Annotated in this window: 53 protein-coding genes (2 of these 53 running past the window's edge); 21 read left to right on the top strand and 32 right to left on the bottom strand. The window is 70.8% G+C overall.

Annotated elements, in window-relative coordinates; translation table 11 throughout:
• On the bottom strand, positions 1–316 hold the 5' portion of the coding sequence (locus SOM08_RS05100; protein WP_116958260.1) for a class II aldolase/adducin family protein. The gene continues 506 nt to the left of window position 1, outside the view; 316 of the gene's 822 nt are visible here — the first part of the coding sequence; it begins with the start codon at positions 314–316; its stop codon lies off the left edge, out of view.
• 88 nt (positions 317–404) lie between these two features.
• Between SOM08_RS05100 and SOM08_RS05095 the strand changes: the two genes are divergently transcribed.
• A complete protein-coding gene (locus SOM08_RS05095) occupies positions 405–1,088 on the top strand; it encodes a TetR/AcrR family transcriptional regulator (protein WP_181936440.1) in 684 nt (227 codons plus the stop codon).
• Here SOM08_RS05095 and SOM08_RS05090 read toward each other — a convergent pair.
• The 6 genes from SOM08_RS05090 to SOM08_RS05065 form a co-directional block, all read right to left on the bottom strand.
• Complete coding sequence (locus tag SOM08_RS05090) at positions 1,085–1,687, bottom strand: TetR/AcrR family transcriptional regulator (RefSeq protein WP_116958262.1); 603 nt, start codon at positions 1,685–1,687, stop codon at positions 1,085–1,087. The genes SOM08_RS05095 and SOM08_RS05090 overlap by 4 nt on opposite strands.
• A gap of 66 nt (positions 1,688–1,753) precedes the next feature.
• Positions 1,754–2,887 (bottom strand): ABC transporter permease, encoded by a 1,134-nt coding sequence (locus SOM08_RS05085; protein ID WP_116958263.1) that lies wholly within the window; start codon positions 2,885–2,887, stop codon positions 1,754–1,756.
• The gene (locus tag SOM08_RS05080) at positions 2,884–3,789 is read right to left on the bottom strand and encodes an ABC transporter ATP-binding protein (protein ID WP_116958264.1); all 906 of its coding nucleotides are present in this window, start codon (positions 3,787–3,789) and stop codon (positions 2,884–2,886) included. The genes SOM08_RS05085 and SOM08_RS05080 overlap by 4 nt, the downstream gene beginning before the upstream one ends.
• Positions 3,786–4,772: an HlyD family secretion protein gene (locus SOM08_RS05075; protein WP_116958265.1), complete on the bottom strand. Its 987-nt coding sequence runs from the start codon at positions 4,770–4,772 to the stop codon at positions 3,786–3,788. The genes SOM08_RS05080 and SOM08_RS05075 overlap by 4 nt, the downstream gene beginning before the upstream one ends.
• Before the next feature lie 82 nt (positions 4,773–4,854).
• Complete coding sequence (locus SOM08_RS05070) at positions 4,855–5,841, bottom strand: tripartite tricarboxylate transporter substrate binding protein (RefSeq protein WP_116958266.1); 987 nt, start codon at positions 5,839–5,841, stop codon at positions 4,855–4,857.
• A 28-nt stretch (positions 5,842–5,869) separates the two neighbouring features.
• Positions 5,870–6,814 (bottom strand): amidohydrolase family protein, encoded by a 945-nt coding sequence (locus SOM08_RS05065; RefSeq protein ID WP_116958267.1) that lies wholly within the window; start codon positions 6,812–6,814, stop codon positions 5,870–5,872.
• Positions 6,815–6,932: 118 nt separating this feature from the next.
• Between SOM08_RS05065 and SOM08_RS05060 the strand changes: the two genes are divergently transcribed.
• A complete protein-coding gene (locus SOM08_RS05060) occupies positions 6,933–7,379 on the top strand; it encodes a MarR family winged helix-turn-helix transcriptional regulator (RefSeq protein WP_116958268.1) in 447 nt (148 codons plus the stop codon).
• 34 nt (positions 7,380–7,413) lie between these two features.
• On the opposite strand, the gene SOM08_RS05055 is transcribed toward SOM08_RS05060, so the two are convergent.
• The 4 genes from SOM08_RS05055 to SOM08_RS05040 all read right to left on the bottom strand — a co-directional run bounded on the left by SOM08_RS05055 (position 7,414) and on the right by SOM08_RS05040 (position 12,263).
• Positions 7,414–9,399: a methyl-accepting chemotaxis protein gene (locus SOM08_RS05055; RefSeq protein WP_322470157.1), complete on the bottom strand. Its 1,986-nt coding sequence runs from the start codon at positions 9,397–9,399 to the stop codon at positions 7,414–7,416.
• A 94-nt stretch (positions 9,400–9,493) separates the two neighbouring features.
• On the bottom strand, positions 9,494–10,840 hold the full coding sequence (serS, locus tag SOM08_RS05050) for a serine--tRNA ligase (RefSeq protein WP_322470156.1): 1,347 nt from the start codon (positions 10,838–10,840) through the stop codon (positions 9,494–9,496).
• Between the two features lie 23 nt (positions 10,841–10,863).
• A complete protein-coding gene (gene ispH, locus SOM08_RS05045) occupies positions 10,864–11,817 on the bottom strand; it encodes a 4-hydroxy-3-methylbut-2-enyl diphosphate reductase (protein ID WP_181936441.1) in 954 nt (317 codons plus the stop codon).
• Positions 11,817–12,263: an FKBP-type peptidyl-prolyl cis-trans isomerase gene (locus SOM08_RS05040; protein ID WP_116958272.1), complete on the bottom strand. Its 447-nt coding sequence runs from the start codon at positions 12,261–12,263 to the stop codon at positions 11,817–11,819. Before SOM08_RS05040 ends, ispH begins: the two co-directional genes overlap by 1 nt.
• A 79-nt stretch (positions 12,264–12,342) precedes the next feature.
• Here SOM08_RS05040 and radC point away from each other — a divergent pair, with 79 nt between their 5' ends.
• The 3 genes from radC to SOM08_RS05025 all read left to right on the top strand — a co-directional run bounded on the left by radC (position 12,343) and on the right by SOM08_RS05025 (position 14,594).
• Positions 12,343–13,035 carry a RadC family protein gene (gene radC / locus SOM08_RS05035; protein WP_116958273.1) on the top strand — a complete coding sequence of 231 codons (693 nt, stop codon included), beginning with the start codon at positions 12,343–12,345 and terminating at the stop codon, positions 13,033–13,035.
• A gap of 34 nt (positions 13,036–13,069) precedes the next feature.
• Positions 13,070–13,714: a Smr/MutS family protein gene (locus tag SOM08_RS05030; protein WP_116958274.1), complete on the top strand. Its 645-nt coding sequence runs from the start codon at positions 13,070–13,072 to the stop codon at positions 13,712–13,714.
• An 85-nt stretch (positions 13,715–13,799) separates the two neighbouring features.
• Positions 13,800–14,594: a DUF3047 domain-containing protein gene (locus SOM08_RS05025; RefSeq protein ID WP_322470155.1), complete on the top strand. Its 795-nt coding sequence runs from the start codon at positions 13,800–13,802 to the stop codon at positions 14,592–14,594.
• A gap of 8 nt (positions 14,595–14,602) precedes the next feature.
• On the opposite strand, the gene SOM08_RS05020 is transcribed toward SOM08_RS05025, so the two are convergent.
• The 5 genes from SOM08_RS05020 to ffh all read right to left on the bottom strand — a co-directional run bounded on the left by SOM08_RS05020 (position 14,603) and on the right by ffh (position 20,481).
• Positions 14,603–15,022 carry a group II truncated hemoglobin gene (locus SOM08_RS05020; RefSeq protein WP_322470154.1) on the bottom strand — a complete coding sequence of 140 codons (420 nt, stop codon included), beginning with the start codon at positions 15,020–15,022 and terminating at the stop codon, positions 14,603–14,605.
• Between the two features lie 4 nt (positions 15,023–15,026).
• On the bottom strand, positions 15,027–17,555 hold the full coding sequence (locus SOM08_RS05015) for an ABC transporter permease (protein WP_116958277.1): 2,529 nt from the start codon (positions 17,553–17,555) through the stop codon (positions 15,027–15,029).
• A 147-nt stretch (positions 17,556–17,702) separates the two neighbouring features.
• Complete coding sequence (upp, locus tag SOM08_RS05010; protein ID WP_116958278.1) at positions 17,703–18,335, bottom strand: uracil phosphoribosyltransferase; 633 nt, start codon at positions 18,333–18,335, stop codon at positions 17,703–17,705.
• A gap of 108 nt (positions 18,336–18,443) precedes the next feature.
• Positions 18,444–19,067 carry a hypothetical protein gene (locus SOM08_RS05005; RefSeq protein ID WP_116958279.1) on the bottom strand — a complete coding sequence of 208 codons (624 nt, stop codon included), beginning with the start codon at positions 19,065–19,067 and terminating at the stop codon, positions 18,444–18,446.
• Between the two features lie 43 nt (positions 19,068–19,110).
• Positions 19,111–20,481 (bottom strand): signal recognition particle protein, encoded by a 1,371-nt coding sequence (gene ffh, locus SOM08_RS05000; protein WP_116958280.1) that lies wholly within the window; start codon positions 20,479–20,481, stop codon positions 19,111–19,113.
• Positions 20,482–20,629: 148 nt separating this feature from the next.
• Here ffh and SOM08_RS04995 point away from each other — a divergent pair, with 148 nt between their 5' ends.
• The 8 genes from SOM08_RS04995 to SOM08_RS04960 all read left to right on the top strand — a co-directional run bounded on the left by SOM08_RS04995 (position 20,630) and on the right by SOM08_RS04960 (position 30,980).
• Positions 20,630–21,430: a cytochrome C assembly family protein gene (locus tag SOM08_RS04995; protein WP_116958281.1), complete on the top strand. Its 801-nt coding sequence runs from the start codon at positions 20,630–20,632 to the stop codon at positions 21,428–21,430.
• 10 nt (positions 21,431–21,440) lie between these two features.
• Complete coding sequence (locus SOM08_RS04990; RefSeq protein ID WP_116958282.1) at positions 21,441–21,692, top strand: PP0621 family protein; 252 nt, start codon at positions 21,441–21,443, stop codon at positions 21,690–21,692.
• A 9-nt stretch (positions 21,693–21,701) separates the two neighbouring features.
• Entirely contained in the window at positions 21,702–23,516 is a 1,815-nt protein-coding gene (locus tag SOM08_RS04985; RefSeq protein ID WP_116958283.1) for a sensor histidine kinase, read from the top strand.
• Between the two features lie 14 nt (positions 23,517–23,530).
• The gene (locus SOM08_RS04980) at positions 23,531–25,057 is read left to right on the top strand and encodes a sigma-54-dependent transcriptional regulator (RefSeq protein ID WP_116958284.1); all 1,527 of its coding nucleotides are present in this window, start codon (positions 23,531–23,533) and stop codon (positions 25,055–25,057) included.
• Positions 25,032–25,625, top strand: a complete 594-nt coding sequence (gene ampD / locus SOM08_RS04975; RefSeq protein ID WP_322470153.1) for a 1,6-anhydro-N-acetylmuramyl-L-alanine amidase AmpD — start codon at positions 25,032–25,034, stop codon at positions 25,623–25,625. Before SOM08_RS04980 ends, ampD begins: the two co-directional genes overlap by 26 nt.
• Before the next feature lie 443 nt (positions 25,626–26,068).
• Positions 26,069–28,882, top strand: a complete 2,814-nt coding sequence (locus SOM08_RS04970; protein ID WP_416186996.1) for a ribonucleoside-diphosphate reductase subunit alpha — start codon at positions 26,069–26,071, stop codon at positions 28,880–28,882.
• 147 nt (positions 28,883–29,029) lie between these two features.
• The gene (locus SOM08_RS04965; protein ID WP_116958287.1) at positions 29,030–30,241 is read left to right on the top strand and encodes a ribonucleotide-diphosphate reductase subunit beta; all 1,212 of its coding nucleotides are present in this window, start codon (positions 29,030–29,032) and stop codon (positions 30,239–30,241) included.
• A 220-nt stretch (positions 30,242–30,461) separates the two neighbouring features.
• Positions 30,462–30,980, top strand: coding sequence for a histone H1-like DNA-binding protein (locus tag SOM08_RS04960; protein ID WP_083293152.1), 519 nt, complete (start codon positions 30,462–30,464; stop codon positions 30,978–30,980).
• Between the two features lie 67 nt (positions 30,981–31,047).
• Here SOM08_RS04960 and SOM08_RS04955 read toward each other — a convergent pair whose 3' ends face one another.
• The 7 genes from SOM08_RS04955 to SOM08_RS04925 all read right to left on the bottom strand — a co-directional run bounded on the left by SOM08_RS04955 (position 31,048) and on the right by SOM08_RS04925 (position 37,314).
• Positions 31,048–31,947, bottom strand: a complete 900-nt coding sequence (locus tag SOM08_RS04955) for a carbohydrate kinase family protein (RefSeq protein WP_116958288.1) — start codon at positions 31,945–31,947, stop codon at positions 31,048–31,050.
• A gap of 18 nt (positions 31,948–31,965) precedes the next feature.
• Positions 31,966–33,228, bottom strand: a complete 1,263-nt coding sequence (locus tag SOM08_RS04950; RefSeq protein WP_322470152.1) for a DUF3426 domain-containing protein — start codon at positions 33,226–33,228, stop codon at positions 31,966–31,968.
• 35 nt (positions 33,229–33,263) lie between these two features.
• Positions 33,264–34,178, bottom strand: a complete 915-nt coding sequence (prmA, locus tag SOM08_RS04945) for a 50S ribosomal protein L11 methyltransferase (protein ID WP_116958290.1) — start codon at positions 34,176–34,178, stop codon at positions 33,264–33,266.
• Positions 34,168–35,517: an acetyl-CoA carboxylase biotin carboxylase subunit gene (gene accC / locus SOM08_RS04940; protein ID WP_070399063.1), complete on the bottom strand. Its 1,350-nt coding sequence runs from the start codon at positions 35,515–35,517 to the stop codon at positions 34,168–34,170. The genes prmA and accC overlap by 11 nt, the downstream gene beginning before the upstream one ends.
• A 13-nt stretch (positions 35,518–35,530) precedes the next feature.
• Positions 35,531–35,995, bottom strand: coding sequence for an acetyl-CoA carboxylase biotin carboxyl carrier protein (gene accB, locus SOM08_RS04935; protein WP_070399064.1), 465 nt, complete (start codon positions 35,993–35,995; stop codon positions 35,531–35,533).
• Between the two features lie 174 nt (positions 35,996–36,169).
• A complete protein-coding gene (locus SOM08_RS04930; RefSeq protein ID WP_322470151.1) occupies positions 36,170–36,703 on the bottom strand; it encodes a TlpA disulfide reductase family protein in 534 nt (177 codons plus the stop codon).
• Positions 36,703–37,314: a hypothetical protein gene (locus tag SOM08_RS04925; protein WP_116958291.1), complete on the bottom strand. Its 612-nt coding sequence runs from the start codon at positions 37,312–37,314 to the stop codon at positions 36,703–36,705. Before SOM08_RS04925 ends, SOM08_RS04930 begins: the two co-directional genes overlap by 1 nt.
• Positions 37,315–37,354: 40 nt before the next feature.
• Here SOM08_RS04925 and mpl point away from each other — a divergent pair, with 40 nt between their 5' ends.
• On the top strand, positions 37,355–38,779 hold the full coding sequence (mpl, locus tag SOM08_RS04920; protein ID WP_322470150.1) for a UDP-N-acetylmuramate:L-alanyl-gamma-D-glutamyl-meso-diaminopimelate ligase: 1,425 nt from the start codon (positions 37,355–37,357) through the stop codon (positions 38,777–38,779).
• A gap of 16 nt (positions 38,780–38,795) precedes the next feature.
• On the opposite strand, the gene SOM08_RS04915 is transcribed toward mpl, so the two are convergent.
• The 6 genes from SOM08_RS04915 to rodA all read right to left on the bottom strand — a co-directional run bounded on the left by SOM08_RS04915 (position 38,796) and on the right by rodA (position 45,499).
• The gene (locus SOM08_RS04915; RefSeq protein WP_070399067.1) at positions 38,796–39,116 is read right to left on the bottom strand and encodes a hypothetical protein; all 321 of its coding nucleotides are present in this window, start codon (positions 39,114–39,116) and stop codon (positions 38,796–38,798) included.
• A gap of 78 nt (positions 39,117–39,194) precedes the next feature.
• Positions 39,195–40,328, bottom strand: a complete 1,134-nt coding sequence (locus SOM08_RS04910; protein ID WP_322470149.1) for a 3-deoxy-7-phosphoheptulonate synthase — start codon at positions 40,326–40,328, stop codon at positions 39,195–39,197.
• Positions 40,329–40,538: 210 nt separating this feature from the next.
• Positions 40,539–41,900: a chromate efflux transporter gene (chrA, locus tag SOM08_RS04905; protein WP_322470148.1), complete on the bottom strand. Its 1,362-nt coding sequence runs from the start codon at positions 41,898–41,900 to the stop codon at positions 40,539–40,541.
• Entirely contained in the window at positions 41,897–43,357 is a 1,461-nt protein-coding gene (gene tldD / locus SOM08_RS04900; RefSeq protein ID WP_322470147.1) for a metalloprotease TldD, read from the bottom strand. Before tldD ends, chrA begins: the two co-directional genes overlap by 4 nt.
• Positions 43,358–43,394: 37 nt before the next feature.
• Complete coding sequence (locus SOM08_RS04895; protein WP_322470146.1) at positions 43,395–44,345, bottom strand: NAD(P)-dependent oxidoreductase; 951 nt, start codon at positions 44,343–44,345, stop codon at positions 43,395–43,397.
• Entirely contained in the window at positions 44,342–45,499 is a 1,158-nt protein-coding gene (gene rodA / locus SOM08_RS04890; RefSeq protein ID WP_116958297.1) for a rod shape-determining protein RodA, read from the bottom strand. The genes SOM08_RS04895 and rodA overlap by 4 nt, the downstream gene beginning before the upstream one ends.
• Before the next feature lie 22 nt (positions 45,500–45,521).
• On the opposite strand from rodA, the gene SOM08_RS04885 reads away from it, so the two are divergent.
• The 7 genes from SOM08_RS04885 to ruvC all read left to right on the top strand — a co-directional run bounded on the left by SOM08_RS04885 (position 45,522) and on the right by ruvC (position 52,251).
• A complete protein-coding gene (locus tag SOM08_RS04885) occupies positions 45,522–46,136 on the top strand; it encodes a YqiA/YcfP family alpha/beta fold hydrolase (RefSeq protein ID WP_116958298.1) in 615 nt (204 codons plus the stop codon).
• Positions 46,137–46,172: 36 nt separating this feature from the next.
• Entirely contained in the window at positions 46,173–48,236 is a 2,064-nt protein-coding gene (locus SOM08_RS04880) for a ribonuclease catalytic domain-containing protein (protein ID WP_116958299.1), read from the top strand.
• 8 nt (positions 48,237–48,244) lie between these two features.
• Positions 48,245–49,126: an energy transducer TonB gene (locus SOM08_RS04875; protein ID WP_239478261.1), complete on the top strand. Its 882-nt coding sequence runs from the start codon at positions 48,245–48,247 to the stop codon at positions 49,124–49,126.
• Positions 49,126–49,875 carry a monofunctional biosynthetic peptidoglycan transglycosylase gene (gene mtgA, locus SOM08_RS04870; protein ID WP_116958300.1) on the top strand — a complete coding sequence of 250 codons (750 nt, stop codon included), beginning with the start codon at positions 49,126–49,128 and terminating at the stop codon, positions 49,873–49,875. Before SOM08_RS04875 ends, mtgA begins: the two co-directional genes overlap by 1 nt.
• A gap of 118 nt (positions 49,876–49,993) precedes the next feature.
• Positions 49,994–50,611 (top strand): lysophospholipid acyltransferase family protein, encoded by a 618-nt coding sequence (locus SOM08_RS04865; protein WP_116958301.1) that lies wholly within the window; start codon positions 49,994–49,996, stop codon positions 50,609–50,611.
• A gap of 85 nt (positions 50,612–50,696) precedes the next feature.
• On the top strand, positions 50,697–51,683 hold the full coding sequence (locus SOM08_RS04860; RefSeq protein WP_116958302.1) for a phosphatidate cytidylyltransferase: 987 nt from the start codon (positions 50,697–50,699) through the stop codon (positions 51,681–51,683).
• Between the two features lie 19 nt (positions 51,684–51,702).
• The gene (ruvC, locus tag SOM08_RS04855; protein ID WP_322470145.1) at positions 51,703–52,251 is read left to right on the top strand and encodes a crossover junction endodeoxyribonuclease RuvC; all 549 of its coding nucleotides are present in this window, start codon (positions 51,703–51,705) and stop codon (positions 52,249–52,251) included.
• A gap of 43 nt (positions 52,252–52,294) precedes the next feature.
• Here ruvC and SOM08_RS04850 read toward each other — a convergent pair whose 3' ends face one another.
• The 3 genes in view from SOM08_RS04850 to clsB are tightly spaced (at most 30 nt apart) and all read right to left on the bottom strand, a layout consistent with a single transcriptional unit that may run on beyond the window.
• Positions 52,295–54,040, bottom strand: a complete 1,746-nt coding sequence (locus tag SOM08_RS04850) for an ATP-dependent DNA ligase (RefSeq protein WP_322470144.1) — start codon at positions 54,038–54,040, stop codon at positions 52,295–52,297.
• Positions 54,037–55,077 carry a ligase-associated DNA damage response exonuclease gene (locus tag SOM08_RS04845; RefSeq protein ID WP_116958304.1) on the bottom strand — a complete coding sequence of 347 codons (1,041 nt, stop codon included), beginning with the start codon at positions 55,075–55,077 and terminating at the stop codon, positions 54,037–54,039. The genes SOM08_RS04850 and SOM08_RS04845 overlap by 4 nt, the downstream gene beginning before the upstream one ends.
• 30 nt (positions 55,078–55,107) lie before the next feature.
• A protein-coding gene (gene clsB, locus SOM08_RS04840; RefSeq protein WP_116958305.1) for a cardiolipin synthase ClsB crosses the window boundary here: on the bottom strand, positions 55,108–55,137 show its 3' portion. The gene runs 1,224 nt beyond the window's last position; the window shows 30 of its 1,254 coding nt (coding positions 1,225–1,254); the start codon falls outside the window, past its right edge; the stop codon is at positions 55,108–55,110.

Here is a 55,137-nt window from a genome sequence, read left to right as displayed (position 1 = left end):
AGGGCGTGTCGCCGATGACGTTGCCGTCGTAGTCGATCTTCACCAGCGAGGAGGCCGTGATCTCGTCGAAGGCCAGCCCCAGCGGGTTGACGAGGAAGTGCCCCGACGTGCCCGGCACACGCGCCGAGATGTGGGTGTAGATGAGGTCGTCCCAGCCGTGCATCGCGCACAGGCGGTAGGCTGCGGCGAGGTCCACGCGCACCGCCCACTCTTCGGCGGTGATGCCCACGGGGTCGGGCCGCCGGTTCGCGTCGAGTTCGAAGCTGCGGAAGCTGGTCTGACCGGCCTGCGCGACCTGTTCGGCGGATTGCTGCATGATGGGGAACGTCTCCTTTTTATAAACTGAACGTTCAGTATATTAACATCGCGACACCATGTCTACTCGAACGCCTGCCGACAATTCAGTGGCCGAAAGCAAGAGACCGCGCGGGCGCACGCGCAGCAAGGAGGCCGAAGAGGCGGTGCTGGATGCCGCCTATGCCCTGCTGTCGGAGCACGGCCTGCAGGCCACGACGGTCGACGCGATCGCGGCCCGATCGAAGGTGAGCAAGGCCACCATCTACAAGTGGTGGCCCAACCGCGCCGCGATCATCATGTCGGCCTTCCGGCGCGAGTCGCTGGTGTCGATCCCCTACCCCGATCGGCTGTCGCTGGACGTGGTGATCGACCGTCTGCTCAACATGAGCGAGCAGTTCCGAGGCCCCCTGGGGCGCATGATGGCGGCGCTGATCGCGGAGGGGCAGTCCGACCCGGCGCTGGCCGAGGCGTTTCGCGAAGGCTACATCCGGGCCCGGCGCGAGGAAGGCGTTCGCATCGTCAAGTCCAGCATCGCCGATGGCACCGTGCGCAACGCCGACCCGGAGGTCATTCTGGACGTGCTCTATGCGCCGCTGTACTACCGCCTGCTCGTGGGCCACCAGACGCTGACGCCGAAGTTCGTGCGCGAGTACCTCGACCTCGCCATGCACGGCGTGTTGAGCGAGAACGTCAAGCTCGACGCGGTCCGGGCCAAGAAACCGGCGAAACCACCGAAGAAGGGCCAGGACACGAAGGCGCCCGCCGCACGCGCGGGCACCCGCTCCTCCTAGGCGGCAGCCCGGCTGCCTTGCGCCTCCCTCACCAGGCCCACGAACTTGCGCGCCAGCACGCGCGGTGAATCGCGGCCGTCCGGGTCGAACCACAGGGCCGCCCAGTTGAGCGCGCCCATGAGCATCAGGCGCAGGGCGCGCCTGTCGGTCCCGGCCGGCAAGGGCAGCTGCGCCACGACCTGGCGAAAGAACTGCTCGTAGCTGTCCCGCAGCTCCCGCAAGCGGTCCGCGGCCTGCGGGATGTCATCGGGCAACACACGGATCAGGACCTGGGCGTAGTCGCTGTCGCGCAAGACGGTCTCCAGGTGCGCCTTGCACATCGCCTCCAGGCGGTCCCAGGGATCGGTCTCCTTGGCCACGGCTTCGGTGGCCGCCTTTTCCAGTTCGATCACGCCGGCCTGGTACACCGCAAGCAGCAAATCTTCCTTCGAAGGGAAGTGGTAGTAGAGCGAGCCCGGCAGCATCTTGATTTCGACGGCGATGTCCCGCATGGACGTCGCGGCGTACCCGTGGCGGGCAAAGAGGCGCGCCGCGGCATCCAGCAGCTCCGGCAGTCGGTTGTCGGATCGGGGCGATCGGGCCGGTTTGGTGCTGGACATAGAGGCAATCGTCGGTGGGATGGGTTGGGGAGAGGCACGCCTTGAGACCGGTCCGCCGGTGGGCCCTCAGTCGAGGGTCTGCCGGTAGCGCGCGAGCGCGACCACGGCCGCCACCAGCAGGAAAGCCAGCATGGGCCACAGCTCGGGCAACACGTCCGCCAGCGTGCTGCCCTTGAGCAGGATACCGCGCACGATGCGCAGGAAGTGCGTCAGCGGAAGGACTTCGCCGATGGCCTGCGCCCAGGCCGGCATGCCCCGGAACGGGAACATGAAGCCCGACAGCAGCATCGAGGGCAGGAAGAAGAAGAAGGTCATCTGCACCGCCTGCAGCTGGTTGCGGGCGATGGTCGAGAAGGTGAAGCCCACGCCGAGGTTGGCCACGATGAACACCCCGATCATGGCCAGCAGCAGCCAGACGCTGCCCACCATGGGCACCTCGAACAGCACGAAGGCCGCGCCCAGGATCACGCCGAGCTGCAGGTAGCCGATCACCACGTAGGGCAGGATCTTGCCCAGCATCACCTCCGCCGGCCGCACCGGCGTGGCCAGCAGGCTCTCCATGGTGCCGCGCTCGCGCTCGCGGGTCATGGCCAGGGAGGTGAGCATCACCATGGTCATGGTCAGGATGGTGCCGATCAGCCCCGGCACGATGTTGTAGCGCGACAGCCCCTCCGGGTTGTAGCGGCGGTGCACGCGCAGATCGAACGGCGGCGCGGCCGCCTGCAGGCCGCGCAAGGGGCCCACGAGGTCGTGCTCCAGCGCCCGCGGCACCAGCTGCGACAGCGCGGCGATGGCGTTGGCCGCCGCCGACGGGTCGGTGGCGTCCACCGAGACCAGCAGCGCGGGCGTCTCGCCGCGCAGGAGCCGGCGCGAGAAGTCGGCCGGGATCGCCACCACGAATTGCACCTCGCCCAGGGCGATCAGGCGCTCGGCCTCGGCCTCGCCGGCCGGCTGGTGGGTGATACGGAAATAGCCCGTGTTCTCGATCGCGCTCACGATGGGTTGGGCCAGCGCGCCCCGGTCGGCGTTCACCAGGGCGGTGGGCAAGCCCTTGGGGTCGGTGTTGATGGCGTAGCCGAACAGCACCAGCTGCAGCACCGGAACGCCGACCGCCATGGCGAAGGTCAGGCGGTCGCGCAGCATCTGCTGGAACTCCTTGACGAACACGGCCAGCGTGCGCGCCCAGGAAAGGCCGTTCATGCACGCCCCATCAGGTTGATGAACACGTCCTCCAGGCTGGCCTCGATGCGCTGCACCCCGAAGCCCTGCTGCTCGAGCGCCCGCAGGCGGGGCTCCACCGGTGCCGCGTCGCGCGCGCTCAGGTGCAAGGCATTGCCGAACGCGGCCACGCCGAGCACGCCGGGCCAGGCGCGCAGCGACGGTGCGAGCGTGCTCACCCCTTCCCCCTTCAGCGACCACACCACCAGCCCGGCCGCCTCCAGAATCTGGCGCTCGCTGCCGCGCGCCAGTACGCGGCCGTCGACGATGTAGACCAGTTCGTGGCAGCGCTCGGCCTCGTCCATGTAGTGCGTGGACACGAGCACCGTGATGCCCTGGTCCGCCAGGTCGTGGATCTGGTCCCAGAACTCGCGCCGCGCCTTGGGGTCGACGCCAGCCGTCGGCTCGTCGAGCAGCAGCAGGCGCGGCTCGTGGATCAGGCAGGCGGCGAGCGACAGGCGCTGCTTCCAGCCGCCGGACAAGGCGCCGGCCAGCTGCCCCTGGCGCGCGGCCAGTCCCAGCCGCTCCAGCGTGCGCGCCACCACCTCGCGCCGCCGCGGCAGTTCGTACAGGCGCGCGACGAAGTCCAGGTTCTCGCGGATCGACAGGTCCTCGTACAGCCCGAAGCGCTGCGGCATGTACCCCACCTGGCGCTTGATGCGCACCGCCTGCTCGCGCAGGTCCAGGCCCAGGCAGGTGCCGCTGCCCGCGTCCGGACGCAGCAGGCCGCACAGCAGGCGGATCGTCGTGGTCTTGCCACTGCCATTGGGGCCGAGGAAGCCGCAGATGCGCCCGGCGGCCAGCTGCAGCTGCACGCCATCGACCACCTTGCGCCCGCCGTAGGCCTTGGTCAGGCCGCTGACGTCGATGGCCAGCGCGCTCATGGCGTGCCCGCGACAGGGCGCTCGACGTCGACCGGCTGCCCCGGGTGCAGGCGCGCCGCGTCCGCGGGCTCGGGCCGGGCCTCGACCATGAACACCAGCCGAGCGCGCTGCGCGTTCGAATAGATCACCGGTGGCGTGTACTCGGCCTGCCCGGCGATGTGCGAGACACGGACCTGCAGCGGCGCGCCACAGCCGTCGCAGCGCGCCGCCAGGGACTGGCCGAGGCGGATGCCGGACAGCTCGGCCTCGGGCACGAAGAAGCGCAGCTTGATGTTCCCCGGCGGCAGCAGCGCCAGCACCGGCTGGCCGGCCGGCACGAACTCGCCCGGGCGAAAGAAGACATCGTTCACGACACCGGCCACCGGCGCGAACCGCCGCGTCTTCTCCAGCTGGCGCTCGAGCAGGCGCAGGGCGCCGCCCGCCGCCGCCACGTTGGCGCGGCTGGCTTGCTGCTCGTCGCCGCGCGCCGGCAGCTGGGCGACCCGCAGCGCGGCCGACAACTCGTCGACCCGCGCGGCCGCCGCGCGCTGCCGCGTGCTGGCGTCGTCGACCTGGGCGAGCGACACGAAGCCCTGCGCCAGCAGGCGCTGCTGGCGCTCGACCTCGCGCTGGGCCAGCGCGAGCGCCACCTGGGCCTGCGCCAGCTGCGCCCGGATCACCGCCTGCTCGTCGGCGCGGCGCCCCTTCTCCAGATTGGCCTGTTGCGCCTGGGCGGCCTGCAGCCGCGCGGCGGCCTCGTCCCGGGCCGCGGCTTCGCTGGCCGATTCCAGCTCGAACAGCGGCGCCCCGCGCGCCACGGTGTCGCTGGCGCGCACCTGGAGGGATTCGAGGGTGCCCGCCAGCGGCGCGGCCACGTAGACGAAATCCCCCACCGCATAGCCGGACCAGGTGGCGGGTGGTTCGGGCGAACAGGCCGCGAGCGCCAGCGCGGCGGCGGCGCAGAGTCCGCGGGCGACGGGGGACGCGCTGACACGGCAGAACATGGCGCCAGCTTAGAGGAAATGGCCGCCGGCGTCGCCGGCTGGCCATGATCTGGATCAAGCCGGCGCGCCGCCGGCGACCGCCTCAGTCCACCTTGAGCTTGACCGCCTGGAAGATGCGCGTGAGGCGCTGCGCCTCGGCGCTGTAGAACTTCTGCGCCTGGGCCAGGGGCATGGCGCGCTTGAGCGCGACACCGCCCGCCTCGCGCGTGTAGTTCTCGAATTCGGGCCCCTGCAGGGCGGTGTCGACCGCGCGGTGCAGCGTCGCCACCACCTCGGCCGGCACCTGGCGCGGCAGGAAGACACCGGTCCACACGGTGTAGACGAAGTCCTTGAGGCCATCCACGTCGCCCAGGCGCGGCACGCCGGCCACCGGCTCGGCCGCGGCGTTGGCGATCAGGCGCAGCGAGCCCTGCTCGATCAGCTTGGCCGTGCTGCCGGCCATGGGCAGGAAGGCGATGTCGACCTGTCCGCCGAGCAGGTCGTTGAGCGCGGGCGCCAGCCCCTTGTAGGGCACGTGCAGCAGCTGCCCGCCCGTGAGCGACTTGAAGTGCTCGCCCATGAGGTGGTAGAGCGTGCCGCTGCCCGGCGTGGCGTAGCTCAGCGCCTTGGCCGACGGGTTCTTCATGTGCTCCAGCAGCTGTTGCACAGAGCGGATGTTCAGGCTGGGCCGCACCACCAGCGCGATGTTGGTGTACGACAGCTGCGACACCAGGACCAGGTCCTCGGGCTTGTGGCGCACGTTGGGCATGGTCAGGGGCGGCAGGATGGGCTCGGCCACCGTGGCCAGCAGCACCGAATGGCCGTCGGGCGGCGCCGACAGCACCTTGCCCACGCCGAGCGCGCCGCCCACGCCGGCGAAGTTCTCCACGATCACCACCTCACCCAGCGCTTTCTGCACCAGGGGCTGCATGACGCGCGCCACCATGTCGGCGGGACCGCCCGCGGGGAAGGGCACCACCAGCGATACGCGGCGCGCGGGGTAGCTCGCCTGCGCCAGGGCCAGAGGGGCCACGGCACTCAGGGTCGAGGCCGCGGCGGCGGCCAGCAGGGAGCGGCGATGGAAGTTCATGTGCTTGTCTCCTGTGAGGGGCTGGGAATCAGGCGGCGGCCTTGTCGGCGCGCGTGCCCCGGCCTTGCTTGGCCTGGTCGATGCGGTACAGGCGGGTGGCGTTGCCGCCCATGATGAGTTCAATGGCGTGGTCCGGAATCTCCGGCATGCCCAGCGCCTTGGCGTGTTCGTTGATGCCCTGCACGGTCTTGTGGAAGGTCCACATGAAGGGGTTCTCCGAGCCGTACAGCAGCCGCTCCCAGGGGTTCACGCAGCCGAAGTCGTGGATCAGCTGGTAGACGGTGCGCGGGTGGTAGAAGCCCAGCGCGCTGAGGTCGGCGTGGAAGTTGGGGTTGCGCGCGACCACGCCCATGGCCTCGGCCGCGTAGGGGTAGCCCAGGTGGCAGATCACCACCTTCATGTCGGGGAAGCGCTGGCCGACCTCGTCGAGCAGCCAGGGCTGCTGCAGTTTCATGTCGGCGCCGCACACGGGCGTGAAGCCCATGTGGAAATGCACCGGCACGCCCAGCGCCGTGGCCGCTTCGTACAGCGGGTCGCAGGCCTTGTCGCGCGGATCGAAGTGCGCATAGGTGGGGTAGAGCTTGATGCCGCGGAAGTCGAGGTCGCGCACGCAGCGCTCCAGCTCGTCGGCCGCGCCCCAGGGGTCGACGATGGGGTCGGCGCTGCAGATGCCGATGAGGCGGCCGTTGGACGCCGCCACCTGCTTGGCCACGAAGTCATTGGGCACGTCGTAGGGGCGGTGCTCGGGCTTGAGCACGCGGTTCCAGTTGCCCGCGAGCACGCAGCACACGTCGATGCCGACCTCGTCCATCACGTGCACCAGCATCTCGCCGTCGCGCCGCTCGGACTTCACCTCGGTGCTGTGGTAGCGGAAGCCCCGCTCGCTCCAGTTCTTGCGCAGCTGCTTGTACACGTGCTCGGACACGTGCACGCCGGGCTGGCCCAGGTGGATGTGGTTGTCGACGACGAACATGCGGTCTCCTGTCTCTTGGTGGTCCGTGACGGGAGCCGAATGGTAGACGTCTAATAGTTCGATGTCAAACTAATAGACATCAAATCATCAGGGGGTGCGTGCTATCCTGCCGCCCCGCATGGCCGCTCCCCCCGACACCCCCTCGCCCGCCCTGGGCAACCTCGACGCCTACCTGGGCTACCACCTGCGCCGGGCGCACAACCGCTCGCTCAAGCGCATCGACCAGGCGCTGGCCAAGCTGCAGCTCACCACCGCCATGTACGGCGTGCTGGAGCTGCTGAGCTGCAATGCGGAGCTGTCGCAGGGGCGGCTGGCCAAGGCGGTGGGGCTGACCAACCCGTCCATGGTGCCGCTGGTGGACAAGCTGGCCGAGCGCGGCCTGGTGGAGCGCTGCCGCCACGAGCACGACCGCCGCAGCGTGCACCTCAAGCTCACGCCCGAAGGGCGGCGCTTCTGGACGCGCGCCGCGCGCGTGGTGCGCGAGCACGAGAACCACCTGCGCAGCGGCCTGTCGGACAGCGACGTGGCAGAGCTGATCCGCCTGCTGGGCAAGGTCGGGGAGTAAGAAGCCGCGGGCGCGCGCCGGCGCCCGGGCGGGCTCAGGCCCCGCCGGCCCCCAGGCGGAACACCGACACGGTCGACACCAGTTCGTCCGCCTGCTGGCGCAGGCTGTTGGCGGCCGCGGCCATCTGTTCCACCAGCGCGGCGTTCTGCTGCGTGGTCTGGTCCAGCTGCACCACCGCCTCGCCCACCTGGCCCACGCCAGCGCTCTGTTCGCCGCTGGCGGTGCTGATGTCGGACATGAGCCGCGACACCTTCTGGATGGAAGCGATCACCTCGCGCATGGTCTGGCCGGCCTCGTTCACCAGCACGGTGCCCTGGTCCACGCTGTCCACGCTGCTGCCGATCAGGGCCTTGATTTCGTGCGCGGCCTGGGCCGAGCGCGTGGCCAGGTGGCGCACCTCGCTGGCCACCACGGCGAAGCCGCGGCCCTGCTCGCCCGCGCGCGCCGCTTCCACGGCCGCGTTGAGCGCCAGGATGTTGGTCTGGAAGGCGATGCCGTCGATGACGCCGATGATGTCGGCGATCTTGCGCGAGCCGGCGTTGATGTCGCCCATGGTGTCCACCACCCGCTGCACGGCCGCGCCACCCTGCTCGGCCAACTCGCTGGCCGAGCGCGCGAGCTGGTCGGCCTCGCGCGCGTGCCCCGCGTTCTGACCGACCGCCGTGCCCAGCTGCTCCATGGAGGCGGCCGTCTCTTCCAGCGCGCTGGCCTGACCTTCCGTGCGGCCGGAGAGATCCTGATTGCCCTGCGAAATCTCCGAGCTGGCCGTGGCCACCGCCTCGGCACCCTGGCGCACGCGCGCCACCACGCCCGCGAGGTCGCGCTGCATGCGCGCCAGCTGGGCCATCAGGCTGTGCTGATCGCCCGGGCGCACGGGCACGGGCTGGCCCAGGTCGCCGCGCGCCACGCGCTCGCTGACCGCCACGGCCTCGGCCGGCTCACCGCCGAGCGGGCGCAGCACCAGCCGCTGCAGGGCCCAGAGCAGGCCCAGCGAGACCAGCGCGACCGAGACGGCGCCCAACGTCCAGGCGGTGACGCGCAAGGCGTTCACCTCGGCCAGGATGCGGTCCTGCGGCACCGTGGCGGCAAAGGCCCAGAGCGAGCGGTCCTTGCCCACCGGCACCGGCACGTAGATGCGCGTGACCTCGGTGTCCAGGCGCGGGTCTTCGTGGCTGACCCGCACCACCCGGCCGTCGCGCAGGGACGCGTTCAGCGGCTCGCGCTCGTCGGCCGCCGTCAGCTCGCGCCCCACGTTGTCGGGATCCCGGTCGCCCACGGTCAGGCCGCCCGCGGAGAACAGGCTGGCGTAGCCGGTGTCGTAGACGCGAATCGCGCCCACCTTGTCCTGCAGGCTGGAGAGCGCCACATCGATGCCCGCCACGCCGACCAGACGACCGCCCATCACGATGGGCACGGACGTGGTGGTGATCAGCACCTCCTTGCCCGCCACGGTGTACTTGTACGGCTCGATCAGCGTCTCCTGGCCGCTGCGCTTGGGCAACTGGTAGTAGTCGCCGGCGCCGGGCTTGTCGTAGTCCACCAGGACCTCCACCGACGCCACGCCGTTGCCGCGGTTCCAGTACGGGATGTAGCGACCCGAGGCGTCGTGCCCGGGCTTGCCCGCGAACTCCGCGTCGCGGCCATCGAAGGCGTCGGGCTCCCACGCGGTCCAGACGCCCAGGAACTGCGGCGATCCCTCCAGCACGCTCTTGAGCAAGGCGTCGGCCTGCGCGCGGTCGGCGCGACCGCTGGCCTTCAAGCCGGCCAGCGACTGCGCCAGGGTGCGCGCGGCCGTCATGGTGGCGTTGAGCTCGGCGCCGATCTGCGCCGCGTTGCGCGTCGCCAGTTCCTCGGCGAACATGAGCGCCGTCTTCTCCTGCAGCTGGCCCGCCTGGCGCGTCAGCGATACCACCGTGGCGGCGAAACCGGCCAGCACGACGCCCACCACCATCAGCAGCAGCTTGGTGCGCAGGCTCAGGGAGGCGAGCCAGGGGCCCGGGGAAGGGGACTGGGAAGACAACACGCGCGATTCCTTTCGTCGGCCGACATGACCGCCAGGGAATCTCCCACGTCTGCCGCCCCGTGAAGCCGGGAACAGCGCGGCGAAGCGGCGCCTATTCCGCCGCCAGCCGCTCCAGCCCGCCGAGGTAGGGCCGCAGCGCGGCCGGCACGCTGATGCTGCCGTCGGCGTTCTGGTGGTTCTCCAGCACCGCCACCAGCGCGCGGCCCACCGCCAGGCCAGAGCCGTTGAGCGTGTGCACCAGTTCGTTCTTGCCCTGCGCGTTCTTGAAGCGCGCCTGCATGCGCCGCGCCTGGAAGGCCTCGCAGTTGGAGCAGCTCGAGATCTCGCGGTAGGTGTCCTGCGCCGGCACCCAGACCTCCAGGTCGTAGGTCTTGGCCGCAGCGAAGCCCATGTCGCCCGTGCACAGCGCGACCACGCGGTAGGGCAGTTCCAGCTTCTGCAGGATGGCCTCGGCGTGGCCCACCATCTGCTCCAGCGCCTCGTAGCTCTGGTCGGGGTGGGTGATCTGCACCATCTCGACCTTGTCGAACTGGTGCTGGCGGATCATGCCGCGCGTGTCGCGGCCCGCGCTGCCGGCCTCCGAGCGGAAGCAGGGGCTGTGCGCGGTCAGCTTGATGGGCAGCTCCGACTCGGCCAGCACGCGCTCGCGCACGGTGTTGGTGAGAGAAATTTCCGAGGTGGAGATGAGGTACTGCTCGGTGGCGGCGTCGTCGCCACCGCCCGCGCCGGCATCACCGGGGCCCTTCCCCCGGTAGACCCAGAACATGTCTTCCTTGAATTTGGGCAACTGGCCCGTGCCCTCCAGCGCCTCGCGGTTGACGATGTAGGGCGTGTAGCACTCGGTGTAGCCGTGCTCCAGGGTCTGCACGTCCAGCATGAACTGGGCGAGCGCGCGGTGCAGCCGCGCGATCGGGCCACGCAGGAAGCTGAAGCGCGAGCCCGAGAGCAGGGCACCGGTCTCGAAGTCCAGCCCCAGCGGTGCGCCCAGGTCGACGTGGTCGCGCACCGGGAAGTCGAACGCGCGCGGCCCCTTGCCGCCAGGGCTCCAGCGACGCACCTCCACGTTGCCCGACTCGTCGCCGCCCACCGGCACGCTCTCGTGCGGCAGGTTGGGCACGGCCATCAGCAGGGCCTGCAACTCGGCCTGGATCAGGTCCAGCCGGGCGGCACCGGCCTCCAGCTCGGCCTTGATGGCGCCGACCTGGGCCATGGCCGCATCGGCCTCGGCGTGCTGGCCCTTGCCCTTGAGCATGCCGATCTGCTTGGACACGCTGTTGCGCTGGGCCTGCAACTCCTCGGTGCGGGTCTGCAGGGTCTTGCGCTCGCCTTCGAGGGCCTGGTAGGCCGCGACGTCGAGATAAGGCTGGGGCTGCTTGCGCGTCTCGAGCCGGGCCACGGTGGCGGGCAGGTCCTTGCGCAGTTGAACGATGTCGAGCATGGAAAAAAGGGGGGTGGAAGGAATCAGGGGGCGCTGGTGTCGCCGAGCTTGAGGCCCTTGGGCAGCGGGAACTTGACGGTCTCCGACAGGCCGTCCATGGAGCGCACGGAAATGGCACCGAAGGCCTTGATGCGGTCGATCACCTGGCGCACCAGGATCTCGGGCGCCGAGGCGCCGGCCGTGAGGCCCACGCGCGCTCGGCCCTCGAACCATTCGGGGCGCAACTCGTCGGCGCTGTCCACCATGTGGGCCGGCGTGCCGCGCTTGAGCGAGACCTCGCGCAGGCGGTTGCTGTTGGAGCTGGTGGGGCTGCCCACCACGATGACCACGTCGACCTGGGCGCTCAGCAGCTTCACCGCGTCCTGCCGGTTCTGCGTGGCGTAGCAGATGTCCTGCTGCTTGGGCTCGCGCACCTGGGGGAAGCGCGCCTTCACGGCGGCCAGGATCTCGGCCGCGTCGTCCACCGACAGCGTGGTCTGCGTCACCACCGCGAGCTTGTCGCCGCGCCCCGGGTTGACGCGCGCCACGTCGGCCACGTCTTCCACCAGATGGATGCCGCTGTCGAGCTGGCCCATGGTGCCTTCCACCTCGGGGTGGCCCTTGTGGCCGATCATGATGAACTCGTAGCCCTCGCGGTGCAGCTTGGCCACTTCCACGTGCACCTTGGTCACCAGCGGGCAGGTGGCATCGAACACCTGAAAGCCGCGCTGCGCGGCCTCGTTCTGCACCGCCTTGCTCACGCCGTGGGCCGAAAACACCAGGGTGGCGCCAGGGGGCACGTCGGCCAGGTCCTCGATGAAGATCGCGCCCTTGGACTTGAGGTCGTTGACGACGTAGGTGTTGTGCACGATCTCGTGGCGCACGTAGATGGGCGCGCCGAACTTGGTCAGCGCGCGCTCGACGATCTCGATCGCGCGGTCGACCCCGGCGCAAAAACCCCGCGGCTCGGCAAGGACGATGTCTTCAAGACGCGCCATCACAGCACCCCGATCAGTTGCACCTCGAAGCGCACGGGCTGGCCGGCGAGCGGGTGGTTGAAATCGAACAGCACCGCGCCGTCCTCGCGCACCTCGCGCACGGCCCCGGCGTAGGTGCCGGTGCCGTCGGGCGTGGGGAACTGCACCACATCGCCGACGGCGTAGCGCTCCAGCGGGTCGCCCAGCTGGTCGAGCAGCTTGCGCGCCACCCACTGCTGCATCTCGGGCTGGCGCTCGCCAAAGGCCTCGCCGGGCGCCAGTTCGATGACGGTGCGCGTGCCCTCTTCCAGGCCGATGAGGCGCTGTTCGATGGCCGGCGACAGCTCGCCCTGGCCCAGGCTGAGCGTGGCGGGCTGGCCGTTGAAGGTATCGATGATGACCTGACCGCCCGCATCGCTCATGCGGTAGTGCAGGGTCAGGAAGGAGCCGGGCTGGACGTGGGACATGGCGGGGGTGGCGATGCACCCGGGGGGATGGGGTGAAACGCGTATTGTAAAAAGCGCCGGCCACCCAGGGAGCCAAGGCATGCAAGTCCATCCGGGGGTCGGGCTCAAGGGCCTGCCCAGCGACGCGCGACCGCGCGAGAAACTGCTCGCGCGCGGCGCGAACGCCCTCAGCGACACCGAACTGCTGGCCGTGCTGCTGCGCACCGGCCTGGCCGGCAAGCACGTGCTGCAGCTCGCCCAGGAGCTGCTGGACACCTGCGGCGGCATCGCGGGCCTGGTGGCCACCGACGCCGCGGCACTCGGCCGCGTCAAGGGCCTGGGGCCGTCCAAGCGCGCGCTCATCGCCGCCGTGATGGAGATCGCCCGCCGCGCCCTGGCCCAGCCGCTGAAGACCCGCGAGCTGCTCAACGACCCGGCGGCGGCCGGCGATTTCCTGCGCCTGCAGCTCGGCGACCGCCCGCACGAGGTCTTCGCCGTGCTGCTGCTCGACAGCCAGCACCGCCTGATCGCCTTCGAGGAGCTGTTTCGCGGCACGCTCAACCAGGCCAGCGTGTTCCCGCGCGAGGTGGTGCTGCGCGCCCTGCACCACCAGGCCGCCGCCGTGGTGCTGGCCCACAACCACCCCAGCGGCGTGGCCGAGCCCTCGGCGGCCGACGTGGCGCTCACCCGCAGCCTGTGCGACGCGCTGGCCCTGGTGGGCGTGCGGGTGCTCGACCACATCGTGGTCACGCGCGAGCGCGTCGCCTCCCTGGCCCAGCTCGGGCTTCTCTGAGCCCCGCGCCACGCGCCCGCGGCCCGGCCCGACAATGCGGGCCATGAAGGTGAACGCCCTCAGCGAGCTCCAGTCCATCCGCCACGCGCTGGCCGAGCGCCGCGCGCGCGAGGCCGCCGAGCGCGAAGCCGAGCGCCTGGCCGCCGCACGGCGCGAGCGCGAGCGCCGCCTGTTCGAACTCGCCGTGGGCCCCGTGGAGCGCCTGCCCGCGCACGGCCGGGCCGAGCCCGCCCGCCGCCCGCCCGAGCCCCGGCCCCTGCAGCGCGAGCGCGACGAAGCCGCCGTGATGCGCGAGGCCCTGTCCGACGAGTTCGACGTCGAGACCCTGCTGCACACCGACGAGCTGCTGAGCTACCGCCGCCCCGGCCTGGGGTTGGACGTGGCGCGCAAGCTGCGCGAGGGCCGCTGGGCGATCCAGCGCGAGATCGACCTGCACGGCCTGCGCACAGACGAGGCGCGCGAAGCCCTGGGCCGCTTCGTGCGCGAGAGCCACCAGCAGGGCCTGCGCTGCGTGCGCGTGGTGCACGGCAAGGGCCTGGGCTCGCCGGGCCGCGCGCCGGTGCTCAAGGGCCGGGTGCTGCGCTGGCTGGTCCAGAAGAAGGAAGTGCTGGCCTTCGTGCAGGCCCGCCCGGCCGACGGCGGCGCGGGTGCCCTGGTGGTGCTGCTGCGCCCGGCGTGACGCCCTGCACGCCCGCCGGCCCGCGTGGCGCCGTCGGCCGGCCCGGGCCGGGCCGCTGTCACCGGCGCAAGGCATGATCCGCGCCATGCCGGCCTCCGCCCACCCCATGCGCCCCGATCGCCGCCACTGGCTGCTGGCCACCGGCGCCGCCCTCGCGGGCTGCGCCGCGCCAGGGCCCTCGCCCGGACCCGACGACGGGAGCGTCGACGGATCGGCCTGGGCCCGCGCCTGTGCGGTCGACGGCCTGGCGCCCGCCGGCCCCTGGACACACCGCCGCTACGGCAACCGCCGCCCCACCGACTACCGCGCCACCGAGCACGGCGGCCGCCCGGCCCTGCACGCGCGCAGCGCCGCGGGCAACAGCCTCATGCGCCTGCCCCTGAAGGCGGCGGACTTGCCACCGGGCGCGCGGCTGCGGTTCTCCTGGTGGGCCGACGCGCTGCTGGAGCAGGCCGACATGAAAGACCCGCAGGCCGACGACGCCGTCGCCCGCGTGATGCTCAGCTTCGACGGCGACCGCCAGACCTGGAGCCGGCGCGACCACATGCTTTCGGAGCTGGCGCAGCTGATGACCGGCGAGCCCCTGCCCTACGCCACGCTCATGTATGTGTGGGACAACCGCTACCCCGTGGGCACCGTGATCGAGAACCCGCACACGCGGCGCATCCGCAAGCTGGTGGTGCAGCAAGGGCCGCGGCAGCTGGGCCGCTGGGTGGAACACGAGCGCGACGTGCGGGCCGACTACCTGGCGGCCTTCGAACGCCCACCGGGCCCGCTCACGGCCCTGGGCCTGATGACCGACGCCAACAACCTGGCCACCACGGCCGAGGCCTGGTACGGCCCGCTGGTGCTGCGCGAATCCGCGCTCATCACGCGCTGAGGCCGGTCTCAGCCCGGGCTGTTGCGCATCCAGTCGGCGGTCTGGAAGAAGCTGCGCTTCAGGCGCTCGCGCAGCTCGGGGTCGACCCCGGTCTCGCCCATGGCCTGGTCCATGCAGGCCAGCCACTGGTCGCGCTCCAGGATGCCGATGGCGAACGGCAGGTGGCGCATGCGCAGGCGCGGGTGGCCAAAGCGCGAGACGTAGTGGTCCGGCCCGCCGAGCCAGCCGCACAGGAACCAGAACAGCTTGTCGCGCGCGCTGTCCAGCGCGCTGCCGTGCGCGGCGCGCAGCGCGCGGTAGCCGGGCTCCAGGTCCATCAGGTCGTAGAAGCGGTCGACCAGGGCGCGCACGCGCGCCTCGCCGCCGATCCACTCAAACGGCGTGGCGAACGTCGCCGGCTCTTCGGGTGGCAGGAGTGGATCGCTCATGTCTTCAGGTCGCCGCGCGGCGCAAGGTTTCAACCACCGGCGTGCGCAGGATCGCGCGCAGCCCCCACCAGCCCGCCGCCAGCGCCAGCACCGCGCCGGCGAGCGCGCCGCCCAGCGGCACCCAGGGCGAGGCCGTCCAGGTGAACTCGAAGGCGTAGCGCGCGAGCGCCCAGCCCACGGCCACCGCCACCACCGAGGCCAGGAACCCGGCCAGCAGGCCCACGCCCAGCAGCTCGATGCGCTGCACCTGGCGCAGCAGGCCCGAGCCCGCGCCCACCGCGCGCAGGATGGCGAACTCGCGTTCGCGCTCGCCGCGCGTGGCCGTGACGGCCGCCAGCAGCACCACCAGCCCGGCCGCGAGCGTGAAGGCGAAAAGGAACTCGATGGCCGCGATCACCTGGCCCAGCACGCGCTGCACCTGGGCAATGGTCTGGCTCATGTCGACGTTGGTGATGTTGGGAAATTCGCGCACCAGGGCGTTGTCGAAGCCGCGCGTCTCGGGCGCGCGGAAGGCGCTGATGTAGGTGACCGGCACGTCGTTCATCTCGGCCACCGGAAAGAGCACGAAGAAGTTCACCCGCATGGAGCCCCAGTCCACGTGGCGCAGGCTGGTGATGCGGCGCTGCACCAGTTGGCCGGCGATGTCGAAACCCAGGGTATCGCCCAGCTTCAGGCCCAGCTCGTCCGCCAGGCCCTCCTCCACGCTCAGGCCGTCGGCCTCTTCGGGCGTCCAGCGGCCGGCCACGATGGGGTTGTTCTCGGGCCGCTCGGCGGTGTGCGAGAGGTTGAACTCGCGTTCGACCAGGCGCTGCGCGCGCTCGGCCTCGAAGTCCTCCGGCTGCACGGCCTTGCCGTTGATGTTGACCAGGCGGCCCCGGATCATGGGGAACCAGTCGTATTGGCTCACGCCCGCGCCGCGCAGCGCCTGCTGGAAGGCCTGGGCCTGCTCGGGCTGCACGTTGATGACGAAGCGGTTCGGCGCGTCGGGCGGCGTGGCTTGACGCCAGCTGTCGATGAGGTCGGTGCGCAGCAGCACCAGCAGCACCAGCGACAGCAGGCCCACGGCCAGCGCGCTGATCTGCACCACCGCGTAGACCGGGCGCGCCGAGAGTTGGCGCGTGGCCATCACCAGGGCCCGTGGCGCCGTGGCCTCGTTCACGCTGGCCCGCAGCACGCGCACCGCGAGGAAGCTGGCGGCCGCGAACAGCAGCACGGCGGCCGCGAAGCCGCCCACCGCGATACCGCCGAGCAGCAGGTCGCGGCTGGCCGCCAGCAGCAGGGCCGCGAAGCCGAGCACGCCCAGGCCCAGCACGCCCAGCGTGGCCGGCTTGAGTTGGCCCACGTCGCGGCGGATCACGCGCAGCGGCGGCACCTTGGCCAGCTGCAGCACCGGCGGCAGGCCGAAGGCCAGCAGCAGCGTCAGGCCCATGCCCAGGCCCAGCAGCACCGGCACCGGGCCGGGCGGTGGCAGGCTGGATTCCACCAGGCCCGCCAGCAGCCACACGAAGACGTGGTGCACGGCCCAGCCCAGCAGCACGCCCAGCGCACTGGCCAGCAGGCCGACGGCGGCGAACTCCACCGTGTAGGCGCGCGCCATGTTGCCCTGCGACAGGCCCAGCACGCGCAGCATGGCGCAGTCGTCCAGGTGGCGCTGGGCGAAGCCGCGCGCGGCGATGGCCACGGCCACGGCGCACAGCAGCGCGGCCAGCAAGGCCACGAGGTTGAGGAATTTCTCGGCGCGGCCCAGGGTGCGCTGCATCTCGGGCCGGCCCCCCTCCAGCGACTCCAGCCGCACGCCGCGCACGCCCGGGCGTTCGATCGCCTCCTTCGCCCAGCGGCTGAACGCGGCCACGGCGGCGTCGGGCCCGGCCACGGCGAGCCGGTAGCTCACACGGCTGGCGGGCTGCACCAGTCCGGTGGCGGGCAGGTCGTCGTTGCGGATCATCACGCGCGGCGCGAAGCTCATGAAGCCACCGCCCCGGTCGGGTTCCACCGTGAGCACCCGCTCGATGGTGAAGCGCGCATCGCCCAACAGCAGCGGCTGGCCCACGCGCAGGTCGAGCTGCACCAGCAGCGCCGCGTCCACCCAGGCGGTGCCGCGCGCGGGAATGCCGGGGGCGACCGTGTCCGGCGCGTCCGGCGATTCGGACACGCGCACCGTGCCACGCAGCGGGTAGCCCTCGCCCACCGACTTGAGCGCCACCAGGCGGGCGGCGCCGCCCTGCTCGTCGGGCGCGCGGCCCATGGTGGGAAAGCCCAGGCTCAGCGTGTGGCGCAGGCCCAGGGCCTCGGCGCGCGCCGCGAAGGCCGGATCGGCCGGCTGGTCGGACACCACCACGGCGTCGCCACCGATGAGGGCGCGCGCGTCGCGCGCCAGGCCGCCCTGCAGGCGGTCGGCGAAGAAGCCCACGGCGGTGAGCGCGGCCACCGCCAGCGTCACGGCGACCACGAGCAGGCGAAGTTCGCCCGCGCGCCAGTCGCGCAGCAGCGAGGTCCAGCCGATGCGCCAGAACGAGGGGGCTTGAGGATGCATGGTCGCGACCCTATCGCAAACCGAATAACAAAGCTGTCATCCGGACACCGGCAGGCCAGCCCCGAAACCGGGGATGCCACGGATCCGGCTCCGCCGGTCCGTCGGCATCGCCCCCTCGGGGGGAGGCGCGCAGCGCCGCAGGGGGGCCTACTTCGTGCCGAAGATGCGGTCGCCAGCGTCGCCCAGGCCCGGCACGATGTAGCCATGGTCGTTCAGGCCGCGATCGATCGCGGGCGTGTAGACCGGCACGTCGGGGTGGGCGTCGTGGAAGGTCTGGAGGCCTTCGGGACAGGTGACCAGGCAGACGAAGCGGATGGAGCGCGGGTGCGTCTTCTTGAGCCGGTCCACCGCGGCCACGGCCGAGTTGCCCGTGGCCAGCATGGGGTCGAGCACGATCACGTCGCGCTCGTGCATGTCCTGCGGCATCTTGAAGTAGTACTCCACGGCCTGCAGCGTGGCCGGGTCGCGGTAGAGGCCGATGTGGCCCACGCGCGCGCCCGGGATCACCTGCAGCATGCCGTCTAGGAAGCCGTTGCCCGCGCGCAGGATGGAGGCCAGCACGATCTTCTTGCCGTCGATCACGCGCGACTTCATGGGCTCCAGCGGGGTTTCGATGTCGATTTCCTGCATGGGCATGTCGCGCGTGAGCTCGTAGGCCAGCAGCGCGCTGAGCTCGTGCACGAGCTCACGAAAGCTCTTGGTGCTGGTGTCCTTGCGGCGCATCAGCGTGAGCTTGTGCTGCACCAGCGGGTGGGTGATGACGTGGACGTCGCGTGGCATGGCAGGGTCGGTCGGCGTGAAAGAGGCGGATCGCCGGGGGGTATCGGCGCGGCCGTCGAGTGTAGGGCCTGGCCAGCGCCGCGCCCAGGCGCCAGCGGCCCGGCGGGGCTACCGGTCCGCGCCGGGCGGGCGCAGGTAGCGCGCGTCCGACCAGGTGGCCAGCCACTGCGGCACGAAGGCCGCGAACACCGCGCACACCATGCCGGTCAGGAAGGCATCGCCCCAGGCCATGAGCCAGACGGCCACCAGCGACCCGTCGTGGCCCAGGGGTTGAAACCAGCGCATCAGGGCGCCGGCGACGAACACCGACACCGCCGTGCCCAGGAAGCCACGCCCGAGCGTGTAGACGAACGGGTTCGCCGGCAGCCAGCGGCGCAGGGCCGCGCCCAGCACCAGCGCCAGGGTGGCGGGCACCACCCCCAGCCACCAGAGCTGGATCAGCGCCAGCTGCGGCCCTTCGGTGCCCAGCCCCCACACCAGCAGCGCCACCACGGCCAGCAGCGGCACCGCGAGCGGCCAGCCCAGCACCAGCACGAGCAGGCTGGCCCCGGACAACTGCACCCGTAGGCCCGCGGGCATGAACTGCGGCGTGAGCCAGAGCAGCGGCAGCAGGACCAGCGCCGCCAGCGCCGGGGTGAGCAAGGGGCCCTTCAGCAGCCGCCAGGGGCGCAGCCAGAGCGCACACAGCAGCGCCAGCACCGTGCCGATGGTCTCGATGCGAAGTCCCTCCATGGAACCCCGTGCGCCGACAGGCCAGGCCGGGTGGCGGCGCCACTCAGCCCATGCCGGGCAGCTTGGGCATGCCTTTCATGCCGCCCATGCGCTTCATCATCTTCATGAGGCCGCCGCCCTTCATCTTCTTCATCATGCCCTGCATCTGCTCGAACTCCTTGAGCAGGCGGTTGACCTCCTGCACATGCACGCCCGCCCCGGCGGCGATGCGGCGCTTGCGCGTGGCCTTGATGATCTCGGGCTTGCGGCGCTCGGCGGGGGTCATGCTGCAGATGATCCCCTCCTTGCGGCGGATGTCCTTCTCGGCGCGCGAGAGGTCGGCGGTGCCGGCCTTGGCCGCCATCTGCGCGGGCAGCTTGTCGATCAGGTTGGACAGGCCGCCCATCTGCTTCATCTGGCGCAGCTGGCCCAGGAAGTCGTCGAGGTCGAAGCCCTCGCCGCTCTTGACCTTGGCCGCCAGCTTCTGGGCCGAGGCCATGTCCACGCCGGCCGTGACCTGCTCGACCAGGGCCAGGATGTCGCCCATGCCCAGCACGCGCTGCGCGTGGCGGTCGGCGTCGAACACCTCCAGGCCGTCGATCTTTTCCGACACGCCCGCGAACTTGATCGGCGCGCCCGTGATGGCGCGCACCGACAGGGCCGCGCCGCCGCGCGAGTCGCCGTCAAGCTTGGTGAGCACGATGCCGGTGAGCGGCAGGGCTTCCTTGAAGGCCTTGGCGGTGTTGACCGCGTCCTGGCCCTGCATGGCATCCACCACGAACAGGGTCTCCACCGGGTTCAGCACCGCGTGCAGCTCGCGGATCTCGCGCATCAGCGCCTCGTCGATGGCCAGCCGGCCGGCCGTGTCGACCAGCAGCACGTCGAAGTGGTGGCGCCGCGCGTGGTCGAGCGCGGCGCGCGCGATGTCGGCGGGTTTCTGGTCGGGCGTGCTCGGGAACCACTCGGCGCCGGCCTGGGCCGTCACGGTCTTGAGCTGCTCGATGGCGGCCGGCCGGTAGACGTCGCCCGACACGGTGAGCACCTTCTTTTTGCGCTTCTCGATCAGGTGACGCGCCAGCTTGGCCGTGGTGGTGGTCTTGCCCGCGCCCTGCAGGCCGGCCATCAGAATGACGGCGGGCGGCTGCGCGGCCAGGTTGATGTCGGCCACGCCCTCGCCCATGGTGGCGGCCAGCTCGCGGTTGACGATGCCCACCAGGGCCTGGCCGGGGGTGAGCGAACCCACCACGTCCTGGCCGAGCGCCTTGTCCTTCACGCGCGCGATGAAGTCGCGCACCACCGGCAGGGCCACGTCGGCCTCGAGCAGGGCCATGCGCACCTCGCGCAGCATGTCGCTCACGTTGCTCTCGGTGATGCGGGCCTGGCCACGCATTTCCTTGACGATGCGTGACAGGCGGTCGGACAGGGCTGAGGCCATGGCTGCGGTGGGAGGGTGTGGAGGGCGCCGACGGAGCGCCACGGTGGACCCGTCGAACGGGTGGCCGGGCAAGGGAGGGGCCCGGGTGGCGCCGTTAAGATGTGCAGTTGATTTTAGCCTTCGGCACCCCCCGTGTTGGCCCGTGGCCATGAACCTGTTCCCCCAACTGGCTTCCAACCTGCCGGCCGCCGTGCTGTCCACGCTGGCCGCGCTGGCGTACGCGCTGGTGGCCTGGGCGCACCCCCGGCTGGGCAGCCTGCAGGCGCGCGCCCTGCTCGCCATCACCTGGGGCCTGCACCTGCTCGCGCTGCTGGCCGGCCTGCTCAGCGAGCCGGTGCGCTTCGGCTTCGCGCCCGCGCTGTCGGTCACGCTGTGGCTGGTGCTCACCGTCTACCTGGTCGAAAGCCGCCTGTACCCGCAACTGCGGGCGCGCTGGGCGCTGGCGCTGATGGGGGCGGCGGTCATGCTGCTGGTGATGATCTTCCCCGGCGCCGAGCACCCCACCCTGCCCTCCGTGTGGATGCCGCTGCACTGGGCTCTGGGCATCGCGGCTTACGGGCTCATCGCCGCCGCCGTGGTGCACGCCTGGCTGATGCAGCGCGCCGAGCGCGCCATGCGCAGCGGCGTCACCAGCGACACCACCATGCCGCTGCTCACGCTGGAGCGCCTCACCTTCCGCTTCGTGGCCGCCGGCTTCCTGCTGCTCAGCCTCACGCTGCTGGCCGGCTGGCACTTCTCCGAACTCCTCAACCAGCGCATGGTGTGGAACCACAAGACCGTGTTTTCCCTGCTCGCCTGGGCCACCATGGGTGTGCTGCTGTGGGGCCGCTGGCGGCTGGGCTGGCGCGGCCGCACCGCCGTGCGCACCCTCTACGTGGGCGCGGGCTTCCTGCTGCTGGCCTACGTGGGCTCGCGCTTCGTGCTCGAGGTGCTGCTGCTTCGCCCATGAGGCCCCACCGATGAAATACCTGCTCGTGCTCGCCGTCGTCGTCGTGGCGTTCCACGTCTGGCGCAACAACCGCCGCGCCGAGCGCCAGGAGCGCGAGGCCGCCGCGCCGCCGCGCCCCGCGCGCGCAACGGGCCAGCCGATCGCCATGGTGGCCTGCCGCGCCTGCGGCACCCACCTGCCGCAGAACGAGGCCGTCACCGGCCGCCAGGGCAGCTACTGCAGCGCCGAGCACCGGCAGCGCATCGAGGGCCCGCCGGCCTGAGGACCCCGCATGCCACGCGACGACAGTTCCACTTTCGCCCCGTCCTGGTACTCGGCCCACGAAAGCCCGGCCCTGCAGCGCGCCCGGGCCTTCGAGCGCCTGTGGCGCGCCTTCATGCGGGCGCGCGTGTTCGTGGCGCTGGTCCTGCTCGCCCTGCAGCTGTTCCTGCTGCTGACCGCCGACGGCAACGCCACGGTCTGGCCGACGGCCCTGACCTCCACGTACCTGCTGGTCACCGTGGCCGTGATGCTGATGTGGACGCCGGCCGAACACGGCCGCGCGCCCACGGTGCAGTGGCTCATCACCGTCGGGGTGGACGTGGCGGTGGTGGCCGCGCTGCAGTACTTCCAGTCCGGCAGCAGCATCAACTTCACCCCGCTGTTCGCGCTGCCCGTGCTCACGGCGGCCATCCTGGGCCCCATGGTGCTGGGGCTGGGCACGGCGGCCGGCGCCACCCTGCTGCTGCTGGCCGACGCCTGGCTGCACGGGACCGGCCTGGGCCAGCTCGACACCGCGCGCTTCCTGCAGGCCGGGCTGGCGGGCACCGGCTTCTTCCTGGTGGCCGTGCTGGCCCACCAGCTGGCCAGCCGCCTGGCGCGCGAAGAAGCGGTTTCGGCCAGCAGCCAGGCCGCCGCGCGTGCGCAGGCCGCTGTCAACGAGGTGGTCATCGAAAGCCTGGGCGTGGGCGTGCTGGTGGTGGACGCGCACGGCGTGGTGCGCAACGCCAATCCCGCCGCGCGCGGCATGCTCATGGGCGACAACTACCCCGAGGGCGCGCGGCTGCTGCTGTCGGCGCGGCCAAGCTGGTCGCACCTGGCGGCCCTGGTGGAGGAGAGCTTCGCCGTCGACGCCGCGCTGGAGACCGAGACCACCATCGAACACGGCGAGCGCCCCAGCCAGCGCCTGCACGCGCGCACCAAGCTCACGCCCGCCGTGGGCGAGCGCGGTTCGCTGTGCGTGCTGTTCCTGGAAGACCTGCGCGAGGTCGAGGCGCGCGTGCGCACCGAAAAGCTCGCCTCCATGGGCCGCATGTCCGCCGCCGTGGCGCACGAGATCCGCAACCCGCTGTCGGCCATTACCCAGGCCAACGCCCTGCTCGACGAAGAGGTGCGCGACCCCGCGCACAAGCGCCTCACGACGATGATCGAGCAGAACGCGCAGCGGCTTTCGCGCATCGTCGACGACATCCTCAACGTCGCGCGCCCCCAGCCCAGCCGCACCGACGGCCACGTACCGCCCCTGCCGCTCGATTCGATGGTGCGCCAGGTGACCGCCGAGTGGATGCGCCAGAACAGCGTGACGCAGACCCTGGGTGTGCACCTGCACGCCTCGCAGGGGCTGGTGTCCTTCGACCCCGAGCACCTGCGCCGCCTGCTCGTGAACCTGCTCGACAATGCGCGGCGCCATGCCAGCGGCAAGCCGGCCTCCATCCGGATCATCACCCAGCCCAGCGGCGGCGAGCACCTGCGCCTGTCCATCTGGAGCGATGGCGGCCCGCTGGAGGCCACGGTGCTCAAACACCTGTTCGAGCCCTTCTTCTCGTCCGAGAGCCGCTCCAGCGGTCTGGGCCTGTACATCTGCCGCGAGCTCTGCGAACGCTACGGCGCCCAGATCGCCTACCAGCGCGCCCGCCTCGACCAGCGCGAGGGCAATGAGTTCTATGTGCTCATGCCGGCGGTGCGCGGCGCGGCCCTGGTTGCGCCGCCCGCGCGCGACGGCGGGCACCAGCAGAGCCTGTCCTATCCCTCGCAAGCCGCTCAGGACCATGAGCACACCATCGTCGATCCGCTGCGCTCGGGCCACCCGCCCCTGGCCGCCAGCTGATCCCGCCGCCGCGCATGTCCGTCGCCGCGAGCGCCTCCATCCTGGTCGTCGATGACGAGCCCGACCTGCGCACGCTCTACGAGCTGACGCTGCTGCGCGAAGGCCACGCCGTCACCACCGCCGCCGACCTGGCGCAGGCGCGCGAGTGCCTGGCCCAGCAGCGCTACGACGTGCTGATCACCGACATGCAGTTGCCCGACGGCCTGGGCCTGACGCTGCTGCGCGACATCGCCGACAGCCCGCGGACCGAGAAGTGCATCGTCATCACCGCCTTCGGTTCGGCCGAGAACGCGGTCGAGTCGCTCAAGGCCGGCGCCTTCGACTACCTCACCAAGCCGGTCGACCTGCGCCAGTTGCGCAGCGCCGTCGGCTCGGCCCTGCGCAGTCAGCGCGCGCCTCTGGCCGCCGCCAGCGAGCGCCCGGCCACCAGCAACGAGCCCACGCGCAGCGCGCCGCCGCCGCCCAGCGGGGTGCGCGCGCTCGCGCGCCTGGTGGGCCAGGCACCCAGCATCGTGCAGACCAAGGCGCGCATCGAGAAGGTCGCCACCAGCATGGCGCCGGTGCTCATCCTGGGCGAGTCGGGCACCGGCAAGGAGCTCGTGGCGCGCGCCGTGCACGAATGCAGCCACCGCGCCAGCGGCCCCTTCGTGGCGGTGAACTGCGGCGCCATCCCCGAAAACCTCATCGAGGCCGAGTTCTTCGGCGCCCGCAAGGGCGCCTACACCGGCGCCAGCGCCGATCGCGAAGGCTATTTCCAGGCCGCGCACGGCGGCACCCTGTTCCTCGACGAGATCGGCGACCTGCCCCTGTCCATGCAGGCCAAGCTGCTGCGCGCCATCCAGGAACGCCGGGTGCGATCGCTCGGCGCGGTACAGGAGGACGTGGTCGACGTGCGCCTGGTCAGCGCCACCCACCGCGACCTGCCCGCGCTGGTGCAGGCCGGCCAGTTCCGCCAGGACCTGTACTACCGGCTGAACGTGATCGGCCTGCGCACGCCCGCGCTGCGCGACCGACCCGAGGACCTGCCCCTGCTCGCGCAGGCCCTGCTCGAGCGCCTGTGCGCCGAAGCCGGCCAGGCCGTGCCCGAACTCTCGCCGGCCGCGCTGGCCTGGCTGCAGGCGCGCGAGCTGCCGGGCAACGTGCGCGAGCTCGAGAACCTGCTGCAGCGCGCGCTCGCGCTGGCCAGCGGCCCCGTGCTGCAACCCGCCGATTTCGGCGAAACCGGCGACACCGAGCCCGCCACGCTGCCCGACCCGCTGCCCGACGCACCGGTGCCGGCTGGCGGACCCTACCGCTTCGTGCCCTTGACGCCGCCGGCCGCCTCCGCCGACGAGCCCGCCCTGCCCAGCGATCTGCAGAGCTACCTCGACGAGCAGGAACGCCAGGTGCTGCTCAAGGCCCTGCAGGAATGCGGCTACAACCGCACCGCGGCGGCGGCAAGGCTGGGCCTGAACCTGCGGCAGATCCGCTACCGCATCCAGCGCCTGGGCATCGTGGTGCCCGGCGCGACCGGCCATGGCGACACCGACGCCACCGATTGAGCCCCGCTGGCACGGCGGCTGGTGGCGCGGCGCTCGGCGGATCGATTCGCCCAACCATGGCGCGCGGCCGCGCGGCACGGCCGTCGACCTGATCGTGCTGCACTCCATCAGCCTGCCACCCGGCGTGTACGGGGGCGACGAGGTCGAGCGCCTGTTCACCAACCGGCTCGACTGGGACGCGCACGCCTACTTCCAGGCCATCCGCGGCATCGAGGTCTCGGCGCATTTCTTCGTGCGCCGCGACGGTCGGGTGCTCCAGTTCGTCTCCACCGCGCGCCGCGCCTGGCACGCCGGCGCCTCGCACTGGCGGGGCCGCGACAACTGCAACGACTTCTCCGTTGGCATCGAGCTCGAAGGCCTGGAGGGCGAGGCCTTCGAGGCCGCGCAGTACGCGGCGCTGGCGCGGCTGTGCCGCGCGCTGCGCGCACGCCACCCGATCGCGCACGTGGCCGGGCACGAGCACATCGCGCCGGGCCGCAAACACGACCCCGGGCCGGGTTTCGACTGGCCCCGGTTGCGACAGCTCGTCGGGTGGAACCCCTCGTGTTTTCCCGAGGCCACAGGCTGAGGGTATCGGGGTGTTTCGCGCGCCACCCCAAGCGCGCCATCGGACACCAGAGACGGCACGCGGCCTGCGGCACCGAATCGCCTTGCACCCCGCATGAACACTGCGCTTTTCGAGTGAAACGCAGGCGCCGCCAATGCTGCGCGCGCGCCCTCGCGCGGCGGCTGTTTCCCTGAGGGCATCCATCGGCCGCGATGGATTCACAAACACTATCGGTAGTGCCTTGTTGCCCCCCTACACACCAGATATAGTGTGCCCCCGGATACCCCCCAACCCTGAAAACCGCGCCGCCGCGAGCCCACCCGGCGCCAGGCACCAGGGGCGGATCGACCCGATCACCGAGAACAAATCCTGAATCGAGAGGAACCATGCTGAGCGCAGCCACCCCCCAGTCCCCCGCCGCCAACGTCCCGACATCCGCGCCCGGCGTCTCGCCCTCCCCCGCCATGGCCTCCGTGTCCGCCTACGCCCAGTACCAGATCATCCGGCGCAATGGCGCCGTGGTGCCCTTCGAGCCCAGCAAGATCGCCGTGGCCATGATGAAGGCCTTCCTGGCCGTGCACGGCACGCAGGGCGCGGCCTCGGCCAGCGTGCGCGAAACGGTGGACCAGCTGACGCAGGTCGTGGTGCGCGCCCTCATGCGTTCGCGTCCGGGCGGCGGCACCTTCCACATCGAGGACGTGCAGGACCAGGCCGAACTCGGCCTGATGCGCAGCGGCCACCATGAAGTCGCGCGCGCCTACGTGCTCTACCGCGAGCGCCGCGCCGCCGAGCGCGCCACCCAGGCCGCCACCGCGCGCGCCGCCGAGCCTCAGCTGCACGTACTCGACGGCGGCCAGCGCGTGCCGCTGGACATCGACGCCCTCACGCGCCTGATCACCGACGCCTGCGTCGGTCTGGGTGCCGACGTCAAGGCCGATCCCATCGTCGCCGAGACCAAGCGCAACCTGTACGACGGCGTGCCCATGGACGAGGTCTACAAGGCCGCCATCCTGGCCGCGCGCACACTGATCGAAAAAGACCCCGACTACACCTACGCCACCGCGCGCCTGCTGCTGCACACCATCGTCAAGGAGATCCTGGGCCAGGAAGTGCCGCAGGCGCAGATGGCCCAGCGCTACGCCGACTACTTCCCCGAGTTCATCCAGCGCGGCGTCAACGCCGAGCTGCTCAACCCGGACCTGCTGAACTTCGACCTCGCCCGCCTGGGCGCCGCGCTCAAGCCCGAGCGCGACCTGCAGTTCGACTACCTCGGCCTGCAGACCCTGTACGACCGCTACTTCCTGCACGTGCGCAAGACGCGCATCGAGCTGCCGCAGGCCTTCTTCATGCGCGTGGCCATGGGCCTGTCGCTCAACGAGATCGACCGCGAAGCCCGCGCCATCGAGTTCTACGAGATCCTCTCGACCTTCGACTTCATGAGCAGCACGCCCACGCTGTTCAACAGCGGCACGCTGCGCTCGCAGCTGTCCAGCTGCTACCTCACCACGGTGCCCGACGACCTCGACGGCATCTATGAGTCCATCAAGGAAAACGCCCTGCTGTCCAAGTTCGCCGGCGGCCTGGGCAACGACTGGACCCGCGTGCGCGCCCTGGGCAGCCACATCAAGGGCACCAACGGCGAATCGCAGGGCGTCGTGCCCTTCCTGAAAGTCGTCAACGACACCGCCGTGGCCGTGAACCAGGGCGGCAAGCGCAAGGGCGCGGTCTGCACCTACCTCGAGACCTGGCACCTCGACATCGAGGAGTTCCTGGAGCTGCGCAAGAACACCGGCGACGACCGCCGCCGCACCCACGACATGAACACCGCGAACTGGATTCCGGACCTGTTCATGAAGCGCGTGCTGGAAAAGGGCGAGTGGAGCCTGTTCTCCCCCTCCAACACCCCCGACCTGCACGACAAGTTCGGCACCGACTTCGAAAAGGCCTATGTGGCCTACGAGGAAAAGGCCGCGCGCGGCGAGATCAAGCCTTACAAGAAGGTGCCCGCCACCGACCTGTGGCGCAAGATGCTGTCGATGCTGTTCGAGACCGGCCACCCCTGGATCACCTTCAAGGACGCCTGCAACGTGCGCAGCCCGCAGCAGCACGCCGGCGTGGTGCACAGCTCCAACCTCTGCACCGAGATCACGCTCAACACCAGCGACACCGAGACCGCCGTGTGCAACCTCGGCTCGGTCAACCTGCTGCGCCACCTGAAGGACGGCGCGATCGACCACGACAAGCTGCGCAAGACCATCGCCACGGCCATGCGCATGCTCGACAACGTGATCGACATCAACTACTACGCGGTCAAGAAGGCGCGCGACTCCAACCTGCGCCACCGCCCGGTGGGCCTGGGCGTCATGGGCTTCCAGGACGCGCTGTACGAGCTGCGCATCCCCTACGCCTCGAACGAGGCGGTGGAATTCGCCGACCGCTCCATGGAAGCCGTCTGCTACTACGCCTATTGGGCTTCCACCGAACTGTCCCGCGAGCGCGGCCGCTACAGCAGCTTCAAGGGCTCGCTGTGGGACAAGGGCATCCTGCCGCCCGACACCCTGGACCTGCTGGCCCGCGAGCGCGGCGGCTACGTCGACGTCGACCGCTCCAGCAGCCTCGACTGGGACGCGCTGCGCCAGAAGATCGCCCGCGACGGCATGCGCAACTCCAACTGCGTGGCCATCGCCCCCACCGCCACCATCTCCAACATCATCGGCGTGGACGCCTCCATCGAGCCCTGCTTCGGCAACCTCTCGGTCAAGTCCAACCTGTCCGGCGAGTTCACCGTCATCAACGGCTACCTCGTCAAGGACCTCAAGCGCCTGGGCCTGTGGGACGACGTGATGGTCATGGACCTCAAGCACTTCGACGGTTCGCTGCGTCCCATCGACCGCGTGCCGCAGGACGTCAAGGCCCTGTACGCCACCGCCTTCGAGGTCGAGCCGGTGTGGCTGGTGGAGGCCGCGGCGCGCCGCCAGAAGTGGATCGACCAGGCGCAAAGCCTGAACATCTACATGGCCGGCGCCTCGGGCAAGAAGCTCGACGAAACCTACAAGCTCGCCTGGCTGCGCGGCCTCAAGACCACCTATTACCTGCGCACGACCTCGGCCACGCAGGTGGAGAAATCCACCGGTCGCACGGGCCAGCTCAATGCCGTGTCGGTGACGCCGAGCGCGCCGATGGCCGCGAGCGCCAGCGCCGCCGAAGCCGCGAGCGAACCCGCCACCGATGTGAAGTTCTGCGCCATCGACGACCCGGGTTGCGAGGCCTGTCAGTGATTCGGATTGCGCGCAATCGAAGCCCGAGGCGGTGCGAAACGTCGAATCATTCGATGCAACACCGCAACAGAATTCGTGAGCGCGCGGCCTGATTGCTTTGCAATTCGCACAGACACTTTGATAATTCGCTGAATCGGACCGATCCTTATGTTGACCTGGGAAGAACCCACAACGCCATCTTCGACGTCGACGCACAGCCCCCGCCCTTCCGGCCAGCCGGGCTTGCAAGTCTCATCCTTCGGTGAGGCACCTACTTCCGTCGCCAGCGCTGCCGCCTTCGCCGCGGCCGCCGCGCAGTCCCCGTCGCCAGAAGCCCAGCGCGCCAAGCAGGCCGCGCCGCAGCGCCGCATCAACGTGGCCGACAAGCGCATCATCAACGGCCAGACCGACGTCAACCAGCTCGTTCCCTTCAAATACAAGTGGGCCTGGGAGAAGTACCTGGCCACCTGCGCCAACCACTGGATGCCGCAGGAAGTGAACATGAGCCGCGACATCGCGCTCTGGAAGGACCCCAACGGCCTCACCGAGGACGAGCGCCGCATCGTCAAGCGCAACCTGGGCTTCTTCGTCACCGCCGACTCGCTGGCCGCCAACAACATCGTGCTGGGCACCTACCGCCACATCACGGCGCCCGAGTGCCGCCAGTTCCTGCTGCGCCAGGCCTTCGAGGAAGCGATCCACACGCACGCCTACCAGTACATCGTGGAATCGCTGGGCCTGGACGAGGCCGAGATCTTCAACGCCTACAACGAGGTGCAGTCGATCCGCGACAAGGACGAGTTCCTGATCCCCTTCATCGAGGCGATCATGGACCCGAACTTCCACACGGGCACGCCCGAGAACGACCAGACGCTGCTCAAGAGCCTGATCGTCTTCGCCTGCCTCATGGAAGGCATGTTCTTCTACGTCGGCTTCACCCAGATCCTGGCGCTGGGCCGGCAGAACAAGATGACCGGCGCCGCCGAGCAGTACCAGTACATCCTGCGCGACGAGTCGATGCACTGCAATTTCGGCATCGACCTGATCAACGCGATCAAGATGGAGAACCCGCTGCTCTGGACGGCCGAATTCAAGGCCGAGGTCAAGGAGCTGTTCCTCAAGGCTGTCGAGCTCGAATACCGCTACGCCGAGGACACCATGCCGCGCGGCGTGCTGGGCCTCAATGCCTCCATGTTCAAGGGCTATCTGCGCTACATCGCCAACCGGCGCGCCACGCAGATCGGCCTGGAGCCCCTGTTCCCGAACGAAGAGAACCCGTTCCCCTGGATGAGCGAAATGATCGATCTCAAGAAGGAACGCAACTTCTTCGAAACGCGGGTGATCGAGTACCAATCGGGCGGAGCGTTGTCCTGGGACTGATGTCCCGGCCGGACGCTTCGCGCATTGCCAGAAAACAAGAACACGAATTGAATCATCAGGACAGCCGCAGGGCGCGCAGACGCCCGCGCTGGCCTGACCCCCGGATTCAGCGCCCTGGGGTCTGTTGTGGATGCATCCACCTGACCGCAGTACGTTGAATCGCTTCACCGGCCATCCGACCGGCTGAAGTGCTCTTTGCAACTTGATCAAGGAGAAAGCAATGGCAACTGCGAAGAAGGCCCCGGCCAAGAAGGCTGCGGCGAAGAAGGCGCCGGCGAAGAAGAAAGTCGCCGCCAAGAAAGCCCCGGCGAAGAAAGTCGTGGCGAAGAAGGCTCCGGCGAAGAAAGTCGCGGCGAAGAAGGCCCCGGCGAAGAAGAAAGTCGCTGCCAAGAAAGCCCCGGCGAAGAAAGTCGCGGCGAAGAAGGCTCCGGCGAAGAAGAAAGTCGCCGCCAAGAAAGCCCCGGCGAAGAAAGTCGCGGCGAAGAAGGCTCCGGCGAAGAAAGCCGTTGCCAAGAAAGCGCCGGCGAAGAAAGCCGCTGCGAAGAAGGCGCCCGCGAAGAAGGCGGCGGCCAAGAAGGCTCCTGCGAAAAAGGCTGCCCCTGCGAAGAAGGCGGCCCCCGCAAAAAAAGCTGAGCCGGCCAAGAAGCCGGCTGCCCCTGCTCCCGCGGCCGCTCCCGCCGCTCAGACCAAGCTCAACCCTCAAGCCGCCTGGCCGTTCCCGACGTCCAGCAAGCCCTGAGACAGCCTTGAGTTGATCTGAAAGCCCGGTGCGAAAGCACCGGGCTTTTTTCATTGCCGGTCCGCGTTCAGGCCTTGAGCGCGGCGTCCACCGTGTAGTTCTGCGGACCACGCACCGCGATCTTGAGCGCCCCCAGGCGGTTGCCCAGTTCGGCGCAGCGCGCCAGCGGCCAGCCCTGCGAAAGGCCGTGCAGCAGGGCCGCGCGGAAGGCGTCGCCGCAGCCCGTGGGGTCGATCACGGCCTCGGCCTTCACACCCGGCACGCGCGTGGCCACACCGCCTTCCCACACATCGCAGCCCTGGTCGGCGAGCGTGACCACCAGACCACGCACGCGCCGGGAGATGTCCGCCAACGACAGGCCCGTGCGGTCGCAGAGCATGCGGCCTTCATAGTCGTTCACCGCCACCCAGCTCGCCTGGTCGATGAAGCGCAGCAGCTCCTCGCCATTGAACATGGGCAGGCCCTGGCCCGGATCGAACACGAAGGGCACGCCCGCGGCCTTGAGCTGCGCGGCGTGGGAGAGCATGGCCTCGCGGCCGTCGGGCGCGATGATGCCCAGCGCCAGATCCTGGCGAGCGGGCACGGGCGTGTCGTGCGCGAAGGACATCGCGCCCGGGTGGAACGCCGTGATCTGGTTGTTGTCGCGGTCGGTCATGATCATGGCCTGCGCCGTGTATGCGTCGGCCACCGTGCTCACGTGGGCGGTGTCCACGCCGAGTTCGCGCATGCGCGCGAGGTAGTCGGCGCCATCGCTGCCGAGCGCGGCGAGCGGGGCCACCTCGGCGCCCAGTTGCCGCAGCCCGTAGGCGATGTTGCCCGCGCAACCGCCGAAGTCGCGCCGCAGGCCGGGCACCAGGAAAGACACGTTCAGGATGTGCAGCTGGTCGGGCAGGATCTGATCGGCGAACCGGCCCTCGAAGGTCATGATGGTGTCGAAGGCCAGCGAGCCGCAAACGAGGATGGGCATGGTGTCGGAGGGTGGGTTTCAGGGATAGAAGACCAGGGCGCGGTAACCCGCGGTGGGCACGCCCTCGCCGAGCGAAATCGAGAGGCGGAAGCTGACCGACAGGCGCCCACCGGGCGGCAGGGCGGCGGTCTCGACAGGCCAGTCCTGCGGCAGGAAGACCCGGCGCGAGATGACGAGCCCGTTGGGGTCGGTCAAGGTCAGTTCGAGCGCGGGCAGCGCCACCTCCAGCGGCGACTGGTTGTGCAGCACAAGGTCGAACGAGTGGAAGTTGCCCAGGCGGCGCACCAGTTCGGCGCTGTCGATCACGATGGCATCGATGCGGCGCACCGGCGCCAGGTCGCAGCCCAGCCAGCCGCAGGCCTGCACGATCAATGGTTTGAGCGCGGGCTGGGCCGCCACCAGGCGGTGGCGCTGCTGGATGGCCCATTGGCCCGCGAGCAGCGCGGCCAGCAGCAGCGCCACCAGCACCAGCACCACGCGCACGCCAGGCGACGACCAGAAGGCGCGCCGGCGGGCCTGGCGCACGAAGCCTGGCTCGGCGTCGGGCGCGTCGGCATCGGCTGGGGGGCGGCTGTCCATCGGCGCCTCGCTGGCGGGCGCGGGAGGGGCTGGCGCGGCGGGCGACGCATCGCTGTCGCCATGGGCCGGTGGGGCGTCGGGCACCAGGGGCGCCCGGGACGAATGCGCGAAGCGCTCGAGCTCGGCGTGGAAGTCGGACTCCGGTTCCTCGCGCGATTCGACGGCGAGCGTCTGCAGCACGCTGGGCACCGCCAGCGCATCGGGGGGCTGGATGGAGTCGGGCCAATCGGAGGGTGCGCGCCGCTCGACACCGTCGTCGTCCTCGCCCGCATCCCGCGGGCTGGGCGCCGGTGCGGCGCTCGGCGGGGCGGCCACGGGGGACTCGGTGGCGGGCGGCTCGGCGGCGGGCGGCACCGACTGCGCCGTGGCGGCGGGCTCCAGCGGGCCATCGCCGAACCAGGCCTTCGGGTCGTCATCGTCGGGCACCGAAGGCGTGTCGACCGGCGCTGGCGCCGGCGTGGGTGCAGCCGGCACCGGCGCTGGCTCAGCCGTGGGCGGCGGCGCAGCGCTCACGGGTCCCGGCACGGGCGGCGGCACAGCGACCGGCGCCGCCGCGGCGGGTGCCCAGGCCTCCAGGTGGATGGTGGCGTCGAACACGTCGGCGCAATGCCCGCAGCGCACCCAGCCATCCGAAATCTTGAGTTGATCGGCCACCACGCGGAACACGGTGCCGCAAGCCGGACAGCGGGTGGTGAAACTCATGGGGCCCGATTATCGCGGGCCGCGCCGGGCGGGCCTCAAGGCTTGCGCGCGGTCATGAGGATCCAGCCGTCCTCTTCGTCGCTGACCTCCAGCGCGAGCCAGGGCGCGTAGGCCTCGCGCAGCTCGTCGGCCTGGCGCGCGAGGATGCCGGCGAGCACCAGGTGCCCGCCGGCGCGCACATGCGCGCAGAGCAGCGGCGCCAGCACCTTGAGCGGCGTGGCCAGGATGTTGGCGAGCACCAGGTCGTGCTCGCCCTTCGCGGCGTCGGGCAGGCCGGCCTGCAGCGCCACACGGTTTGCCTCGGCGTTCAGGCGCGTGGATTCCACCGCGGCCGGGTCGATGTCCACCGCGAGGATTTCTCGCGCGCCGTGCTTGGCCGCGCCGATGGCCAGGATGCCCGAGCCGCAGCCGTAGTCGAGCACGCGCGGTCCCACGGGCGCGTGCGTGGCCGTCCAGCGCAGGCACATGCGCGTGGTGGGGTGGGTGCCGGTGCCGAAAGCCAGGCCCGGGTCGAGCCGGATCACCTCACGCGCCTGAGCCGGCGGCTCGTGCCACGACGGCACGATCCAGAACGTGGGCGTGATCTCCACCGGCTCGAACTGCGACTGCGTCAGGCGCACCCAGTCCTGCTCGGGCACGGCGCGCACGCCCTGCACGCGGCAGCCATCGAAGAAGTCCTGCGCGGCCAGCAGCACGGCGGCTTCGCGCGCGCCCGCCTCATCCGGGAACAGCGCCACCACGCGCGAGCGCTGCCAGCCCTCCTTGGGCGGTGGCATGCCGGGCTCGCCGAACAGGGCCTGCTCCGCCTCGGTCATGGCGTCGGCGTCTTCCACCGACACGCTGAGCGCGTCCAGCGCGTCCAAGGCCTCGCCCACGGCTTCGATGGCCGCCTCGGGCACCACCAGAACCAGTTCGAAGGGCGTGGCCGCGCCGGGCTGTTCAGCGCTCACGTTGCGAGAGCCACTCTTCGAGGTAGTGGATGTTGGTGCCGCCAGCCACGAAGTTGGCGTCCACCATCAGCTCACGGTGCAGCGGGATGTTGGTCTTGATGCCCTCGACCACCGTCTCGGCCAGCGCGGTGCGCATGCGCGCCAGCGCCTGCTCGCGCGTGTCGCCGTGCACGATGATCTTGCCGATCATGGAGTCGTAGTTGGGCGGCACGAAGTAGTTGGCGTAGACGTGCGAATCCACGCGCACCCCCGGGCCGCCCGGCGGGTGCCACATGGTGATACGGCCCGGCGAGGGCGTGAACTTGTACGGGTCCTCGGCGTTCACGCGGCACTCGATGGCGTGGCCCTTGAGCTGCACCTGGCGCTGCGTGAACGGGAGTTTTTCACCCGCGGCCACCGCGATCTGCGTGCGCACGATGTCGATGCCGGTGATCCATTCGGTCACCGGGTGCTCCACCTGCACGCGCGTGTTCATCTCGATGAAATAGAACTCGCCGTTCTCGAACAGGAACTCGAAAGTGCCCGCGCCGCGGTAGCCGATCTTCTTGCAGGCCGCTGCGCAGCGCTCGCCGATCTTCTCGATCAGGCGGCGCGGGATGCCCGGCGCCGGCGCCTCCTCGATGACCTTCTGGTGGCGCCGCTGCATGGAGCAGTCGCGCTCGCCCAGGTAGACGGCGTTGCGGTGCTGGTCGGCCAGCACCTGGATTTCGATGTGCCGCGGGTTCTGGAGGAATTTCTCCATGTAGACCTCGGCATTGCCGAAAGCGGCGCCGGCCTCGGCCTTGGTGGTCTGCACCGCGTGCAGCAGCGCGGCCTCGGTGTGCACCACGCGCATGCCGCGGCCGCCACCGCCGCCCGCGGCCTTGATGATCACCGGGTAGCCCACGGCCTTGGCGGTGCGCTTGATCACCACCGGGTCGTCGGGCAACGCGCCGTCGGAGCCGGGCACGCAGGGCACGCCGGCGCGGATCATGGCCTGCTTGGCCGACACCTTGTCGCCCATGAGGCGGATGGAGTCGGGCGTGGGGCCGATGAAGGTGAAGCCGCTGCGTTCCACGCGCTCGGCGAAGTCGGCGTTCTCGCTCAGGAAGCCATAGCCCGGGTGAATGGCCTCAGCGTCCGTCACCTCGGCGGCCGAGATGATGGCGGGCATGTTCAGGTAGCTCTGCCCCGATTGCGCCGGGCCGATGCACACCGCCTCATCGGCCAGCTTGACGTACTTGGCGTCGCGGTCGGCCTCGGAATAGACCATCACCGCCTTGATGCCCATCTCGCGGCAGGCGCGCTGGATGCGCAGCGCGATCTCGCCCCGGTTGGCGATCAGGATCTTCTTGAACATGGGTGGGCGGCCCTCACTCGATCGCGAACAGCGGCTGGCCGTATTCGACGGCCTGGCCGTTCTGGACCAGGATCTGGGTGACGGTGCCGCTCTTGTCGGCCTCGATCTCGTTGAGGATCTTCATCGCCTCGACGATGCAGATGGTGTCGCCCTCCTTCACCGTGTCGCCGACCTCGACGAACGGCTTGGCGCCCGGGGCCGAGGCGCGGTAGAACGTGCCGACCATGGGGGACTTGACCGTGTGGCCGGCGGGCTGCGCGGGCGCGGCCGGCGCCGCGGCGGGCGAAGCCACCTCCACCACCTGGGCCGGGGCTGCAGGGGCCTGCATGGGCGGCATGCTGTAGGTGATGGGGGCGGGCATCACGGCCGGGGTGGCCTTGACGATGCGGACTTTGCCTTCCGCTTCGGTGATCTCGAGCTCCGACACGTTCGATTCCGACACCAGATCGATCAGCGTCTTGAGTTTTCGCAAATCCATGATTTCTCCAACGAAGTTCGGCGAAATTGGTACTAAATGCTCTCTATTTCACAAAATGGAGAGGACCAAGCCGCCAAAGGGTGGGGCAGTGTACACGAAGGGCCGAACCCGGCCGGTTCGGCCATCCCGGCGGAATTCAATGAAGATGGCCGCGCTTGATGCGCGTTGAGCGCGTCAGACCGACCCGGCCCAGGCCGTCAGCTCGGCCTCGTGGACCTGGCCGATCTTGCGGTGAACGGCGCGGCCGTCTGGCCCGAACACCACCGTGAACGGCAAGGCGCCGGTGGCGTTGCCCAGCGAACGGCTGAGGTCGGTGCCGGCGAAGCCGGTCATGCCCACGGGAAAGCGCAGCGGCAGGCGCTGCAGGAACTGGCGCACCGGCTCCACCCGGTCCACGGCCAAGGCGAGGAACTGCCAGCCTTTGGGCGCCTGCTTCTCGTGGAAGGCGTTGAGCAGCGGCAGCTCTTCCACGCACGGCGGGCACCAGGTGGCCCAGAAGTTCACCAACAGCGGGCTGCCGCGCCAGCTGGCCACAGCCAGCGAACCGCCCTCGGGCGTTTCGAAGGCCGTTTGCCAGAAAGCGGTCTCGGCGCCGTCGAGCACAGGGGTCGGGCTCAGGCGGCGGTCGGCCCACCAGGCGCCGGTGCCGGCCGCGGCCAGGGCCACGCCCCCCGCCAGCCAGTGGCGGCGTTGCATCTTCATGGCCATCAGGCGCCCTCCCCCGCCTCGGCGATCAGGCGCTCACGCAGCGCGGCGGCGTCGCCGCGCGGTTTGCGGCCCTGGCTGTCGGGCCTGAGGGCGCCGCGCAGGTCGTCCAGGTCGTGCACCAGCAGGTGCATGAGCACCCATTGGCCCAGTGCCTCGCTGCGCGTGCGCACGGTCAGGGCGTCGACGGCCTCACCGCGCCAGCCGCTGGCCGTGCCGGGGTGGTAGTCCACCTTGTGGTCGATCAAGGCCCATTCGGCCTGCTTGGGGTCGTCGCAGAAAAGGTGCATGTGGAGGTCGCTGTGGCGCGTGGCCGTGCCGTGCCAGGCGGCGCCGCCCAGGTGGGGGCGGAAGGACTGGAGTCGATCCATCCAGACCAGCGCCAGTTCCCGCAGCGCGCGCAGCTCGGCCGGCTGGGTGTCGGCGCAGAACACGGCGATGTGCTCGCGCACGGCCGCTTCCAGCGTGTCGTTGTCGGGCAGCGGGGTTCGGGCCGGCAGGCCCAGCTGGCGGATGGCGGCGCGCTTGGCCGCGGCGTAGTCCTGGCCTTCGTCGACCACCAGGCGCGCGGCCACGGCGGCGATCTCGGCGGCGGTGTCGTCTCGCGAGAGCATCCGGGGATTGTGCCCCGTGGGCAAAACCTAGAATCCGCGCATGCATATTCACATCCTGGGCATCTGCGGCACGTTCATGGGCGGTGTCGCGGCCCTGGCCCGCGAGGCGGGCCACCGCGTGACCGGTTGCGACGCCGGCGTCTACCCCCCCATGAGCGACCAGCTGCGCGCGCTGGGCATCGACCTCATCGAAGGCTTCGGTGCCGACCAGATGGCGCTGAACCCCGACATCTGGGTGGTGGGCAACGTGGTGAGCCGCGCGCGCCTGCCGGACGGCGCGCCCAAGTTCCCGCTGATGGAAGCCATCCTGGAGGCCGGCGCGCCCTACACCAGCGGACCGCAGTGGTTGGCCGAGCACGTGCTGCAGGGCCGCCACGTGCTGGCCGTCGCCGGCACGCACGGCAAGACCACCACCACGTCGATGCTGGCCTGGGTGCTGGAGGCCTGCGGGCACCAACCCGGCTTCCTGGTGGGTGGGGTGCCGATGAATTTCGGCGTGTCAGCGCGGCTGGGCGAAGGCCAGGCCCATCGCGCCGCAGGTCCGTCCCCGGGCGCGAGGGCCCCGTTCGTCATCGAGGCCGACGAGTACGACACCGCCTTCTTCGACAAGCGCAGCAAGTTCGTGCACTACCGCCCGCGCACGGCCATCCTCAACAACCTCGAATTCGACCACGCCGACATCTTCGACGACCTCAAGGCCATCGAACGGCAGTTCCACCACCTGGTGCGCACCGTGCCGGGCAGTGGCCGCGTGGTGGTCAACGGCCTGGAGGACAGCCTGGAGCGCGTGCTGCACCAGGGCTGCTGGAGCGAGCTGCGCAGCTTCGGCGCCGCCGTGAGCGACTTCACCGCGCAGGGCGAGCCGCACGATTTCGCCGTGCTGTACCGCGGCCAGGCGGTCGGCCATGTGCGCTGGGCGCTCAGTGGCGTGCACAACCAGCTCAACGCGCTCGCCGCCATCGCCGCGGCCGATCACCTCGGCGTGCCGCCGGCCGAGGCCGCGCAGGCGCTGGCCCACTTTCAGAACGTGCGCCGCCGCATGGAGGTGCGCGGCACCGTGGCGCGTGCGGGCGGGCACATCACGGTCTACGACGACTTCGCCCACCACCCCACGGCCATCCGCACCACCCTCGACGGCCTGGCGCGCCGACTCGGCCAGCCGCGCGGGCGCATCCTGGCGGTGTTCGAGCCACGCAGCAACACCATGAAGTTGGGCACCATGAAATCGCAGCTGCCCTGGAGCCTGGAAAACGCCGATCTGGCCTTCTGCCATTCGGGCGGGCTCGACTGGGACGCTGCCGAGGCGCTGGCCCCCATGGGCGCGCGCGCGCAGGTCGGCGCGAACATCGAAACGGTCGTCAACCAGGTCGTGCGGGCCGCGCAGGCCGGCGACCACATCGTGTGCATGAGCAACGGCGGCTTCGGCGGCATTCACGAGCGCCTGCTCAAGGCGCTCGCCGGCTGATGGCCGCGCGCCGGGCTCAGTAGCTCAGCGACTGCGCCGGCACATCCACCGTGACCAGCGGCTTGGCCAGCGCTGCGCTGGCCGCGCGAGCAAAGGCCAGGGCCCAGTCGCGGTGCGCCGCGTCCTGGAAGCGCGGCTGGCCAGCGGCCTGCGCGATGCACAGGATCTTGTCGGCCGTGAGCACCTTGCCCGTGGGGCGGATCGGCTCGCAGCCCATCCGCGTGAATTGCTCGTCCAGCCAGTGCCGCGCCTGGTCGTGCGGCATGGGCTGCACCTCTTCCAGGTCGATGCGGTAGGTGGCGGGCTCGCCCCAGGTGATGATGACTTGGCTGCGCATGTGGGTCTCCGCAAGGCGTGTTGTCGAGCCATTGTGCCGCGCGCCGGGGCGCGGCACGGCGCGAACCCCCTGGACGGCTCAGCCCGCGCGGCGCCGCGCGGCCAGCACCGACTGCGACAGGATCTCCAGCGCCTGCACCGAATCGTCCCAGCCCAGGCAGGCGTCGGTGATGCTCTGGCCGTACTGCAGCGCCGCGGGGTCGTCCTTGCCGGGGGTGAACTTCTGCGCGCCGGCCTCGATGTGGCTTTCGATCATCACGCCGAAGATGGACCGGGAGCCGCCCGCGATCTGCGCGCCCACGTCACGCGCCACGTCGAGCTGCTTCTCGTGCTGCTTGCTGCTGTTGGCGTGGCTGAAATCGATCATGAGGCGAGGCACCTGCTTGGCCGCCTCCAGGTCCTTCACGGCGGCGGCCACGCTGGCGGCGTCGTAGTTGGGCGCCTTGCCGCCGCGCAGGATCACGTGGCAGTCCCGGTTGCCCTTGGTCTGCACGACAGCGACCTGACCGTTCTTGTGCACCGACAGGAAATGGTGGCCGCGGCCCGCCGCCTGGATGGCGTCGGTCGCGATCTTGATGTTGCCATCGGTGCCGTTCTTGAAGCCGATCGGCGCCGACAGGCCCGACGCCAGCTCGCGGTGCACCTGGCTCTCGGTGGTGCGCGCGCCGATGGCGCCCCAGCTGATGAGGTCGCCGATGTACTGCGGTGAAATCACGTCGAGGAACTCGCTGCCCGCCGGCAGGCCCTGGCGGTTGATCTCGATCAGCAGCTGGCGCGCGATGCGCAGGCCCTCGTCGATGCGGTAGCTCTCATCCAGGTAGGGGTCGTTGATCAGGCCCTTCCACCCCACCGTGGTGCGCGGCTTCTCGAAGTACACGCGCATCACGACCTCCAGCGTATCGGCGTGCTGTTCGCGCAGCTTCTTCAGGCGCCGCGCATAGTCCAGGGCCGCGCCTGGGTCGTGGATGGAGCACGGGCCGATGACCACGAGCAGCCGGTCGTCCTTGCCGTGCAGGATGCGGTGGATGCGCTGGCGCGTCTGGCTGATGAGGTCTTCCGTCGCCGTGCCGGCGATAGGGAAGAAGCGGATAAGGTGTTCGGGCGGGGGAAGCACGGTGATCTTCTGGATGCGTTGGTCGTCGGTCTCGCTGGTCTTGTCGAGCGGACGCGCATACCAGGCGTCGCTGGCGGCGGAAGTGGCTTTGGCGTTCATCACGGGCTCCTGGGTGGGTCTAGAGAAAATGGATGGGGCGAAAAAAAACCGCCGGGCTTGAGGCTCCGGCGGTTGTTGTTCGAGATGCTTGGCGCGCTTACGACTTCGCCTCTCGTCCGCCGGGGACAGAGAACCAAAAGTAAAAAGCAAAGTAAACGGCGCGCGAAGGCATGACACGCAATGTAGCACAGGGCCTGTGGCGCCCGCCCCTCAGGCCGCCCAGCCGCTGGTTTTGAGCAACACCCCCAACGCGCCGCAGGCCGCGATCACCGGGATGACACCGAGCTTGAAGCGCACCAGCGCCAGGGCCGCGAGCGCGGCGATCACCAGCGCGGCGGCATCGACCGGCCCGCCGGGCAAGGGCCGGGCGATGTGGGCCAGGAAAAACACGCCGAGGCTGGCGATCACGCCCACCACCGCCGCCGTGATGGCGGTGAGCGGCGCGGTGAAATGCACCTGCCCATGCGTGCTCTCCACCAGCGGGCCGCCCGCGAGGATGAAAACGAACGAAGGCAGGAAGGTGAACCAGGTGACCACCGCCGCCGCCAGCGCAGCGCCCCAGAAGCGGGCCTCGGGGCCCAGCACCTCGGTGTGCCAGCCGCCCAGGAAACCGACGAAGGCCACCACCATGATCAGTGGCCCCGGCGTGGTTTCGCCGAGGGCCAGGCCATCGATCATCTGCGGCCCGCTGAGCCAGCCGTGCTGCACCACGGCGCCCTGGTAGACGTAAGGCAGCACCGCGTAGGCGCCGCCGAAGGTGAGCAGCGCGGCCTTGGAGAAGAACAGGCCCATGGCGCCCAGCACCCCCTGCTCGCCCTGCCAGGCGAGCAGCGCCGCCATGGGCAGCGCCCACAGGAGCGCGCCCACCAGCAGCACGCGCGCCAAGCGGCCTCGCGAGAAGCGCGCGTGCGCCGGCGGTGGCGTGTGGTCGTCGATGAGCGCCACCGGCGGCGCACGCGCTGGTGCCACCGCGGCCGCGGCCTCGGCGCCGGCGGGCAGAAACTGCGAAGGCGCGAAGCGCCCGCCCAGCCAACCCAGCACCAGTGCCGACAGCACCACCAGCGGAAACGGCAGCTGGAAGACGGCGATGGCGGCGAAGCTGCCGACCGCCATGGCCCACAGCCAGGGCGCCCGGCGCGGCGAGCGCAGCACCTTGCCGCCGATGCGCCAGACCGCCTGCACCACGATGGCCGCCACGGCGGGCTTGATGCCATAGAGCAGGCCCGCCACCCAGCCCACCTGGCCATACACCAGATAGGCCCAGCTCAGGGCGATGAGCAGCAGCAGGGAGGGCAGCACGAACAGCGCGCCCGCCGCGATGCCACCCCAGGTGCGGTGCAGCAGCCAGCCGATGTAGGTGGCCAGTTGCTGGGCCTCGGGGCCTGGCAGCAGCATGCAGTAGTTGAGCGCGTGCAGGAAGCGCCGCTCGCTGATCCAGCGCCGCTGCTCCACGAGCTCGCGGTGCATCACCGCGAGCTGCCCCGCCGGGCCGCCGAAGCTGATGAAGCCGAGCTTGAGCCAGAAGCGCAGGGCCTCGCCAAACGGCACCGGCCCCGGCGCTCCCGCGCTCAAGCCGTGCCGCCGACCGTGAGGGCCTCGATGCGCAGCGTGGGCTGGCCCACGCCCACGGGCACGCTCTGGCCTTCCTTGCCGCAGGTGCCCACGCCGCTGTCGAGCTTCATGTCGTTGCCGATCATGCTCACGCGCGTGAGCGCGTCCGGGCCGTTGCCGACCAGGGTGGCGCCCTTCACGGGGTACTGGATCTTGCCGTTTTCGACCCAGAAGGCCTGGCTGGCCGAGAACACGAACTTGCCGCTGGTGATGTCCACCTGGCCGCCGCCAAAGTTGGTGGCGTACAGGCCCTTCTTGATGCTGGCGACGATCTCGTCGGGGTGCTTGTCGCCGCTGAGCATGTAGGTGTTGGTCATGCGCGGCATGGGCGTGTGGGCGTAGCTCTCGCGCCGACCGTTGCCGGTGGGCTTGACGCCCATCAGACGCGCGTTCATCGCGTCCTGGATGTAGCCGCGCAGGATGCCGTCCTCGATGAGCACGTTGCGCTGCGACACATGGCCTTCGTCGTCGACGTTGAGCGAGCCGCGGCGGTCGGCGATGGTGCCGTCGTCGAGCACGGTGACACCCTTGGCCGCCACGCGCTGGCCGATGCGGCCAGCGAAGGCGCTGCTGCCCTTGCGGTTGAAGTCGCCTTCCAGTCCGTGGCCCACGGCCTCGTGCAGCAGGATACCGGGCCAGCCGCTGCCCAGCACCACCACCATCTCGCCCGCCGGCGCGGGGCGCGATTCGAGGTTGGTCAGCGCCTGCTCCACCGCCTCGTCGACGTAGAACTGCACCATGGCGTCGTCGAAGTAGGCCAGGCCGAAACGGCCACCGCCACCCGAATTGCCCATCTCGCGCCGGCCGTTCTGTTCAGCGATGACCGTGACCGACAAGCGGATCAGCGGGCGCACGTCGGCCGCCAGCGTGCCGTCCGCGCGCGCCACCAGCACCACGTCGTGCTCGGCGGCCAGGCCGGCCATCACCTGGGCCACGCGGGGGTCCTTGGCTTTCGCCAGGCGCTCCACTTTTTCAAGCAGCGCCACCTTGGCGGTGCTGTCCAGCGAGGCGATGGGGTCCACATCGGCGTAGAGCGAGCGCGAGGGAGCGACCTTGCGCGCCGCCACCTTGACCTTCTTCGTCTGGCCCTGGCCCGAGATGCTGCGCACGGTGCGCGCGGCGTCGAGCAGCGAGTCCCAGGACAGGTCGTCGGAGTAGGCGAAGGCGGTCTTCTCGCCGCTGACCGCGCGCACGCCCACGCCCTGCTCGATGTGGAAGCTGCCGGTCTTGACGATGCCCTCTTCCAGGCTCCAGCCCTCGTTGCGCGTGGCCTGGAAATAGAGATCGGCGTCGTCCACCCCGTGCGAGCGGATCTCCGCCAGCGCCTGGTGCAGGTGAGCGGTGGTGAGGCCGAAGGGTTCGAGCAGCAACTGCTCGGCGGTGGCCAGTCGGGCCAGGGTGGGTTCGCGGGCGATCATCCGGGCATTGTAGGAACCGCCCGCCCGCCTGTGGGCGTCAGGGCTTTGGTTCTGGCTGGGGTTCCGGCGGGGGCAGTCCCGCCGGGTGCTCGCGCATCCAGTCGAGCAGCGCGCCGTCGTCCTGGCCGGCCATGCCCTGCGCCAGCGCGGCGGCGAAGACAGCGGCGGCCTGCGGGCCCAGCACCCCCTGGTGGCCGGTGGACCGGCCAGCGGCCACCGCCAGGCGGGTGTCCTTGGCCAGCAGGCTCATGTGGGCGCGCGGCGCCATGTCGCCGGCCAGCCGGCGGCGCAGGCGGTCGGTGCCGATCCAGCTCTGGCCGCTGGAGCGCTCGATCACGTCCAGCGTGCGCGAAAGGTCCAGCCCCAGGCGCTGGGCCAGGGCCAGTGCCTCGGCCGCGCCCGCCAGGTTGATGCCTGCCAGCAGGTTGTTCACCAGCTTGGTGCGCGCACCGTCGCCCACGCGGGCGCCGACACGGAACTGGCTGTCGGACAGGTCGGCCAGCAGGCCCGCGTGGCGCTGCAGCGTGGCCTCGGGGCCGGCGAGCATCAGGCTCATGGCACCGGCGCGCGCCCGGGCCGGGCCGCCGGACATGGGGGCGTCGATGGTGTCCACGCCCTGGGACGCCAGCCGCGCCGCGATGGCCTCGGTGTCCTCCGGGGCGATGGTGGGGCACAGCAGCAGGGTCTGGCCCGGCCGCAGCGCGGCGGCGGCGCCCTGCTCTCCCCAGAGCACCTCGCGGCACTGCGCGGCGTCCACCACCACCAGGGCCAGCACGCCGCCGTCGGCCAGGCGCCCGGCGGCGGCGCGCGCGCTGGCGCAGACGGTGGCGCCGGCCGCGCGGGCGCGTTCGGCGCAGGCGGGGTCGACGTCGCGCACCGCCACGGCCCAGCCGCGCTCGCGCAGGCGCTCGACCATGGCGCCGCCCATCAGGCCCGCGCCGATGACGGCCACGGCGTGATCGCCGCTGCGCTCCGGTGCGTCGGTCATGAGGGCACCAGGCGCTTGGCGCGCGAAATGGCCAGCAACATGCCCAGGCCCACGCCCATGGTCACCATGGCGGTGCCGCCGTAGCTGACGAACGGCAGCGGCACGCCCACCACGGGCAGGATGCCGCTGACCATGCCCATGTTCACGAAGGCGTAGACAAAGATATTCAGCGTGAGCGCGCCCGCCAGCAGGCGGGAGAACAGCGTGGGCGCCTCGGCCGCGATGATCAGCCCGCGGCCGATGAGCGCGGTGAAGCCGGCCAGCAGCACCAGCACGCCCACCAGGCCGAACTCCTCGGAGAAGGCGGCGTAGATGAAGTCGGTGGTGCGTTCGGGAATGAACTCCAGGTGGGTCTGCGTGCCCTGCATGAAGCCTTTGCCCCAGACGCCGCCCGAGCCGATGGCGATCATGCCCTGGATGATGTGAAAGCCCTTGCCCAGCGGGTCGGTGGTCGGGTCCAGCAGGGTGCACACGCGCTGGCGCTGGTACTCGTGCAGCACCTGCCAATCCACGCCGGGCGCACACCAGGCCGACTCGTTGAAGATCAGCACCACCACGCCGATGCCCAGCAGCACGACGGGCGGGACGATCAGCTTCCAGCTCAGGCCGGCGAAGAAGATGACGGCCAGGCCGGAGGCCAGCACCAGCAACGTGGTGCCCAGGTCGGGCTGGAGCAGGATCAGGCCGATGGGCACGGCCAGCAGCCCGCCCGCGACCACGAAGTCCATGGGCTTGAGTTGGCCCTCGCGGCGGTGGAACCACCAGGCCAACATCATGGGCATGGCGATCTTCATGATCTCGCTGGGCTGAATCACCGTCACGCCGATGTCGAGCCAGCGCTGGGCGCCCTTGCGCATGATGCCGGCGAACTCCACCCCCAGCAGCAAGGCCACGCCCACCAGGTAGAGCGGCAGCGCCAGGCTCATCAGGCGCTGCGGCGGGATTTGTGAGCACACCAGCATGACGGTGGCGCCGATCAGCATGTTGCGGCCGTGCTGGGAGAAGCGCGAGCCGTGGTCGAAGCCCACCGAGTACATGGTGACCAGGCCCAGGGCGGCCATGAAACCAATGATGGCGATCAGCGGCCAGTCGAAGCCCCGCATGAAGGGGATCGCGCGCTGCAGCAGACTGGGTTTGTCGAGAACGACGGCCATGGGCCGCGATTATCCTCAGTCGATGCACCCCCTCCCCACCACCCACCTGCTCTACCTGCACGGCTTCCGGTCCTCGCCCCTGTCGATGAAGGCCCGACTGGTCGGCGAGCGCGTGCGCCGCTCGCACCCGGCCGTGACCTGGTGGTGCCCGCAGCTGCCGCCTTCGCCCCGCGCGGCCACCGAATGGATCCGCCAGGCCACCACCGGCTGGCCGCGCGGGCGCACGGCGGTGGTGGGGTCTTCGCTGGGTGGGTTCTACGCGCGCTGGTTCGCCCTGCAGACCGGCTGCCGGGCGGTGCTGCTCAACCCCGCGGCCCATCCCGCGCGCGACCTGGCCACCCACATCGGCGAACAGACCACCTGGCAGAACCCCGAGGAGCGCTTCTTCTTCGAACCCGGCTTCGTGGACGAGCTGCGGGTGCTGGAGAGCGACATCGCGCGCCTGTCGCCGGCCTCGCCGGCCACGCCCGAGCGCCTGTTCGCGCTCATCGCCAAGGGCGACGAGGTGCTGGACTGGCGCGAGATGCAGGCCTTCTGCGCGGGCGGCGACATCCGCCTGCTGCAAGGCGGCGACCACGCGATCAGCGATTTCGAGGCCCACATGGACGCGGTGTTCGGCTTTCTGCGGCTGGCCTGAGCCGGACGGGATGGGCGGAATGGGACAATTGCGCCCATGCACATCCTGTTCGACGAGGCCGGCAAGTTCCTGACCGGCCGCCTGCTGTCCGAGTCCGACAGTTCCCTCCAGGTGGAACTCGACTCCGGCAAGCGGGTGAAAGTGAAAGCGGCCAACGCGCTGCTGCGGTTCGAAAAACCCGCGCCCGCCGAGCTCCTGAAGGAGGCCGGCTCGCTGGCCGAGGGCATGGAGCTCGAACTCGCTTACGAATTCGCGCCCGAGGACGAGTTCGGTTTCGCCGACCTCGCGCGCGAGTACTTCAGCGCCCAGGCCGGCACCGCCCAGCAGGTGGCGGCGCTGCTCACGCTGCAGAACGCGCCGCACTACTTCCGCCGCGCCGGCAAGGGCCGCTTCAAGAAGGCCCCGCCCGAGATCGTGGCCCAGGCCCTGGCCGCCATCGAGAAGAAGAAGGAGCTGCAGGCCCGCATCGAGGCCTGGGCCGCCGAGCTGGTGGCGGGCCGCTGCCCCGAGCCGGTGCACCAGCAGCTCTACCGCATCCTCTTCAAGCCCGACAAGAACGGTCCCGAGTACAAGGCCGTGGTCGAGGCCGCGCGCCTGAGCCACACCGCGCCGCTGGTGCTGCTGCAGCAGGCGGGGGCCATCCGCAGCGCCTACCAGTTCCACTGGCAGCGCTTCCTGTTCGAGCACTTCCCCAAAGGCACGGGCTTCCCCGCGCTGAGCGCCCCGCCGGTGGCCGAGGCGCTGCCGCTGGCGGCCGTGGCGGCCTTCTCCATCGACGACTCCGCCACCACCGAAATCGACGACGCGCTCTCCGTGCAGGGCCTGGGCTCGGGCACGGTCACGCTGGGCATCCACATCGCGGCGCCGGGGCTGGCCATCGCGCCGGGTGACCCGCTCGACGAGCTGGCGCGCACGCGCCTGTCCACCGTCTACATGCCCGGCCACAAGATCACCATGCTGCCCGACGCGGTGGTCGACGCCTACACGCTGCAGGCCGGACGCGACTGCCCGGCCGTCTCGCTGTACGTGGAGATCGACGAGGCCACGCTGGCCGTGGGCCCCAGCCGCACCGCACTGGAGCGCGTGCCCATCGCGCACAACCTGCGCCACGACCGGCTCGACACGATCGTCACCGAGGCCTGGCTCGCCGGCGAAGCCAACGCCCAGGCCCCGGCCGAGCTGGCCGGGCTGCAGCCCGCGCTGGTCTTCCTGCACCGCTTCGCGCGCGAACACAAGGCGCAGCGCGAAATCGCGCGCGGCAAGCCCGAGACTTTCACGCGCCCCGACTACACCTTCAAGCTGGAGGGCGTGCAGGGCGACGAGCCCGCCGGCGACGAGCGCGTGCTCATCGGCACGCGCTCGCGCGGCGCGCCGCTGGACCTGATGGTGGCCGAGGCCATGATCCTGGCCAACAAGACCTGGGGCCTGTGGCTGGCCGAGTGCGGCGTGCCCGGCATCTACCGCAGCCAGGCCAGCCTGCTGCCGGGCATCAAGGTGCGCATGGGCACCAAGGCCCTGCCGCACGCGGGCATCGGCGTGAAGGCGTACACCTGGGCCACCTCGCCGCTGCGCCGCTACGTCGACCTGGTGAACCAATGGCAGATCGTGGCCTGCGCGCGCCACGGCAAGACCGCCGCGCTGGCCGCGCCCTTCAAGCCCAAGGACGCCAACCTGCTCGCCGTGGTCAGCGCCTTCGACGCCGCCCACACCGCCTACAACGGCTTCCAGGGCGGCATGGAACGCTACTGGACGCTGCAGTACCTGCGCCAGAACGGCATCACCGAGCTCACCGCCACGCTCATCAAGGACGGCCTGGTGCGCGCCGACACCCTGCCCCTGGTGCTGCCGGTGCTGGGCGCCGATGGCCTGCAGCGCGGTGCCCACCTGCGCATCCGGCTGGGGGCCATCGACGACATCACCCTGGAGCTGAGCGGCACGGTCATCGAGCGGCTCGACCAGCCCGTGGAGGACCCCGCGGCGCTCGAGTCCGAGGCCGAGGAGGACGAGGAAGAGCCGCTGGGCGCCCCGGTGGCGCTGGCCATCGACCTGGACGACGCCGCGGCGGGCGAAACGCCCCCCGGTGGAACGCAGAACGGATAATCCCCCGCGTGAAATCCGCCGCCCGCGCCAAGGCCGTCCGCACCCTGAGGAACCTGAGCACGCTGCAGCTCGCGCTGCTGGTCTCGCTCGGGGTGCACGCGGCCCTGCTGGCGGTGCGCTTCGCCGACCCCGAGCGCTTCGACCGCGTGTTCAAGGACACGCCGCTGGAGGTGATCCTGGTCAACGCGCGCAGCGACCAGCGCCCCGAGAAGGCACAGGCCATCGCCCAGGCCGCGCTGGCCGGCGGCGGCGACGCCGAGCGCGGGCGCGCCACCTCGCCGCTGCCCCCCGCCGCCATCGCCCGGCTGGGCGACACGCCCGACGAAGAACTGCGCCGCATGGAGGCCCTGATGGAGCAGCAGGTGCAGCTGCTCGCGCAGGTGCGCCGCGCGCTGGCCACCATGCCACCGCCCGCTCCCGCGGCCCAGCGCCAGACGCCCGAGGCCCGCGAGCAGGAACAGCGACGCCAGGCCCTGGTGCGCGTGCTGGCCGAGATCGAGAAACGCATCAACGAGGAAAACGCGCGGCCGCGCAAACGCTACATCAGCCCGGCCACGCGCGAGGCCGTCTACGCCGTGTACTACGACGGCCTGCGCCGGCGCATCGAGCAGCACGGCACGGCCAACTTCCCCGAGGCCGCCGGGCGCAAGCTCTACGGCGAACTCACCATGGTCATCACCGTGAACCACACCGGCCAGGTGCTCGACACCGAGGTGGTGCAGGGCTCGGGCAACCGCCTGCTCGACAGCCGCGCCCAGGCCATCGTGCGCGGCCTGGCCTTCGGCCGCTTCAACGAGGCCATGCGCCGCCAGGCCGACCAGATCGTGGTCGTCTCGCGCTTTCGCTTCACGCGCGAGGACGGCCTGCAGACCCAACTGTCGGGACAGTAGTGGTACGCGCCTTCGGTCGCTGGCTGCTGTGGTTGGTGCTCGCGGGGCTGGCCCTGCAGCTGTACTTCCTGGCCGGCATCGCGCTCATGGCCGTGCTCGACCCGCACAGCACCGCCTTCCAGCGCTCCGAGGCCTGGCGCGTGGCCACCGCCAGCGCGCGCGGCGAGACCCCGTGGCGCTGGCGCCAGCGCTGGGTCGACGGCGAGCAGATCAGCCCCAACCTGTGGCGCGCCGTGGTGGCCTCCGAGGACGCCGGCTTCTTCGACCATGGCGGCGTCGACTGGACCGCCATCGAAAAGGCCTGGCAGAAAAACGAGCGCCGCCAGGAGCAGGCCGAGCGCCGCGCCGCGCACAGCCCCAACCGCCCCGTGCGCGAGGCCAAGGTGGTGGGCGGCTCCACCATCACCCAGCAGCTCGCCAAGAACCTGCTGCTGTCGGGCGAACGCAAGCTGCTGCGCAAAGGCCAGGAGCTGGTGCTCTCCTTGATGCTCGAACTGGTGCTGGACAAGCGCCGCATCCTCGAGATCTACCTCAACAGCGTGGAATGGGGCGAAGGCGTGTTCGGCGCCGAGGCCGCCGCGCAGCGCTACTTCAACAAGCCGGCCGCGCGCCTCAGCGCCTACGAGGCCGCCCGCCTGGCGGTGATGCTGCCCTCGCCGCGCTTCTTCGAAACGCGCCAGGGCTCGGCCTACCTGGCGCGCCGCACCGCCACCATCGTCGCCCGCATGGGCGACGTCAAAATTCCATGACCCGCCTGCGTCGCTTCGCGCCTTCCCCCCGAGGGGGACGACACCAACGGCCCGGCACAGCCCGTTCCGTGGTGTGTCTGGGTTCGGTCTTCGCGGTGGCGGCAGCCGAGGCGCGTCGATGAGGGTACTGGCCCCCGCCGTCGGCTACCTCCTGCTGGGCCTGGTTCGCCTGCTCACGGGCGCGCAGGCGCGCTGGTACGGCGCGCCGCCCAAGGCCGAGCAGCGCATCTACTTCGCCAACCACCAGAGCCACGCCGACCTGGTGCTGATCTGGGCCGCGCTGCCCAAGGAACTGCGCGGCATCACGCGGCCCATCGCCGCCAAGGACTACTGGACCGCCTCGCCGCTCAAGCGCTGGATCACCACCGAGGTGTTCAACGCCGTCTACGTGGAACGCGAAAGAAAGGGCGACGAGGACCCGCTGGCGCCGCTGATCGCCGCCCTGCAGAGCGGCGACTCGCTGATCCTCTTCCCCGAGGGCACGCGCGGTTTCGAGGAAGACCCCCAGCCCTTCAAGAGCGGCCTGTACAACCTGGCCATGAAATTCCCCGAGGTGGTGCTCGTGCCCACCTGGATCCACAACGTGCAGCGCGTGATGCCCAAGGGCGAGGTGGTGCCCGTGCCCGTGCTGTGCACCGTGACCTTCGGCGAACCGGTGAAGCCTGGCGCCGACGAGCCGCGCGCCGACTTCCTGGCGCGCGCGCGCCTGGCCGTCATGGCGCTGAGGGACGTCTGATGGGTCCCCACGCTCGTCACTTCGTGTATTCGCTGCCCCCCGCGGGGGAGCAGACCGCCCTTGGGGCGGCCCGGCGGGCGATCCCATGACAGGCTTCCTGCGCGGCCTCACCTCCGACCAGCAGGTCGGTCTGCTGTTCCTCGTGGTGTTCGGCCTGCTGGCCCTGGCCACCGTCGCGGGGGTGCTGCTCTCGCTGCGCGAGCGCCGCGCGCACGGCGACGACGCCGCGCTGACCCGCCGCCGCCACGACAACGCCGACCTGCTGCGCATCTCCTGGCTGATGGCCGTCGTGTTCTGGATCGGCTGGGTGATGGGCCGCGGGCCGTCCATTGCCCTGTTCGGCGTGCTCTCCTTCTTCGCGCTGCGCGAGTTCATCAGCCTGTCCCCCACGCGGCGCGGCGACCACCGCAGCCTGGTGCTGGCCTTCTTCGTGGTGCTGCCGACCCAGTACGCGCTGGTGTGGAACGCGCAGTTCAACCTGTTCACGGTCTTCGTGCCGGTCTACGTGTTCCTGGCGCTGCCCGTGGTGAGCGCGCTGCGCGGCGACCCGCAGCGCTTCCTGGAGCGCAACGCCAAGCTGCAGTGGGGCATCATGGTCTGCGTCTACGGCCTGAGCCATGTGCCGGCGCTGCTGCTGTTGCAGTTCCCGCGCTGGCTGGGCAACAACGCCTTCCTGGTCTTCTTCCTGGTGCTGGTGGTGCAGACCTGCATGCTGGTGCAGCACCTCACCGCGCGGGGCCGCCAGCGCCCGGTGGCGCCGGCCATCAGCGCCAGCTTCCACTGGGCCAGCTGGGGCTGGGGTCTGCTGGCCGGCGGCCTGCTGGGCGCGCTGCTGGCGGGCTTCACCCCCTTCAAGCCCCTGCCGGCCCTGGCCATGGCCCTGGTGGCCTGTGCCGCGGGCTCGCTGGGCCACCTGGTGATGAAGGCCATCAAACGCGACCGCGGGGTGACGAACTGGGGTGGCGAGCGCCGCTCGGTCACCGGCGCGGCCGGCCTGCTCGACCGCGTGGACGCGCTGTGCTTCGCGGCGCCGGTCTTCTTCCATTCGGTCCGCTGGACCTTCGGGCTGTGAGCCCGCGCCACGACCGCCCATGAGAATCCTCGGCATCGACCCCGGCCTGCAGTGCACCGGCTTTGGCGTCATCGACACCGAAGGCCCGCGCCTGGCCTACGTGGCCAGCGGCACCATCCAGACCAGCCCGAAAGATGGCGCCCTGCTGCCCGAACGGCTGAAGGTGCTGTTCGACGGCATCACCGAGGTGACCCGCCGCTACCAGCCCGAGGTGGCGGTGTGCGAGATCGTGTTCGTCAACGTGAACCCGCAGGCCACGCTGCTGCTGGGTCAGGCGCGCGGCGCCTGCCTCACCGCCCTGGTGGCCAATGGCCTGGGCGTGGCCGAATACACCGCGCTGCAGCTCAAGAAAGCCGTGGCCGGCCACGGTCGAGCCACCAAGGAACAGATGCAGGAAATGGTGAAGCGCCTGCTGCAATTGCCCGGCCTGCCCGGCAAGGACGCGGCCGATGCCCTGGGCCTGGCGATCACGCACGCCCAGGTGGCGCGCACCAAGGCCGCCATCGAACGCGTGGCGCCACTGCGCGCGCGCACGCACGCGGCGTACAAGGCGGGGCGCAACTACTAGCCCAGCCCGTGCCACAGGCGCACCAAGTCTCCCACCGAGGGGATCAGACGCCGGGCAGCAAGGCCTGGAGCTCGCCCAGCGTGCCGGCCTCGTGCAGGGGTTTGTCGCCGCGCACGCGCAGCATGCGCGGGAAGCGCAGCGCCACACCGCTCTTGTGGCGCTTGCTGCGCGCGATGCCTTCGAAGGCCAGCTCCACCACCAGCGTCGGGCGCACGCTGCGCACGGGGCCGAAGTGCTCCAGCGTGGTCTCGCGGATCACGGCGTCCACGGCCTGGAACTCGGCGTCGCTCAGCCCGGAATAGGCCTTGGTGAAAGACACCAGCTGCAGGCCCTGCGGGTTGGCCGGGCGGCGCTCGGCGATCGCGTCCACCACCGCCTGCGCCTCGGCCGGATCGCGCGGTGCGCGGTTCCAGACGGCGAAGCTGTAGTCGGTGTAGACCGAGGCGCGCCGCCCGTGGCCGGCCTGGGCGTAGATCAGCACACCGTCCACCGTGAACGGGTCGATCTTCCATTTCCACCAGGCCAGCCGCTCGCCCTCGCCCGAGCGCTTCACGCGCCCGGTGCCGTAGGCACCGTCGCGGTGCTTGAGCATCAGGCCTTCGACGCCGAGTTCGCGCGAGCGCGCGCGCCAGGCGGCCAGCGTGGCCCAGTCGGGCGCGTCGAGCAGCGGCGAGCAGGGCAGCGGCGGGGCGCAGGCGCGCGCCAGGGCCTCCAGGGCGGCGCGGCGGGCGTGCTGGGCTTGGCCGCGCAGGTCCTGTCCGCCGCACTCCAACAGGTCGTGGGCGATGAAGCCCACGGGCGCATCGGCCAGCACGCGGGCCGTGAGCGTCTTGCGCGCGATGCGCTGCTGCAGCGTGGCGAAGGGCGCGGGCCGGCCCGGCGTCTCGAATCCCGGCAGTGGCGCGGCCAGCGCGTCCCAGGCCACGATCTCGCCGTCGACCACCGTGCCGTCGGGCCAGGCCGCGGCCAGGCGCTCCAGCTCGGGGAAGCGCTCGGTCATCAGTTCCTCGCCGCGCGACCAGACCCAGGCGCGGCCCGCGCGCTTGACGATCTGGCCGCGGATGCCATCGAACTTCCACTCGGCGAACCAGTCGCCCACCTCGCCCAGCGTGGCCTCGGGCGCGCCCGCGAGCGCGGACGCCAGGAAGAAGGGGTAGGGCTGGCTCGGGTCGCGCGCGGCCGCCCCTTCGCCCGCGGCCGGCGCCACGATGGCGCGCCAGGCTTGCGCCGTGGGCGCGCGCTGACCGCTGGTGTAGCCCATCATGCGGGCCGCCACGAGCTTGGGGTCCAGGCCCGCGAACTCGGCCACGGCGCGCTGCGCCAGCAGCTGGCTCACGCCGACACGAAAACCACCCCCCACCAGCTTGACGAAGAGGAAGCGGCCCAGGCTGTCGAGCTCGCCCCACCACCCCAGCACCGCGTCCGCCACCGTGGCCTCGTCGGCGCCGCGCAGCGGCAGCAGTCGCTGGGTCATCCAGCCGTGAAGGCCGAGCTCGGCGCCCCCCTCGGTCGGCGCGGGCAGCACCAGGGCGATGGTCTCGGCGAGGTCGCCCACCGCCTGGTAGCTCTCCTCGAACAGCCACTCGGGCAGGCCCGAGGCCCGCAGCGCCAGCGCGCGCAGCTGCGCGGTGCGGATGAGCTGGCGCGGCTTGCCGCCCGCGAGGAAGTAGACCGCCCAGGCCGCGTCCTCGTCGGGCGCTTCGCGCAGGTAGCGCACCAGGGCCGCCACCTTGGCGTGGGTGGCGGTGCTGGCGTCGAGTTCGGCGAACAGCGCGCCGAAGCGCTTCATGCGGCGGACTCCGCGCGCGCGGCGGGCGGATCGTCGGCGCCGTCGCCGTACTCGGTCTTGAAGCCTTCGGCCCGCAGGCCCTGCTCCTGGAGGTAGCGCACCAGGGTGGGCACGCTGCCGTGCGTGACGATCACGCGCCCGGCGCCGGTCGCGCCGATGGCCGAGAGAAGGCCGGGCCAGTCGGCGTGGTCGCTGATGACGAAGCCGCGGTCATGGCCCAGGCGACGGCGCCAGCCGCGGATCTGCATCCAGCCGCTGGCGAAGGCGTCGCTGGTGTCTCCGAAGCGGCGCATCCAGGGCGAGGACAGGGCGCTGCCGGGGCACAGCACCAGGGCGCGGCGCAGGTCCGCCGGATCGTGCGTGCCCTCCGCCGCGAGCGTGGCCGGCAGGTCCACGCCCGCCGCGCGGTAGGCGCGGTTGAGCGGCTCCACCGAGCCGTGGCAGACGATGGGGCCAATGGACGGGTCCACCCCCGCCAGCAGGCGCTGCGCCTTGCCCAGGCTGTAGCAGCTGATCACGCTGGCGCGTCCGACGGCCGCGTTGTCGGCCCACCAGCGGTTGAGTTCGGCGAACAGCTCGTGGTCGGGCCGCCAGCGGTAGATGGGCAGGCCGAAGGTGGACTCGGTGATGAAGGTGTCGCAGCGCACCGGCTCGAACGGCGCGCAGGTGCGGTCGGGCACGCCGTGGGCGGGCGTGGGCCGGTAGTCGCCGCTGGCCACCCACACCTGCCCCTGGTGTTCCAGGCGCACCTGGGCCGAGCCCAGCACGTGGCCCGCCGGGTGCAGGCTGATGCGCACGCCGCGGTGCGTGACCACCTCGCCGTAGTCCATCGGCTGCAGGGGGATGCCCTCCCCCAGCCGCGCACGCAGCAGCCCGGCGCCGGGCGCGGCCGCGAGGTAGTGGCGGTGCCCGGTGCGCGCGTGGTCGGCGTGCGCGTGCGTGATCACCGCGCGGTCGACGCGGCGCCAGGGGTCGATGAAAAAATCGCCCGGCGGGCAGTACAGGCCCTCGGGGCGCTGGACGATCAGGTCCTGCATATCAGGGACGTGGGGGCGGCCACGGCCGCCTCAATAGCGGTGGCCGGTGAGAAACAGCAC

Origin of the sequence: Hydrogenophaga sp. SNF1, assembly GCF_034421675.1 — a bacterium.
Classification (GTDB): Bacteria; Pseudomonadota; Gammaproteobacteria; order Burkholderiales; family Burkholderiaceae_C; genus Hydrogenophaga; species Hydrogenophaga borbori.
The sequence above is the reverse complement of the archived record's forward strand: the minus strand, read 5'-3'. Positions and strand labels throughout refer to the sequence as shown.

Excerpts from the sequence above, each read along its gene's own strand:
- SOM08_RS05090 (WP_116958262.1), bottom strand. The coding sequence starts at position 1,687 with ATGTCCAGCACCAAACCGGCCCGATCGCCCCGATCCGACAACCGACTG.
- SOM08_RS05085 (WP_116958263.1), bottom strand. The coding sequence starts at position 2,887 with ATGAACGGCCTTTCCTGGGCGCGCACGCTGGCCGTGTTCGTCAAGGAG.
- SOM08_RS05080 (WP_116958264.1), bottom strand. The coding sequence starts at position 3,789 with ATGAGCGCGCTGGCCATCGACGTCAGCGGCCTGACCAAGGCCTACGGC.
- SOM08_RS05075 (WP_116958265.1), bottom strand. The coding sequence starts at position 4,772 with ATGTTCTGCCGTGTCAGCGCGTCCCCCGTCGCCCGCGGACTCTGCGCC.
- SOM08_RS05070 (WP_116958266.1), bottom strand. The coding sequence starts at position 5,841 with ATGAACTTCCATCGCCGCTCCCTGCTGGCCGCCGCCGCGGCCTCGACC.
- SOM08_RS05065 (WP_116958267.1), bottom strand. The coding sequence starts at position 6,814 with ATGTTCGTCGTCGACAACCACATCCACCTGGGCCAGCCCGGCGTGCAC.
- SOM08_RS05060 (WP_116958268.1), top strand. The coding sequence starts at position 6,933 with ATGGCCGCTCCCCCCGACACCCCCTCGCCCGCCCTGGGCAACCTCGAC.
- serS (WP_322470156.1), bottom strand. The coding sequence starts at position 10,840 with ATGCTCGACATCGTTCAACTGCGCAAGGACCTGCCCGCCACCGTGGCC.
- ispH (WP_181936441.1), bottom strand. The coding sequence starts at position 11,817 with ATGGCGCGTCTTGAAGACATCGTCCTTGCCGAGCCGCGGGGTTTTTGC.
- SOM08_RS05040 (WP_116958272.1), bottom strand. The coding sequence starts at position 12,263 with ATGTCCCACGTCCAGCCCGGCTCCTTCCTGACCCTGCACTACCGCATG.
- radC (WP_116958273.1), top strand. The coding sequence starts at position 12,343 with ATGCAAGTCCATCCGGGGGTCGGGCTCAAGGGCCTGCCCAGCGACGCG.
- SOM08_RS05030 (WP_116958274.1), top strand. The coding sequence starts at position 13,070 with ATGCGGGCCATGAAGGTGAACGCCCTCAGCGAGCTCCAGTCCATCCGC.
- SOM08_RS05025 (WP_322470155.1), top strand. The coding sequence starts at position 13,800 with ATGCCGGCCTCCGCCCACCCCATGCGCCCCGATCGCCGCCACTGGCTG.
- SOM08_RS05020 (WP_322470154.1), bottom strand. The coding sequence starts at position 15,022 with ATGAGCGATCCACTCCTGCCACCCGAAGAGCCGGCGACGTTCGCCACG.
- SOM08_RS05015 (WP_116958277.1), bottom strand. The coding sequence starts at position 17,555 with ATGCATCCTCAAGCCCCCTCGTTCTGGCGCATCGGCTGGACCTCGCTG.
- upp (WP_116958278.1), bottom strand. The coding sequence starts at position 18,335 with ATGCCACGCGACGTCCACGTCATCACCCACCCGCTGGTGCAGCACAAG.
- SOM08_RS05005 (WP_116958279.1), bottom strand. The coding sequence starts at position 19,067 with ATGGAGGGACTTCGCATCGAGACCATCGGCACGGTGCTGGCGCTGCTG.
- ffh (WP_116958280.1), bottom strand. The coding sequence starts at position 20,481 with ATGGCCTCAGCCCTGTCCGACCGCCTGTCACGCATCGTCAAGGAAATG.
- SOM08_RS04995 (WP_116958281.1), top strand. The coding sequence starts at position 20,630 with ATGAACCTGTTCCCCCAACTGGCTTCCAACCTGCCGGCCGCCGTGCTG.
- SOM08_RS04990 (WP_116958282.1), top strand. The coding sequence starts at position 21,441 with ATGAAATACCTGCTCGTGCTCGCCGTCGTCGTCGTGGCGTTCCACGTC.
- SOM08_RS04985 (WP_116958283.1), top strand. The coding sequence starts at position 21,702 with ATGCCACGCGACGACAGTTCCACTTTCGCCCCGTCCTGGTACTCGGCC.
- SOM08_RS04980 (WP_116958284.1), top strand. The coding sequence starts at position 23,531 with ATGTCCGTCGCCGCGAGCGCCTCCATCCTGGTCGTCGATGACGAGCCC.
- ampD (WP_322470153.1), top strand. The coding sequence starts at position 25,032 with ATGGCGACACCGACGCCACCGATTGAGCCCCGCTGGCACGGCGGCTGG.
- SOM08_RS04970 (WP_416186996.1), top strand. The coding sequence starts at position 26,069 with ATGGCCTCCGTGTCCGCCTACGCCCAGTACCAGATCATCCGGCGCAAT.
- SOM08_RS04965 (WP_116958287.1), top strand. The coding sequence starts at position 29,030 with ATGTTGACCTGGGAAGAACCCACAACGCCATCTTCGACGTCGACGCAC.
- SOM08_RS04960 (WP_083293152.1), top strand. The coding sequence starts at position 30,462 with ATGGCAACTGCGAAGAAGGCCCCGGCCAAGAAGGCTGCGGCGAAGAAG.
- SOM08_RS04955 (WP_116958288.1), bottom strand. The coding sequence starts at position 31,947 with ATGCCCATCCTCGTTTGCGGCTCGCTGGCCTTCGACACCATCATGACC.
- SOM08_RS04950 (WP_322470152.1), bottom strand. The coding sequence starts at position 33,228 with ATGAGTTTCACCACCCGCTGTCCGGCTTGCGGCACCGTGTTCCGCGTG.
- accC (WP_070399063.1), bottom strand. The coding sequence starts at position 35,517 with ATGTTCAAGAAGATCCTGATCGCCAACCGGGGCGAGATCGCGCTGCGC.
- accB (WP_070399064.1), bottom strand. The coding sequence starts at position 35,995 with ATGGATTTGCGAAAACTCAAGACGCTGATCGATCTGGTGTCGGAATCG.
- SOM08_RS04930 (WP_322470151.1), bottom strand. The coding sequence starts at position 36,703 with ATGGCCATGAAGATGCAACGCCGCCACTGGCTGGCGGGGGGCGTGGCC.
- SOM08_RS04925 (WP_116958291.1), bottom strand. The coding sequence starts at position 37,314 with ATGCTCTCGCGAGACGACACCGCCGCCGAGATCGCCGCCGTGGCCGCG.
- mpl (WP_322470150.1), top strand. The coding sequence starts at position 37,355 with ATGCATATTCACATCCTGGGCATCTGCGGCACGTTCATGGGCGGTGTC.
- SOM08_RS04915 (WP_070399067.1), bottom strand. The coding sequence starts at position 39,116 with ATGCGCAGCCAAGTCATCATCACCTGGGGCGAGCCCGCCACCTACCGC.
- SOM08_RS04910 (WP_322470149.1), bottom strand. The coding sequence starts at position 40,328 with ATGAACGCCAAAGCCACTTCCGCCGCCAGCGACGCCTGGTATGCGCGT.
- tldD (WP_322470147.1), bottom strand. The coding sequence starts at position 43,357 with ATGATCGCCCGCGAACCCACCCTGGCCCGACTGGCCACCGCCGAGCAG.
- SOM08_RS04895 (WP_322470146.1), bottom strand. The coding sequence starts at position 44,345 with ATGACCGACGCACCGGAGCGCAGCGGCGATCACGCCGTGGCCGTCATC.
- rodA (WP_116958297.1), bottom strand. The coding sequence starts at position 45,499 with ATGGCCGTCGTTCTCGACAAACCCAGTCTGCTGCAGCGCGCGATCCCC.
- SOM08_RS04885 (WP_116958298.1), top strand. The coding sequence starts at position 45,522 with ATGCACCCCCTCCCCACCACCCACCTGCTCTACCTGCACGGCTTCCGG.
- SOM08_RS04880 (WP_116958299.1), top strand. The coding sequence starts at position 46,173 with ATGCACATCCTGTTCGACGAGGCCGGCAAGTTCCTGACCGGCCGCCTG.
- SOM08_RS04865 (WP_116958301.1), top strand. The coding sequence starts at position 49,994 with ATGAGGGTACTGGCCCCCGCCGTCGGCTACCTCCTGCTGGGCCTGGTT.
- SOM08_RS04860 (WP_116958302.1), top strand. The coding sequence starts at position 50,697 with ATGACAGGCTTCCTGCGCGGCCTCACCTCCGACCAGCAGGTCGGTCTG.
- ruvC (WP_322470145.1), top strand. The coding sequence starts at position 51,703 with ATGAGAATCCTCGGCATCGACCCCGGCCTGCAGTGCACCGGCTTTGGC.
- SOM08_RS04850 (WP_322470144.1), bottom strand. The coding sequence starts at position 54,040 with ATGAAGCGCTTCGGCGCGCTGTTCGCCGAACTCGACGCCAGCACCGCC.
- SOM08_RS04845 (WP_116958304.1), bottom strand. The coding sequence starts at position 55,077 with ATGCAGGACCTGATCGTCCAGCGCCCCGAGGGCCTGTACTGCCCGCCG.